Genomic DNA, 56,238 nt, shown 5'->3' on the forward strand with positions numbered 1-56,238 from the left:
GACGACCAGCCTATAGAGAGGCGCTTGCCCACGCAACCGGCATGCTCCTTCCCCCTCACCCAAGGATTTTTCTTTCCCCGGCTAAAGCCCCTGCCAAAGCTGCCGATATGGCCAAAAGGAATATGACCATGCGCATATGACCGGATAGTCCTAACAGGTGCAAGCCGTTTGGCGTCCCATGCGCAAGTGCCTGTTTCACGAAAGGGAAGACGATTCGACGTGGCCCAAGAGACCGAACTGAAGATCTCCGCGCTGGGGCTCGATGCCACGGGCCAGCGTGTGCTGGACGTGGTGCTGGGCCTGCTGCAGGAGGAGGGCGTGCCCTGCCGGCAGCTCTCGGCCAATGATCCATCCGGGCATCTGGTGATCGTGGACAGGGAGGCGGCCGAGGGTGAACGGTGGCTGGCGGATCTGGCGCCGGGACAGGTGAAGCTGGTGCTGGGCGGCGCGCCGGTGCAGGGCCGGAATCTGGCCTTTCTGGCCAAGCCCTTCAACGTGGGTGCCCTGCGCGACATGCTGTTGCGCATCGTGCGCCAGATGCGGGCGCAACTGCAGGCGGCACAGCCGCCGCGGGCCTCGGCCGGCAAACCGACAGCAGCCGGTCTGCTCGCGGCGCTGAGGCAGGCCCGTGACCGCGGACAGGCCCTGCAGGTGCTGTGCAATGGCAAGGCGCTGCTCCATGTCTCCGGCGCCACCCGGGCCTGCGCCTTCGCGGCGGGACAGAGCGTGGAGACGCTGCTGGCCATGGGTGAGGCGCTGGCGTTCCAGCCTCTCGACGATGCCGCCTTCCGGCAGGCCACGCAGGGCCTCACGCTGGGTGCGCTCGATGCGCTGATCTGGCAATGCGCCCTCGCCTCCGAGGCCGAGAGCCTGCCGGCCGGTCTCGACGACGACACGCCCGTGCGGCTCAAGGCCTGGCCCAACTTCACCCGCCAGGGGTTTCGTCCCGATTTCTTCCGCATCGCCGCCGTGCTGGCGCGCCAGCCGGCCAGTTGCGCGGCGCTGGTGGAGAGTACCGGCCTGTCCCGAAGCTGTGTCAGGGCGTTTCTGCACGCCTGCGAGGCGGTGGATCTGCTGGTATTCGAACCGCCCGCCGGGGCGGATGACGGCAAGGTCACGCCGATCCGCAAGACGGACGGGCCGGCCCGGCATGGCTTGCTGGCCCGCCTGGCCGAACGACTGGGCTGGAGGCGGGCATGATGGATCCCGCCCTCGAGAAAATCATCTTCACCGGCCCGGTGGGTGCCGGCAAGACCTCGGCCATCGCCGCCATCAGCGACGTGCCGCCGGTGAGCACCGACGTGGCCTGCCTGGGTGACGAGCGCCGGCTCAAGGCCACCACCACCGTGGCCATGGACTACAGCTACATCGATCTGGGCGACGGCCGCAGGGTGCATCTGTACGGCACCCCCGGTCAGGCCCGTTTCGATTTCATGTGGGAATTGCTCACCCGCAACGGCCTGGGGCTGGTGCTGCTGATCAACAACGATCATCCCGAACCGCTGGCCCAGCTCGATTTCTATCTGGACGCCTTCGGCGAGTTCATCGCCCGCACCGGCGTGGTGATCGGCATCACTCGCGTCGGCCTGGCCGACCGGGCCCGGCTCGAGGATTACCAGAACCGCCTGTTCGACCGGGGACAGGTCTATCCGGTCTTCGAGGTGGATGGCCGCTCCGGCGACGACGTGCGCATTCTCGTCCAGGCCCTGCTGGCCGTGCTGACCGTCTGACACAAGGAGAACATCATGGATGTGATCGAGGAAATCCTCCGCCATCAGGACACCGCGAACGAACCGCAAAACGACGGCGCGGATGAAGGCTCGCGGGTGCTGCGGGCCCATCTTGCGCGGATCCTGGCGGCCCTGCACGACGACTGCGCCGAGGTGATCGGCAGCATCGTCAGCGGCGTGGACGGCATTGCCTGGGCCGAGCGCCTGCCGGCGGAATTCGATCAGAACCGTTTCGCGGCCATGAGCAGCGCGCTGCTGGCCCTGAGCGACAACCTGATCCGGGAAGCGAGCGGCGGTTCGCCGCGCAAGGTGCTGATCGAGAGCGAGGGCGGCAACGTGTTCCTGATGCACGCCGGCAGCCGGCTGTTGCTGACGGTCTTCACCCGCCCCGACTCCAGTCTCGGCATGTCGCTGGCCCATGCCAACCATGCCGTGGATCAGATCGCGGCCCTGGTGGCGCGTTACGAGTAAGTCCCGTTTTTTCCGGCCGCCGGCACATCGGCGGCCGTTTCACTGGCACGTTTCCGGGCGCATCCCGGCTTGAAAAGGAGAAGACACATGGCAAGCATCAATGAAGTCTGCAAGGACATCGTGGAAGGCGTGGAAGACGCCTTTGCGGCCGCGGTCGTGGATCTGAACACCGGGTTGCTGCTCGGCGTGCATCACACGGTGCCCTATTTCACCACCAGTTACCTGGATGCCGTGGCCGCCGCGGCGGTGGACATGTTTCGCGGCAAGGGGGTTCGCGGCGTGGAGAAGCGCCTGTCCCAGCAACGGGGCCAGGAGGTGAAGAACACCATGCAGGAAATCCAGATGACCACCGAGAAGACCTATCACTTCATGGCCATCATTCCCGGCAAGCCCGATGCGCTGGCCGTGCTGATCACGGGCAAGAAGGCCAACCTCGGCCTCGGCTGGTCGGGCTTGCGCAGCGCCATGAACGAACTGGCGCCATTGTGTCCATGATCCCCGGCAGGAGGCGAACCTGTGACCGGCTGCGGCGTTTGCCCGCGCCTGCCGGGGAGGAACTCAAGGATCGCGCCGGGCGGCCGCAATAGGGCCTGCACGGGTCGGCCGCCCTCGCCGGCAGGAGTGAAACCACCCCGCGTCTTGCGGAACCACCAGGGACACACGCTGAATCATGTCCATCCGTTTTCGTCCAATCGCTCTGCTGCTGTTGCTGGCCGTGGGAGTCGTGTGCAAGGCCAGGGCGGCCGAAGGCGTGTATCGCCTTGCCATCGTACCCCAGCAACCTCCCACGACCGTGTTGCGCCTGTGGTCGCCGCTGGTGCAGCAGCTCCGGGAACGTACCGGCATTCCCCTCGAATTCGTCACCTATGCGAATATCGAGCGCTTCCATGCCGCCGTGGCCGATGGGCGAGATGATTTCGTCTATCTCAATCCCAAGCAATACCTGCGGGCCCGCGCCATTCAGGGCTACACGCCCCTGGTGCGGGAACGGGACCGACGTATCCGCGGCATCCTGGTCGTCCGCCGTGACAGCCCCATCCATGCCGCCCGCGAACTCGAAGGCGCGGACATCGCCTTTCCGGCGCCCTCGGCCTTTGCCGCCAGCATTCTGGTGCGGAGCTGGCTTTCGGGGCAGGGCATCGCCTTTGCCCCGCACTACGTGCGCTCCCACGATTCGGTGTATCTCAACGTGGCGCGTGGACTCTGTCCCGCGGGCGGAGGGATACCACGCACGCTGAACATGCAGCCGCCAGCGGTTCGCAAGGCCTTGCGGGTGCTGGTGACCACCCCGGCTTTCACCCCCCACGCCCTCGCCGTCCATCCCCGCGTGCCACGCGCGATTGCCGCTGCCGTGCAGCAGGCGCTGGTGTCCATGGAAGACCGGGAAGCCGGCAAAGCGGCGCTCCGGCGCCTTGCCATCACCGGCTGGATGCGGGCCAGGGATGAGGACTGGAACGACGTTCGCCAACTGCATACGGAGGCCTCACCGTGATACGCCGACTTCGCAAGCGACGACCACTGGGCCTGGCCGGCCGCATCGTCCTGGCCAATACGCTGATGATCCTGATTCTGCTTGGGCTGGTCATGTTTTTCATGGTCCGGGAGTTCCGCGTGGCACCGGAGAAGGAGTTCCGGGAGTTCAGCGAAAACCTGGCCCACGTGTCCGCGGCGGCCATCACCGATGCCGTGATCACGCAAGACCTGGCCATTCTGGAAAACTTCGCCCGGGAAATCATTCAGGGACACGACATCGTGTTCGTCAATGTGAAGGATGCCGAAGGACATGTCCTCGTCTCGCGCACGGCCGCGGAGACGCCGGGCCACGAAGAGCACCACCGCACGCCGCCTCTCGTCATCGTCTCGCCCATCGAAAGCGCCGGCAAGACCTTCGGCCGGCTCGAAATCGGTTACGAGGGGCACGAAATCGCCCAGGCCTTCGCCACGGCCACCCGCAACACCCTGCTGGTCGGCTTCGCCGGCATTCTGATCATCGGCGTGCTCACCCATCTTCTGCTGCGCTACTTCAGCCGCCGCCTGAACAATCTGCGCGACGCGCTCAGCGGACTGGTGCAGGGCGACGTGGATTTCAACGTCAATCTGCCCGTGCATGGCGAGGACGAGGTGGCCCAGATCGCCATGTTCTTCAACCTGTTCGTGGGCAAGCTCAAGGACATGGTGGAGCAGATCCTTTACGTGGCCGAGGGGCTCTCGGGCAGCAGCCTCAAGGCCCAGGAAATCACCACCACCACCAGTTCGGCCATCGAGGCCCAGGCCCAGGCCATCGGCCGCTTCGCCCAGAACATCGATCACCTGGCCCGCTCCAGCGAACAGGTCAGCCAGGAGACCGAAGAAGTGGTGCAACAGGCCCAGGAAGTGGCCGAGCAGGCCGTGGGCGGCCGCCAGGAGATCCATTCCGCGGTACAGGCCATGGAAGCCCTGCAGGCCAACGTGGCCGATACCCGGGCCATCGTCGGCGAGCTGGCCGACAACAATGCCCATATCAGCAAGGTGCTGGACATGATCGTCAGCATTGCCGAGCAGACCAACCTGCTGGCGCTCAATGCCGCCATCGAAGCCGCCCGGGCGGGCGAACATGGCCGGGGCTTCGCCGTGGTGGCGGACGAGGTACGCAATCTGTCCCTGCGCACCACCGAGGCCACCGGGGAGATCCGCAGCCTGATCGAGACCATCGAGGCCGGCAGCGAGCGGGCCGTCTCGAGCATGGAGCGCAACGGCCGCCAGGCCGAGGACAGCCTGCGCCAGATCCGTCAGGCCGGGGAGGCCTTCACCCGGATCGCCCAGGCCATTGAAGGCATCCGCGATCGCAGCACCAACAGCGCGCAACTGGCCCGCGAGGAACGCCAGCTGGCCCTGGAGATCAACGACACCATCGCCCAGATCGAACAGCGCATCCAGGAGCTGGTGGCCATGGCCCGCCAGAGCATCTCCGACAACAGCGATCTGTCCCAGTACTCGGTGCAGCTCGAAGCGCTGGTCGGCACCTATTCGGGCAAGCCGCAAAAGGTCACGCCGGCCAAGGCAGTGGAAGCCGACATCGAGCTGTTCTGATCGGTGAGTAATACTTTTGAGACATTATCACTGCCCCCGCTGCAGCCGTTCCGCCAGGGCGACGGGGAAATCGAAGCGACGCATGTCGGCCACTGTGCGTTCCAGATCATAGGCCAGGCGGTGAAAGCGGTATTCACCAGAAGCGAGATCCACGATGGCCAGTTCCACGCCGGGCTCGCCGCAGCGGGGCTGGCCCACCGAGCCGGGCGAGAGAAGGGCATGTTCCAGTGCGGCCAGGTTGCCCGCCGGTTCCTGCCACAGGCCATCGCTTCCCCGTTGACGGCCGTAGAGCTGCTGCAGGTGGGTATGGCCGTGGAAGCAGAGGCGGATCCCCCGCTGCTGCAGGTTGTCCAGGTTGTCCTCGTAGCTCATGCGATACACGTAGGCATTGAAGTACGCGGCATCCACGGGCGCGCCATGCACGGCCAGCCAGTCGTCCTCGGCATGCCAGCAGGGCAGGGCGCTCAGCCAGGCCCGGCTGGCGTCACTCAGACGCTCGCGTGTCCAGGTCCAGCTCCAGTTGGCCAGTGAAGTGGTGCCGCCACTGATCTCGCCGGTGACCACCGCGTTGTCGTGGTTGCCGCGGATGGCCAGCAGATCCGTGCGCGACCGCAGCAGTCGCACGCATTCCTCGGGATGCGGGCCGTAGCCCACCACGTCACCGAGCACCAGGATCCGCGACACGCCCGCCTCCTCGAGAAAGGCCAGGGCGGCTTCCAGGGCCGGCAGGTTGCCGTGGATGTCGGCCAGCAGGCCCAGCCGTTGCGCGTGGCGGGCCGCAGGGCGGGCAGGTGCTGCCGGCACGTGCGTCTTGCCGAGGGCCGCCAGCAGGCGGTTGCGCGCCGCCTCGCGTTGTTCGGGAAGATGACAGGCGGCGAGCGCCGAGACGAGATCCGGCAGGGCCTCCACGCCCTGCTGGAGACAGCGGGCCAGTGGCCCGGGCTCGAGCCCGTCCAGGCAGCCGAGGCGCAGCAGGTGGGCGAGGAAATCGTGCAGGGGATGATGATCCTGCCAGGGATAGAGATCGTCGTCCACGTAATGGATCCGCCCCGCGGCATCCCGGCCGAAGTTGGACAGGCTTAGGTCCAGCGCCAGGCCGGCTGCCCGGGCGCAGTGAAAATACCGCGCCAGGATCTGTTCCAGATCGGCCATGCCGAGGCAGTTGCCATCGAGAATGGCGAGGATCGGCGTGCGGTTGCCGGGCCACCAGCACAAGCGGTTCCGCGCATCGCGAACCGGCAGGGCGAACCAGCGCTTGTCCGGCGGATGCACGCCGAGGCGGCGTTCCTGCGCCTGCTGTGCCCGGATCGCTCTGATGGCCGCCTCGTGATCCAGATCCGCTTCGTGCAGCTTGTAGAAATGTCCCCCGATCTCCAGCACCCGGGTCGTCGGCCGGCCGGCGCGGGCGCGGCCGTGCCCCGCCTGTTGCCAGTCGTCGGGGCCGGTGGCGGCAAGCAGGTGCAGCAGATCCTCCGCCGGGCCGTCCGGGCCGGGGCAGGGCGCCGCCGGGTCGATCTGCCAGCGTGTCATGGCGGCAGGTTGAAGGTCACCAGCCGCCAACGCTCGGTGGCCAGCAGGATCCGGCGCGGGCGCACCACGTGGGTCTGCCCGGCGATCTGCACATGCAGCCGGATTTCGCCCTCCGGCACGCTCGCCGGGATCAGCAGGCGGGCCGGGTGGCCGGCTTCGCGATCCAGGGCGAAGTGAAAACCGTCCACGGTGGGATGCGAACCATCGAGCGGGTGCAGCCGCACCGGCCGGGCGGGGCCGTCGATCAGTTCGACGCCGAGATGGAAATCGGCCTCGGCGGCCTGTTTCGCCCAGCGCACCAGGCCCATGCGCAGGTGGGCATGGGTCCCGGGCTCGCGCGCGGGATCCACCACCCCGACCAGATCGCCGACCACGAGTCCCGCCGGCACGCCTTCCGCCGGGCAGGCCAGCAGATATCCCCGCGCGCTGATGTTGCGGACCGCGCAGGCGAACAGGTTGCAGTCGGCCGCATCGGCCGAATCGAGATCCATGACCGCGATGCCGTCATGCACCTCGGCCTCGAGGGCGCTGGCGATCCGCTCGGGCCGTTCGAGGAAGTGCCGGATCGAATCCAGCCCGGCGGCGAGGTGAATAGTTCTGTCGGCGGCCTGGCGCGCCTCGCGCCGTTCCCGGGGGCGGCCCAGCCTAGCGGCCAGATCCTTCATCAGCAGGGCGTCGTGTCCCTGGCTTTCTTCGGCCATGCGTTGCAGACGCGCCACGACACCGGACACGTCGAGGGTGCCGCCTTCCGCGCCCTCGGGAAAGGCACCGGCAAGGGCGCAGGGCTGCGGGGGCGCGTCCTCGTCGCAGACGAAACGGTAGACCGGCCGATCGGCGGGGCTGTCTTCCAGGGGACCGAGCCGGGCCGCTTCGCAGACGCTGTCGAGCAACAGGTAGTTCTCGAAGACCGCCTGGCCGCTCATGTGATAGGGATCGGCGATCCCCAGAAGCAGGGTCTGAACGTAGAGGCGCTCCACGGTGGGCACGGCGGCATAGCCGCGGATCTGGCGCAGCCGCTGCCGGTGCAGGTTGCGGAAGCGGGCATAGCGGAAGAGCTGATGGAACTCGAGCCAGGTCAGCGGGGGCGGCGTCTCGTGGGCGCGGAAGGCGTAGAGCAGGGCGTGGGCCAGCAGTTCCATGGCACGGAACACGGCGGTGAGCAACGCCGCATCCCGCACGCCCTTGCCGCCGGCGTCGAAGTGCTGGCGGACGATGATCTTGTAGCCGGCGGCAAGCTGCAGGTACAACCACATGATGTCCTGGGCCAGGGCGCGCCGCTCTTCCGGGCTGACGGGCAGCATGCTCAGGCGCAGATCGTCGTAGGAGAAAAGGATTTCGTCGAAGGCCTCGTGCAGCACCTCGAGCAGCTTGAGGCGCTCGTCGGGCGGCATGGCCATCTCGTTGAAGGGCCGGATGCGCCCGTCGAGCCGGCGCACCGTCTCGGCCACGTTCATGATGGGCAGATCGAACAGCCATTGGCGCAGCCGCCGCGGATTGCGTTCCACCGCCGAATCGAGCGCCGCGTGCTGGGTCGGCGAGGTGAGCAGCAGAAAGTCCATGGCAGCGGCGAAATCCGGTTCGTCGAACGGGCAGGCGTGGCGGAGGCCGTCCAATGCACGGCGAATCCGCAGGCCTATGACGAAAGAGATATCGACCGATCGAACGCGGTCTTGAGCCGATTCCTACAAATGCAGACTGGCCGCATTGGCCGAACGGCCGCTCTGATCCCACACCTCGGCGAAGAAACGCCGCAGGCTCGCGGCCCAGCCCGGATCGTTGAAACTGGCGGTGGCCTCGAAACGCTCGGCGCGGCGCCGGTCGAACACGCCCAGCTCGTCGACGATCAGGAAACTGTGGTGGTAGCTGCGCGGGGTGCGCCGGATCTGCACCCGGCTGCCGAGCCGCCGCGAGAGATCCAGCAGGCGATGCCCGCGCCGGGCGGCGCGGTCGATGTCCCAGGCCAGGATCCGGATTTCTCCGCCATGGCTGGCGCCGGCGATGTTGCGGGCCGCCTCGGCGAAGGACGGCGTGTTGTAGAGATCGGGGTCCAGATCGTGGGTGAACAGCCACAGCGACTGTTGCGCCTGACGCGCCATGACCAGCGCCATGGCGGCACAGTCTTCGCGGCTGGATATCCGCAGCAACTCCCGATCTTCACCCAGGCGGTATTCGTCGAAGGACGGCATCGGCAACTCTCCGGAAACGGCTGGCAACAACCTGAACCATAGCAAAACGCACGGCCAACCGCCGAAGGGGCTGCCTGAGCGCCCGCCGCGGTCTCCCGGCATACATGCGCATAATGTATATTATGTTAAATAGTGGAGAACGGGAAAACGGGCGGCCTGTTCCGCCCGTTTTCCCCCTGCACCGCCGGCGTCAGGGGTTGCCCACCACGGCCACCCAGAACGGGAAGCGGGCCGTGGGGATTTTCTTCACGACCTTGCCGGTTTCGAGATCGATGACGGCCACGGCGTCTTCCGCGGTCAGGGTCACGTAGAGCCAGCGGCTGTCGCGGCTGGCGCGAATGCCGTGGGAACCCTTGCCCACCGGAATCCTGCGCACGGCCAGGCTCCGGGTATCGATGAGGGTGACGAAATCATCGGCAATGGCCGCGGTGGCGGCGTAACGGCCATCGGGAGTCACGTCGATTCCCCCGTGTCCCTTGCCCACGGTGATCACGCGCCGTACCTGGCCGGATTCCAGATCCACCACCGCCACGTGCTGCACGAAGTCGCGCACGAAGGCCGTCTTCTCATCCGCCGAGAGATCCAGGTTGTGCGGGCCGGTGATACCGGGGAGCGGGATCACCCGCACCAGCCTGCGTTTGGCGGTGTCCACCACGCCAAGCCCGGCGCCGCCCTGCAGCGTCACGTAGGCCAGGCGTCCATCCCGGGTGAAACGGGCGTTGTGCGGCCCTTCCTTCACGGCAATGCTGCCCACCACCTGCAGTTTGTCCAGATCCACGACGCTGAGGCTGGCCGAGCCCTGATTGCTCACATAGGCCCATTTGCCGTCCGGGCTGATCTTGACGCCCTTGGGCGCCTTGCCAACCGCCAGCACGGCGAGTTGCCGGCCGCTGCGGGTGTCGAAGACATGGACCTTGCCGCTCGAGGGACTGGTCACCAGCAGTCGCTTGCCGTCCGGGGTCACCGCATCGTAGAGCATGTTCGGCCCGCCCTGCCAGGATTTCCGCGAGGGGAACACTTCCACCGTGCCGCTCTTTTTCATGCTGACGTAGACCGGTTCGGGAAATTCGCGCGCACTGGCCTGGTCGGCGGCCACGGGGGCGGATTCCTCACAGGTGCCCGGCGTCAGGCTGGCGAAGTAGGCGGCGAGATTCTCCATGTCGGCCGGGCTCAGACCCGCGACCATCGCGGCCATGGTGGGATTCCTGCGCGTACCGGCCTTGAAGGCCTGGAGTTGTTTCAGCAGGTAGGCCTGTTTCTGGCCGGCCAGATTGGGATATTCTTCGGTCACGCCAATCCCGTTCGAACTGCCCTGACCGTCCGAACCGTGGCAGCCTGCGCACATGGCGGCCTTCTGGCGGCCGGCCTGCACGTCTGCCGCCTGTGCGCTCACGACGGTGGCCAACAACACGCCAGCAACCAGGCTTGCGCCATAGCGGAATGTTTTCATGATCTTCCTCGCTTTTTCTTGTGGATTTGCGGATGTCGGTATCGACGATGGCACTTCTCTCCCTGCAGGGCGTCACCGGCAGCCGAATTATTCCCGCAGGGCGCGGGAATAATTCGTTCCCCGGCAACGCCCTGATGGACATGCCGCACCGAGATCGCTTCCAGCAGCTCACCCGGCCCTGGCAGGCGCGTCTGCTGGGGGTGGCCCTGCGCTACGCCCGGGAACGGGAAACGGCCGAGGACTGGGTGCAGGAAACCCTGCTGCGCGCCTGGCGGGATTTCGACAGCCTGACGGATACCACGGCCGTGTATGCCTGGCTGCTGCGGATCCTCGACCGGGTCATGGCCGACGACATCCGGCGCCAGCGGCGCCGCCAGCATCTCGCGCCCGTGATCACCGTGGACGACGAACTGCTGCAGGCGCATCCCGCGGCCGCACCGGGTCCCTTCGAGAATCTGCTCCAATCCCGGGAACACGCTCGTCTCGAAGCGGCGGTCATGGCGCTGCCGGAGCCGTTTTCCCGGGTGGTCATGCTGCGCGATCTGGAAGGACTGCCCTACCGGGAAATCGCCCGTATCCTGGGGATCCCGCCGGGCACGGTCATGAGCCGCCTTTCGCGGGGGCGGCGCCTGCTGGCCGCCAGCCTGCTGCGGGACGCACCCGCGGCCACGACGAGGAGAGCCGCCGATGAATGATGAGGGGAATCCGGTTTCGCCGGCGCTGCGGGAACTGCACCTGCGGCTGCAGGACCTGCTGGCCGGATACGTGGACGGCGAACTCGACCCGGAAGAGACGCGGCTGGTCGAGGCCCATCTCGCAGGCTGCGAGGCCTGCCGGCAGGACGTGCAGCGCCAGCACCTCCTCCATCAGCGGCTCTCGCGCATTCCGCCTTCGCCGGACAGCGCGGCCGGCCTGGACGAGAGTGGAGACAAGCTTGCAGGTCCTTCCCGCAGGGCAGCGGGCCGCCCGACGTTCCACGGCAGGCGCGTCGCCCGGCGGCTGTGGCAGCACGGCGGCTGGGCTGCCGCGATCCTGCTGGCACTGCTGCTCGTGAGCCGGCCAGGGCCGCAGGAAAGCCCCGCGGCGGTACCGATGGTCCGCGACGTCCTCGCCGAATATCAGCAGGTGAGCCGGACCCGCCTTCCTTCCCCCGTCCCTCCCCTCCCCGGTGACGAGGAGGCCGTGCCCCTGCCATGGCCGGGCACCCGGGTGCTCAGCCGCTGGCCGACACGGGTCGGCGGCGCGCCCGCCGAGGCCTATGCCTTGCGCAAGGGCAACCGGATCCTGTTGCAGTTCCGGGTGGACGACGAGGTCTTCTTCCGCAACCCCGAGGTCCGGGCGGCACTTGCCCGTCAGGGCCGTTACAGCGTCCGCAACGGCGATCTGGTGGTGCTGGCCCTGCCCCTGGAGCGGGGCGGCGTGCTCCTGGTCGGGCCCGCGGAATCCCTGCCGGAGAGACACCTTCCGACCGGCTCCTGAGCGGCGCGACCGGCAAACGGCATCAGCGATAGCGGCGCAGATACCACCACTCGAAGAACCGCTTGGCCCAGTGCAGGAACACGCCGCCGGGGATGACCAGGCTGCGCCGGGGATTGCGGTAGACCAGGATGCCCTTGTCCAGGGAGTCGATGATGCAGATCAGCTCGGTCTTGAAGGTGGCGGTGGCCGGCCGGCCCTGCAGTTCGGCGATGAGGTTGTCGGCGGCCGCCTCGGCCTGCAGATCGGCCATGTGGGCCTGCTTGGGCATCCATTCGGGGCCACTGAAGCTGCCACTGTCGCCGGCCACGTAGACCCGTTCGCTGTCGGGCACCTTGCAATGGGGATCGGCACGGAAGAAGCCGCCATCCGAAAGCGGCAGCCCGCTGTCGGCGGCGAAGGCCGGACCGGTGAGGCCCGGCATGAAGATGATCAGATCGGCGTCGAACTCGCCGCCTTCGGTGCGCACCGACTTGTCGGTGAACGCCTTCGGCTTGTGTCCCAGGTGGGTCTCGATGCCGCGGCGCTGCATTTCCCTGAGCAGGCCGTCCACGGCCTTCTCGCCCAGCCGCTTGCCCGGGCGCGGCGCGGCGCTGAAGAAGATCAGCTTGAAGCGATCCCGCCGGCCCTGGCGGCGCAACAGGGTGTCGAGTCCGAACAGCACCTCGAACATGGGGCCGCCGCGCATGGCTGCCGGCTCCTTGGGATTGCCGCCGAAGCCCATGGCGATGGTGCCGCCCTCCATCGCCTCGAGCCGATCGCGGATCCGCTCGGCGGCATCGATGCCCTCGCAGATGGTGATAGCATGCTCGATGCCCGGCAGTTTCTTGAGAAAACGCCCCCCGGCGGCGATGATGAGGCCATCGTTGTGCAACACCTCGCCGTCTTCGAGGCGAACTTCCCGGCCGCCGGCACCGATGCCCGCCACCCGTCCGCGGCGGAAGTCGATGTCGTGGCGTTTGAGAAAGCGTTCGAGATCGACGCGCAAATCGGCGCCGCTGCGCATCCGCGAAGGGATCCAGATGAGGCTCGGCAGATAGACCAGCTCCGGTGCCGGGGCAACGAGGGTGATCCGGGCGCTGCGATCCTTCTGGCGCAGGCGACGGGCAGCGGTAAGGGCGGCGAAACCGGCCCCGATGACGGTGATCTGGTGCATGCAGGCTCTCCCTGGGTGTATGCGGTTCCGGGCGAACGAAACGGTCGGCGATTGTAGCGCATCCGCGCTCGGCATGGTCAAAACCCGCCCGGGGAACCTCTCGGGAACCATCGGGGGAAGGCCCGGTCAAAAACGGGTTATTGACATAATAATGGTATGGTAGCCTTGCGGCGGGGCAGGCAGGATCGCCAGGCTTCTTTGTTAAAGTGGGTGAAAACGCGCTAGAATCAAATACTTTCAGGGGATTTCTCAGGTAATCCTCAGAAACCGGATCGAGTGACGGACAGCGGCACGCATGAAAGGACACCACAGCATCGGCACCGGCCTGCCGGAAAAGGTGAGGGAATGACGGTCCACGCGATCTCGGAGCGGGGACAGCAGTTTCTCCTGCGGCTGCGACAGGGTTTTCTCGATCCGGTGAGCAACGCGCGTCTGGCGCGGGCCGTGGCGCTGGTGCTGCTCGCGCTGGTGGCCTGGACCGCCGCGGGCCTCACCTGGCAATGGCTCATCCCGCCTCCCCCGCTGCCCGAAGCCGCCACCTCGCCGAGCGCTGGCGCCACTTCGTCTGCGGGGCGGTCGCCCATCCCGATCCGGGAACTGGTCTCCGCCCACCTGTTCGGCCAGGCCAGCGTCACGCCGGTGGCGGTCAAAGGCCCCATCGTGGCGCCCGAGACCCGCCTGCGCCTGTCGCTGCACGGGGTTTTCGCCTCCGACGATCCCGCGCTGGCCATGGCCATCATCGCGGAAAAGGGCGGCCGGGATCGGGCCTACCGCCGTGGCGACGCCCTGCCCGGCGGCGCCACCCTGCACGAAATCTATCCGGACCGGGTCATCCTCTCCCGCAACGGCAAGCTCGAGACCCTCAAGCTCAAGCGCAAGCACGGCACGGCGAAGATGAACCCGTCGGCCAGTGCGGCGCCTGGCCGGCCACCGGCCGGTCGCCAGACGGTCCGGCGCGTGCCCCAATTGCGTTCGGTCAGGCAACTGTATCGCGACAATCCCCAGCAGCTTCTGAAACAGATCCGCATCACGCCGGTGATGAAGGACGGCCAGCTCATCGGCTATCGCTTCAATCACAACGACCGCGCCCTGATGCGCGCCGCCGGCCTGTTGCCCCAGGACATCATCACCGAAATCAACGGGGTGTCGGTGCAGGATACGGCCGGCATGTTCTCCCTGCTGCAGAACATCGACGATCTCCAGGAACTGCAACTGGTGATCCAGCGCCGCGGCATTCCCCAGCAGCTCACGCTCAAACTGAACTGACGGTCTGAACAATGATCACAAGAAACCGATTCTGTCATTTCCTGCTTCTGCTGCTGATCGTGGTGCAGCCGATCCGGGCGGAGGAAGGCAAACTGACCCTCGACTTCCGCGATACGGACATCAATGCGGTCATCGACGCGGTGGCCAAGCTCACCGGCCGCAACTTCATCATCGACCCGCGGGTCAAGGGCAAGGTCACGGTGATCACCCACAAGGCCCTGACCCCGGACGAGGTCTACCAGGTGTTCCTCTCGCTGCTCAAGGTGCACGGCTTCGCCGCCGTGCCCGGCACCCACGCCATCAAGATCGTCCCCGAGGTCAACGCCAAGCAGGACACCATCCGCACCGTGCGCCGCGCCCGCTTCGACGAGGGGGACGAAATGGTCACCGAAGTGATCCCCATCCGGCACGTGGCCGCCGCCCAGTTGGTGCCCATCCTGCGCCCGCTGGTGCCGCAGCGCGGCCACCTGGCCGCCTATCCCCAGTCGAACGTGCTGATCGTCTCCGACAGCGCCGCCAACGTGGCCCGGCTGGCGGAGATCATCGCCCGCATCGATCAGGCCGTGAACCAGGAAATCGAGGTCATCCCCCTCAAGAACGCCGTGGCCTCGGAGATCGTGCAGATCGTCAAGCAACTGCATCCCTCCACCGCCAAGGACAAGACCGGCGTGACCCTGGTGGCCGACGATCGCACCAACAGCGTGCTGCTCGGTGGCGACCAGAGCAAGCGGCTGCAGCTGCGGGCCCTGATCAGCCACATGGACGTGCCGCTGGAAATCAGCGGCAATACCACCGTCATCTACCTGCGCTACGCCAAGGCCAAGGATCTGGTGCCGGTGCTCACCGGCGTGACCAAGAGCCTGGGCAAGACCGGCAAGGGCAAGAGCGCGGCACGCACCGACATCAACATCCAGGCCGACGAGAGTTCCAACGCCCTGGTGATCAACGCGCCGCCCAACATCCTGCGCACCATCCGCGCCGTGGTCCGGCAGCTCGACATCCGCCGCGCCCAGGTGCTGATCGAGGCCATCATCGCCGAAGTGTCCTACTCCAAGTCTTCGGAACTGGGCATTCAGTGGGCGGTGGACGGCACCGACGGCGGCAACAAGAACGGCCCCATCGGCCTGCTCAACTTCCCCAGCTTCGGCTCCGGCATCCTTTCCCTGCTGGAATCGCCGCCGGCCGCCGCGGCCGGCATGTCGGGATTGAGCGTTGGCCTCGGCAGCTTCAACAGCAACGGGGATCCGCAACTGGCCATGCTGATCCGCGCCCTGGCCGGCGACGCCAACACCAACATCCTCTCCACCCCCTCGCTGGTCACCCTCGACAACGAGGAAGCCCGGATCGTGGTGGGCCAGAACGTGCCCTTCATCACCGGCCAGTATGCCAACACCGGCGGCGGCTCCACGCCCCTCAACCCCTTTCAGACCATCGAGCGCCAGGACGTGGGCCTGACCCTGCGCATCAAGCCGCAGATCAACGAAGGCGATGCGGTGAAACTGGAAGTGGACCAGGAAATCTCCAGCATCGCCAACAGCACCGTGGGTGCCGATCTCATCACCAACAAGCGACAGATCACCACCAGCGTGATGGTCGAGGACGGGCAGATCCTGGTGCTCGGGGGGCTCATCGAGGACAACCTGACGGAAGGCGAACAGAAAGTGCCGGGGCTCGGCGACATCCCCCTGGTCGGCTGGCTGTTCAAGTACAAGAGCGTGCGCAAGACCAAGACCAACCTGATGGCCTTCATCCGCCCCACCATTCTCAAGAACCGCACCCTGCAGAACCAGTACACGGCCCGCAAGTACAACTACCTGCGCGAAATGCAGATGGTGGAGCGCAAGGAAGGCATGACCCTGTTCCGCAACAGGGAAATCCCGGTGATGGACGAATTCGCCGCCATCCCGCCGCTGCCGCCCGTCTATCAGCCCGATCAGGGCCAGCCCGGGATCGAAGCCCCCGGAGAAGCGAACTGAGCCCATGGAAGCCGAAGCCCGCCGCCAGCCCGACGTCCGCCTGCCCTTCTCCTTCGCCAAGCGCCACGGCATCCTGGTGCTCGACGAGGCGGCCGATCGCCTGCAGGCCGTGTGCCGGGCCGACATCCGCAGCGAGGCGCTGCTGGAGGCCCAGCGCCATTTCCGCGCGCCCCTGGACGTGCGCGAGGTGGACGAGGCGGAATTCAACGCCCTGCTGCAGAAGGCCTACGAGGATCGCAGCTCCCAGACCATCGAATCGGTGGAAGGCATCGGCGAGGATCTCGATCTCGACAGCGTGGCCGAGGCCCTGGCCGAACCCGAGGATCTGATCGAAAACGAGGACGACGCGCCGATCATCCGCCTGATCAACGCCCTGCTCACCCAGGCCATCCGCGAAAACGCCTCCGACATCCACATCGAGCCGTTCGAATCGCGCCTGGTGGTGCGCTTCCGGGTCGATGGCGTATTGCGCGAGGTGCTGCAGCCCAACCGCGCCCTGGCGCCGCTCATCGTCTCGCGCATCAAGGTCATGGCGCGGCTCGACATCGCCGAGAAGCGCGTGCCCCAGGACGGCCGGATCTCCCTGCGCATCGCCGGCCGGGCAGTGGACGTGCGGGTCTCCACCCTGCCCTCGGGCCAGGGCGAACGGGTGGTGATGCGGATCCTCGACAAGCAGGCCGGCCGCCTGGATCTGGAACACCTGGGCATGGATCCACAGACCCGCGAACTGCTCGACCGGATCATTCACCGCCCCCATGGCATCGTGCTGGTCACCGGCCCCACCGGCTCGGGCAAGACCACCACCCTGTACGCCATCCTCAGCCGACTCAACACCCGCGACCGCAACATCATGACGGTGGAGGAGCCCATCGAATACTACCTGGACGGCATCGGCCAGACCCAGGTCAATCCCAAGGTGGATCTCACCTTCGCCCGCGGCCTGCGGGCCATCCTGCGCCAGGATCCGGACGTGGTGATGGTGGGCGAGATCCGCGATCTGGAAACGGTGACCATCGCCGTGCAGGCCAGTCTCACCGGCCACATGGTGTTCTCCACGTTGCACACCAACACCGCCATCGGCGCCATCACCCGCCTGCGCGACATGGGCGTGGAACCCTTCCTGCTCTCCTCCAGCCTCGAGGGCATCCTCGCCCAGCGGCTGGTGCGCACCCTGTGCCGCGAATGTCGCGAGCCCTACACGCCCGGCCCGGCGGAGCTGGCCAAGCTCGGCATGGCCGATCGCGAAGTGCCCACCCTGTACCGGGCCACGGGCTGTCCCGCCTGCAACCAGCAGGGCTACCGGGGGCGCACCGGGATCTACGAACTGGTGGACGTGGACAACCCCCTGCGCGAGATGATCCACGACGGCGCCGGCGAACAGGCCATGGAGGCCCACGTGCGCCAGCGCCGCCCGGATCTGTTCCAGGACGGGGTGCGGCGGATCCTGGCCGGCGAGACCAGCGTCGAGGAAGTGCTGCGGGTCACCCAGGAACGCTGACGTGAAACACCGGAACTGAAGCCGTGGGCGCCTACGAATACACCGCACTCGACCCGCGCGGCGCCGAGAAGAAAGGCATTCTCGAGGGCGACAGCCCGCGCCAGATCCGTGCCCAGTTGCGCGAGCAGCAGCTCGTGCCCCTGCAGGTGGTGGAGGTGGCCCGCAAGGAGCGGGCCCGGGAGCGCCGCGAAGGCCGCAGCCGCCAGGGCGGCGTGAGCGTCACCGCCCTGGCCATCATGACCCGCCAGCTGGCCACCCTCACCCGCTCGGCCACGCCCCTGGCCGACGCCCTGGCCACCGTGGCCCGCCAGACCGACAAGCCGCGTCTCAAGAGCCTGGTGCTGGCGGTGCGCGCCCAGGTACTCGAGGGCCACTCCCTGGCCGACGCCCTGGCCCGCTTTCCCAACGTGTTCGACGATCTCTACGTGGCCACGGTGCGCGCCGGCGAACAGTCCGGCCACCTGGACCTGGTGCTCGAACGGCTGGCCGAATACACCGAGTCCCGGCAGATGATGCGCCAGAAGGTCCAGCTCGCCCTGCTCTACCCGGTGATCCTCACGCTCATGGCCGTGGCCGTGGTCAGCGCCCTGCTGGCCTTCGTGGTGCCGGAAGTGGTCAAGGTGTTCGAGAACACCGGCCAGACCCTGCCCTGGCTGACCCGGGCCCTCATCGCCACTTCCGACTTCCTGCGCAGCGCCTTTCCCTGGCTGGCCTCGGGCCTCGCCCTGGCCCTGCTGATCTTCGCCCGCCTGCTGAAGCGGCCCGACTTCAAGCGGCGCATGGATGCGCTGGTCCTGCGCCTGCCGGTGGCCGGGCGACTGGTGCGCGGCATGAACACCGCACGCCTGGCACGGACCCTGAGCATCCTCTCCGCCAGCAACGTGCCCCTGCTCGACGCCATGCGCATCGCCGCCGAGGTGCTGGGCAACCTGCCCATGCGCCAGGCGGTGGAACGGGCCGCCGAACGGGTGCGCGAAGGCGCCAGCCTCGCCACCTCGCTGGAGAAGGAAGGCCATTTTCCGCCCCTGTTCATCCAGCTGGTCAGCGGAGGCGAGGCCAGCGGCGAGATGGAGAAGATGCTCGATCACGCCGCCAGCGCCCAGGAACGGGAACTGCAGACCCTGATCGCCACCCTCTTCGGCCTGCTGGAACCGATCCTGATCGTGGTCATGGGCCTGGTGGTGATGGTCATCGTGCTGGCCATCCTGCTGCCCATCTTCGATCTCAATTCCCTCGTCAAGTAACGCATTCAGAACCCAAGGAGCAGAGCAACGTGCAAACCCATCCGATCCCCCGACAAGGCGGTTTCACCCTCATCGAGATCCTGGTGGTGGTGATGATCCTCGGCATCCTCGCCGCGGTGGTGGTGCCCAACATCATGAGCCGCCCCGAGGAAGCGCGCATCGCCAAGGCCAAGCAGGACGTGCGGGCCCTGGAGACGGCGCTGGATCTCTACAAGCTGGACAACTTCGCCTATCCCACCACCGATCAGGGCCTGGAGGCGCTGGTCAGCAAGCCCACCGTGCCGCCGGTGCCGAAGAAGTACCGCAAGGAAGGCTATCTGAAGAAGGTGCCGCAGGACCCCTGGGGCAACGACTACCAGTACCTGAACCCCGGCGAACACGGGGCCATCGATGTCTACTCCCTGGGGCCGGACGGCACGCCCAGCGACGACGACATCGGCAACTGGAACCTCGAGGACTGAGCCGCCGCCTTGCGCCTGCCATGCCGACAGACCGGATTCACCCTGCTGGAGATCCTCGTGGTGGTGATGCTCATCGGCATCATCCTCTCGGTGGCCGTGCTCGGCACCGGCGGCGATCGGGCTGCGCTGGCCGAGACCGAGGCGCGGCGCATGCTGGCCCTGTTCCGCCTCGCCCAGGAAGAAGCCATCCTCGGACGCCGGGAACTGGCGGCCCGCATCCTGCCGGACGGCTACGAATTCCAGGTGCGGGAAGACGATCACTGGCTGCCGCTGCAGGGCATCGCCGTGCTGCGCCCGCGGCGGCTGCCCGGCGATCTGACCATCCGCCTGCGCCAGGACGATCTGCCCGTGCCCCTGGACGACACGGAAAAGCCGGCCCGCATCCTGTTCACCGCCAGCGGCGAAACCATTCCCTTCGTCCTGGAACTGGGCTGGGCCTTCGAGTCGCCCCGCTGGCGGCTGCGCGGCGAGGCCAGCGGCGAGCTGCGCCTGGACGCCCTCGACGACGGCGCCGCATGAACCGGCAGCGCGGCTTCACCCTGCTGGAGGTCATGGTGGCGCTGGCCATCGTGGCCCTGACCCTGGGCGCCATCATCCGTGCCAGCGGCGTGTACGCCGGCAACGCCGCCTACCTGAAGCAGAAGACCTTCGCCCAGTGGATCGCCGAGAACAAGGCGGTGGAATACCAGGTGCTGGAGAAGTTTCCCCGCCCGGGCCGCGACGAGGGACGGGTGACGTTCGCCGATCACGAGTGGCGCTGGCAGGTGCGGATCTCCGCCACCGACGACAGCCGCCTGCGGCGGCTCGACATCCGCGTCGCCCCGGCCGATCGCGATCCCGAGGCCGATCCCGTCGCCACCCTGGTGGCCTTCGTCGGCAAGCCCGCGCCATGATCCGGCCTCGCCCACAGCGCGGTTTCACCCTGCTGGAGCTGCTGGTGGCCCTGGCCATCTTCGCCCTGCTGGCGGTGATGGCCTACGGCGGCCTGAGCAAGGTGCTCAGGACCGAAGACATCCTCGACCAGCAGCTCGACCGGCTGGCCGAAGTGCAACGCACCTTCACCTTCCTGGAGCGGGATCTCCTGCAGCTCATTCCGCGGGACATCCGAGACCAGTACGGCGATACCCGTCCCTTCCTGCAAGGCCGCGATCCGCTGCAGGGCAGCGGCGAACCCCTGCTGGCCCTGACCCGCAGCGGCTATGCCAATCCGCTCGGCGTGGCGCGCAGCGAACTGCAACGGGTCGACTGGCGCCTGAAGGACGAGGCGCTCTATCGCGAGACCTGGCCGGTGCTCGACCGGGCCCAGGACAGCGTTCCCCGCGCCGTGCGCCTGTGCACGGACGTGCAGGACTTCCGCCTGCGCTTCCTCGACGATAAGAAGAAATGGCACCGGCAATGGCCGCCCGAGGGCCGGCAAGCCGGGGGCCTGCAGGCGCCGCTGGCGGTGGAGGTGACCCTGGAACTGGCCGACTGGGGCGAGCTGCGGCGGCTGGTGCCGCTGGGCGCGGTGAGCCTGTGATGGGCGGCCGGCAGCGGGGCGTGGCCCTGATCACCGTGATGCTGGTGGTGGCCCTGGCCACCACCGCGGCCGTGCACATGGCCAGCCGCCAGCAGATCGACATTCGCCGCACCGAAAACACCCTCTACGACGGCCAGGCCCGCATGTACCTGCTGGGCGTGGAGAGCTGGGCCCGCCAGTTCCTCGCCGACGATCGGCGCAAGAACAAGATCGATCACATGGGCGAGGACTGGGCGCTGCGCCTGCCGCCCCTGCCCATCGAGGGCGGAACCCTGAGCGGCCGGATCGACGATCTCCAGGCCCGTTTCAACCTGCACAACCTGGTGGCCGAGGGCGAGGCCGGCAAGGTGGCCCGGGCCCGTTTCGCGCGCCTCCTGCGGCAACTGGAACTGCCCGCGGCACTGGCCAACCGGATCGAGGATTGGCAAGATAGCGACATCGAGGCCCGCTTCCCCGACGGCGCGGAAGACGACACCTATCTGGGCCAGACGCCGCCCTATCGCGCCGCCAACCGGCCCATGGCCCACGTCAGCGAATTGCGGCTGATCCGGGAACTGACCGAAAAGGACTACGACACCTTGCTGCCCTACGTTACCGCCCTGCCGCGGCCCACTCCGATCAACGTCAATACCGCCAGCGCCACCGTGCTGGCTACGCTGGCCGACGATCTGCCCCGCCCGGAGATCGAGGCCCTGCTGGAGAAGCGCGAGGACAGCCCCTGGCAATCGGTCCAGGACTTCCTGGCCGAACCGGTATTCGCCGGCAAGGCCATCCCCGAGGAAGGCCTGAGCGTGGGCAGCGATTTCTTCCGCGTGGAGGCCGAGGTGGTGCTCGGGCAGTCGCTGCGCCGGCTGCGCAGCGTGGTGATGCGCGAGGACGACGGCCGGACCACCATCTACGCCCGCAGCGAGGGGGATTTCTGATGGCCAGCACCCCGCTGTTGCGACTGATCCCGCCACCGGAGGCCGACAGCCGGGATCCGGCCCTGTGGCGCGCCTGCTGGGTGCGGGACGGGGAGATGCCCCGCCACCTGCACTGCGGCAGCCTGGCCGAGGCGGGGCGTTCCCTGCAGGGCGTGCCGCCGGTGGTGTACGTGCCGGGCGAGACGGTGCTGCTGACCACGGTGCCGTTGCCCCGCGGGCGACGCGCCCAGCTGCTGGCCGCCCTGCCCTACGCCCTCGAGGAACAGCTCATCGACGACGTGGAGCGCCTCCACTGCGCCCTCGGCGCGCCCGAGGGAGATGGCCGGTGGCAGGCCGCGGTGGTCGATCGGGCCTGCATGGAAACCTGGCTGGCGGTGCTCGGCGCCGCCGGCATCACCCCGGCGGCGCTGCTGCCCGACAGCCTGCTGCCGCCGCCCGTGGCCGAGGGCTGGCGCCTTGTCTGCGACAGCGAACGGATCGTGATCCGCCAGGGCGCGAACCGCGGCTTCGTCTGCCAGGCGCCCCTCCTGCCCGCCCTGCTCAAGCGGGCGGTGGCCGACGACGGCTGCCCCGAACGCTTCGTCCTGCACGGCTGCGAAACGCCGTTTGACCTCGAAGCACACTGCCCCGACAGCCGGATCGAAACCGTGGCGCCCCCCGGGGGCGAGGCCGGCGCCCTCGATCCCCTGCTGCTGGAGGCCAGGCCAACGGATCTCAACCTGCTGCAGGGCGACTATTCGCCCCGCAGCCAGCTCGCCGCCCTGCTGCGCCCCTGGGCGCCGGCCGCCGCCCTGCTGGGGCTGCTGCTGATCCTGGGGCTGACCAGCCTGATCACCGAATACCGTGAGCTGCGCGACTACAGCCAGCGGCTCGAGGCGCGCATGCAGCAGGTGTTTCGCGAAACCTTCCCGGAGGTGAAGCGGATCGTCAATCCCCGCACCCAGATGCGCCACCGCCTCGCGGCGCTGCGCGGCGGCGATCAAGGCGGGCCCGGCTTCACCGCCATGCTGGCCCGGCTCGCGCCCCTGGTGCGCCGGCACGAGAAGGTGGAAGTGACCCACCTGCGCTACGCCAACGGCCGTCTCGAGATGCGCCTCGTCACCCCGGATCTCAAGACCCTCGACGCGCTGCGCGAAACCCTGGCGCAGAACACGCCCTGGACCATCGAACTCAAATCGGCCAACGCCAGCGGCGAGCAGGTGGACGGCCGAATCGTGATCACGCCATGAACGAACTGCAACGCAAATGGCAGGCCCTGCAACCGCGCGAGCGCCGCATGCTGGCGCTCACCGCCGTGGTGCTGATCGCCGTGCTCTTCCACCTGCTGGTGTGGACGCCGCTGCGCACCGGCATCGACGAAACCCGGCGCAAGGTCGCGGCCCAGGAAAAACAGCTGGCCGAACTGCAGGCCATGGCCGCCGAGGTGCGGCGCCTGCGGGGCAACGGCCGGGCGAACGCCCCCGCGCGCCTGCAGGGTTCGCTGCTGGGCACCATCCAGGCCAGCGCCGAACGCAAGGGGCTGGGCGGCACCCTGAAGAAGGTCCAGCCCTCCGGCCAGGACGGGCGCAGCGTGATCCTCTGGGTGGAGAACGCCCCCTTCGACGTGCTGATGGACTGGCTCGGCCTGCTGGGCCGGCAATACGGGATCCGGGTGAGCGAGATCAGCGTGGAGCGGCGCGACGAACCGGGGCGGGTCAACAGCCGCCTGATCCTGGAGGCACCGTGAGAAGCCTCCCCCGCCTCAACCGCACGGCCCTGCGCTGGACGCTGCTGGCGTTCGGCCTCTATCTGCTGTTTCTCGCCCTGCGCCTGCCCGCCGGCGTGGTTCTGCCGCGCCTGCCGCTGCCGCCCGCCCTGCACTACGCCCACGCCAGCGGCAGCCTCTGGTCCGGCACCCTGCACGACGTACGGATCCGCCAGCTCGGGCTCGGCCAGCTCCACTGGTCATTCACGCCGTGGACACTGTTCACGGGCAGTCTGGGCGCCGATCTGCGTCTCGAAGGCCGCCGCGGCCGCCTGCGCGGCTGGCTGGGCTACGGACTCGGCGGCACGCTGGAAGCCCGGGGGATTCGCGGCCGCGTGAACCTGGCCAGCCTCGACGGCCTCACCCGTCCCCTCGTGCTCGACGGCACCCTGCACCTCGAGTCCCTGACCGCCCGCTTCGAACCCGGCAGCCGCCTCACGCTCGCTGGCCAGGCCGAATGGCGTCCGGCGCTGATCGGCGGCGTGCAGGATCTCTCCCTCGGCCGCGTGCGCCTGGAGGCCGCCGAACGGGCCAACGGCAGCCGCATCCGGATCCGCAACCAGGGCGGCGATCTGGCCCTCGACGGCCACCTCGATCTCGACCCCGCCGGCACCTGGCGGCTCGACCTCACCCTCCAGAACCGCGACGCCAGCCGCAAGGATCTCCAGCAACTCCTGCGCTTCCTCGGCCGCCCCGACAGCGCCGGCCGCTACCGCCTCCAGCGGACGGGGCGGATTTGGTAGCGGCTAGCCGGGGGCGGGTAGCGGGGAAAGGCGTTGGTTTTCCCGCTCGTCAGCCATTCTTCAATGACCGGCGTTGCCGGGCAAGCGTTCATCGCGGCTTGCGCCGCTCCTACCGGAAACGGCCACCCATCTGTAGGAGCGGCGCAAGCCGCGACCATGCGGTGAACGGGTAGCGGGGAAAGGCGTTGGTTTTCCCGGTCGTCAGCCATTCTTCAATGACCGGCATTGCCGGGCAAGCGTTCATCGCGGCGAGGGCGCCGCTCCTACCGGAAACGGCCACCCTTCTGTAGGAGCGGCGCAAGCCGCGACCATGCGGTGAACGGGTAGCGGGGAAAGGCGTTGGTTTTCCCGCTCGTCAGACACTCGTCAATGACCGGCATTGCCGGGCACCGTTCATCGCGGCGAGGGCGCCGCTCCTACCGGAAACGGCCACCCTTCTGTAGGAGCGGCGCAAGCCGCGACCATGCGGTGAACGGGTAGCGGGGAAAGGCGTTGGTTTTCCCGCTCGTCAGCCATTCTTCAATGACCGGCATTGCCGGGCACCGTTCATCGCGGCTTGCGCCGCTCCTACCGGAAACGACTACCCCCCCTGTAGGAGCGGCGCAAGCCGCGACCATGCGGTGAACGGGTAGCGGGGAAAGGCGTTGGTTTTCCCGCTCGTCAGACACTCGTCAATGACCGGCATTGCCGGGAACCGTTCATCGCGGCGAGGGCGCCGCTCCTACCGGAAACGGCCACCCTTCTGTAGGAGCGGCGCACTCGCCGCGACCTGGCCGTGACTGGTGGCAGGATACACCTTCACCGTGCTTCCCGGTCCTCGAGCCGGCGGCGGATGAGTTCGGCTTCCTCGGGCTGGCCGAGGGCTTCGTAGGCCTTGGCCATGAGGCGCTGGGCCTGGCGGTTGGCCTGGGTGTCGTCGTAGTTCTCGCCCACGAAACGGGCGCGATCGATGGCCTGCTGATAGCGCTTTTGCATCATCAGGCGCTGGATCTGGTGCACTTCGTATTCGGCCAGCAGTTCGCGGATGTAGGCCAGATGACGGTAGGCCTGTTCGGTATAGGTGCTGCGGGGAAAGTGGCGGATGAGTTCGGTGAAATGGCCATAGGCTTCGCGCAGGGTCATTGGGTAACCCTGCGCGCCCGGCTGGTCGGCGAGCAGGCGCCGCTGTTCCGCTTCGCCCATCTTGAGGGTGATGAGCCCGCGCAGATAATGGACATAGGCCTGCCGGGGCGCCGGCGGATAACGGCGGATGATCTCCTCGGCCTGTTGCCGCGCGGCCGGATAATCCCCCTTCTTGTAGAGCGCATAGGCCAGGGCGGTTTCCGCCTGGTAGCGCAGGTTCTCGTCGGCCGCCGAATCCCGCAGGGATTCGAGCGAGTCGATTGCCTCATCGAAACGTCCGGCCCTGACGGCCTGCATGGCCTGCGTGTATCCGGCCTGCCAGACTTGCGGTTCGGGGGCGGTGGCGCAGGCGGAGAGGAAAATCAGCAGCAGCGCGGGCAGCAGACGGAGCGGGTTCATGCGGGTGGAACATCCCTGCTTCTTCGGAAGCGCCTACTGTACCGCATCGCCGGTGAACAGGACAAATGGCGTCAACCTCAGAACCGCCACCGGTAACTCACCCGCAGCCCCACGTTGCGCGTTTCGCTGCGCGGCTCCAGGATGGGAACACCAACGGGCGTGCCGTTGCGGGTGACGGCCGCCAGATTGCTGCGCCCCAGATTCCAGGTGGCGTACCAGGGTTCGAAGAGGATCGCCCGTCCCGAGGGCAGTTCCCAGCGCCAGCGCAGGGCCAGGCGCAGGCCGTCCTCGGTGGCCAGCACCACGTCGGTATCGTCATAGCCCTGATAGCCCTTGAAGTCCACCGCCATGGTGCCGAACAGCATGCGGCGATAGCGCCCTTCCACGTGCACTTCGTGCCGGCCCGATTGCCAGAGCCGCAGCGCGCCGCCGGCCAGCACGTAGGCCCACTGGTACTCTTCCAGCAAGCCGGCCACGGGCGAGCCGTCCACCGCGGTGCTGTTCAGGATGTCACGGTACCAGTAGTGATAGCCAAGGCCGCCGAACAGGCGGAAGCGGGGACGCTTCACGGAACCGAAGGCGCGGCCGCCGAGCAGGCGAACATCGAAGAGAAAGGTACGGGTATCGGTGCGCACCGGTTTCCCGGTCTGGGTCTGGCCATCGTATTCGACGATGCCCGGATGCCATTCGCCTTCCGCGGCCAGGAACCAGCGCGCCCCGGCCAGTTGCCAGCGGGCGGCAAGGCCGGGCAACAGCCCCGTTTCCTTGTCCAGCAGGCTGTTGTCGGTGTCGAACTCCCGGTAGTCCATCCACAGCAGCTCGCCACCGAGATCGACTTCCTGCTGCAGGGGCGCGGCGAACACCAACCAGGGTGCACACAGCCACAGCATCCCCGCCAGCAGCGGGGCCCGGAGGATGCGCAGGTTCACCGATCCCGGGCCTGCTGGCAGAAGGGGCGTTCGTCCGGATTCTCCACGGCGCTGGCGATGATCTGCACGAACCGGCCCAGTTCCTCGATGCTCACCGCCTCGAGCAGACGGTTGAGCAGTGCCGGCTCCACGGCCGCCTGAACGCTGCGCCCATCCTGCAACTGAATGGTGATGCCGGCGGCATGCATCTCGGGCGCCTCATCGGCCTCGAACAGGGCCTGTTCCTCGCTCAGCAGGCGATCGTAGGTTTCGTCGATGGCATCGAGTCGCGCATCGTCCACCTCCTCGTCGATGCTCACGACCAGCTCGGCCTCGTCGGTACGGGTCTGGCAAGGCACGTTCAACCGTTCCAGTTCGATCACGAACCGGTCACGGGAACGGGTGTTGAAGAAGACGTAGTCGAACATGGCGGTGATGATAGCTTTTTCGTGGCGGCCTGTCAGTGGGGCGCCGTTCGCGGATGGTCACCGACGCCTTGCGGCCTTTCGAATGGAGGCCTGGCGCAAGATGCGGTAGCGAGCTCGTCAACCACTCGTCAATGGCCTGCGCTGCCGGGCAGCGTTCATCGCGGCTCGCGCCGCTCCTACAGGAGGGTGCCGTTTCTGGATTAAATGAAAGTTCCAAATACCAGACCATGGCACATTCTGTGCCCTGTCCCAGAGGGCGGTGTTGAAATCGGGCATGCTTGCCCAAGAAGCGGCGCGAGCCGCGCGACAGGGCCGGTTTTGGTTCGAGACGGATTCAGTGGCCGACGGCCTGCGCCACCTGCCGGGCGATTGCCGCATGCAGGCGGTCGGGCAAGCGGCGGTCCCGCGGCAGGATTCGATCCGCGCCGCCGCTGTCGGCGCGCGACAGGCCGTCGGTGCCGGTCACCAGCAGGCAGTGGCAATCGCTGTCGCCCTGGCGGCTGTGCTTGACGGCGGCGATCAGGGCCGCGCCGCCCAGGCGCCGGGGTTCGCCGGCGGTGACGAGGATGGCATGGCGCCGATTGAGATAGTATTCCAGGCCGGTGAGCCCGTCGTCGGTGCGTTCGATCTGCAGGGGCAGATCCGCGAGACGCTCCTGCAGCAGGCCGGCCAGAGAAGCGGAGGGCTCCACCAGCAAGAGGCTCAGGACCTTCCCCCGCCGGTCGCCATCCAGGGCGCGCAGGGCCTGGCGGATCGGTTCGGCCTGCTGGATGGCCTCGCTGCCCAGTTGCTGGATCCGGCGCAGGATGTCCACGTGAGCCAGCAGGCGCGCCCGATCCGCTGCCGTCTCGCCGGCGTCGGCCAGGTGCGTCTCCAGCTGGTGGCAGGCGAAGGACAGCACGTCGATCCCGTGCGTGGCCCCCAGCCCCTTGAGGTTGTGGACCTGGCGGCAGAGTTCCTCCGGATCGGCCCGGGGATCGAGGATCAGGCGTTCGATGGCATCGATCCGGCCCGGCAAATCCTGCAGAAACTCCTCCCGCAAACGGCGCAGGAGACGCTGGATGTCCTGGGGGGCGCTGGCGTCCATGAAAACGGGCCTCTGACAGGTTGTTGAAAATGACGTTTGACAACAGCCTGTTTAGCGGACGTTCCGGCGTTTTCTGTAATTCCCGGCTTTTTCCGCGGTCGTCAGACTTCCTGCAGTCTGCCCGGTTCCCGCAGGCGCCGGATGTGGCGATACAGCGTTCGCTCGCTGACCCCGAGCAGCCGCGCGGCCCGGGAGCGGTGGCCGGCGGTCTTCTCCAGCGCGTCCAGCACCAGTTCGTCGGTGAGCCGGCCGCGGCGGCGGACCAGTTGTTCGGTCAGTTCGGGCGAATAGGCGCGGGCCGCCTGTTCGCGCAGCAGTTCCCGATCCTCCAGCACGATGTGATCGGGCCGCAGGATGTCGTCACAGGCGAGGATCATCGCCCGTTCGATGATGTTGCGCAGTTCGCGCACGTTGCCCGGATAGTCGTAACCCAGCAGTTTCTCGATGACCTCGCTGGAGAGGGGGATGTGGCGCTCGCCTTCGGGCATGTGGGCCAGGAAATGTTCGGCCAGGGCCACGATGTCGTCCTTGCGCTGGCGCAGCGGCGGGATCTTCACCGGGAAGGCCGACAAGCGATAGTACAGATCCTGACGGAAGGCCCCCTCCTCCACCATGCGCTGCATGTCGCGGTTGGTGGCGGCGATGACCCGCACGTCGACCTTGATGTATTCGTTGCCGCCGATCCGGCGGATGGTGCCCGATTCCAGGGCCCGCAGCAGCTTGGTCTGCAACGGCAGGGGCAGTTCGCAGATTTCGTCGATGAACAGGGTGCCGCCGTTGGCGGCCTCGAACAGGCCGTGCTTGCGGGCGGTGGCGCCGGTGAAGGCCCCTTTCTCGTAGCCGAACAGCTCGCTTTCGATCAGGGATTCGCCCAGCGTGCCGCAGTCCACCACCACGAAGGGCTTGTCGCGCCGCTCGGAATAGTGATGGATGTATTCGGCCACCTTTTCCTTGCCCACGCCGCTCTCGCCGAGCAGCAGCACCGTGGAAGTGGTGGGCGCCACCCGCTGCAGCAGGCTGGCCATGCGCAGGAAGGCCGGAGAACGCCCGACCAGCAGGTTTTCTTCCTCGTCAGGCTGGGTGAGCACGTGGATGTGTTCGCCCATGTAACGCACCTCGCCTTCCGCGTCGAGAATCGGCGAGGCCTGGAGCTGGACGTATTCCTCCCGGTTGTGGTGATCGTAGTGGATGTGCATCACCTGGGTCGGCTTGCCGCTCTGGAACACCGCCTCCAGCGGGCATTGCTCGCCATGCTGGCTGCAGGGCACGTCCGAATGATGCGAAACTTCATGACAGCGCCGCCCTACCAGTTCGCCCGGTTCGGCCCCGTAATGGCGCTGATAGGCCGTATTGGCCGCGACGATCCGGTAGTCACGGTCGATGATGACGAACGGCCCGGGCAGGATGTCGATGAGCTGTTCGCAACTGGGCTTGTCCTGCGGCGTGATTCCTGATTCTTTGTCCATGATTCGAAGCTCCTGTGGCATGAATGTCATGTCAGTCATGACATAACTGTCATATTCAGAGTATAGAAGAAACCCGCGCCACTCTCCAGCGACGCAGGTTTCATGCCGGCAATCAGCGCAGTTTTCCGATCCCCAGCGCCTTGAGAATGTACTTTTCGTACAGGTTCTCGGTGGTGCCCTTCTTCATCTTCTTGATGAAGTATTTCTCGAAGGCCACCTTGGCCAGATGGACCCACTTGCCCTTCTTCATCCAGGCCACGTTGCGCGGCGGGATCTGCGGCATGGCCACGAAGGCGATGCCCGTATCCCCCATGTCGGCCAGGCAGATGGCGTTCCAGGTGGCTTCGGTGTCGGGCGCCTTGCCTTCGATGTCTTTCTGGATGTTGTGGGCCGTGGCGCAGACCATCGACTCGATCATGTAGCCGGTCTTGGGCGTGCCGGTCGGAATCGGCGTGGCCTCCACGGGCGGGATGGCGATGCACACACCCACGGCGTAGATGTTGTGCCACTTGGGATTGCGCTGATACTTGTCCACCTTGACGAAGCCGCGCGGATTGACCAGATCCTCGCCCACCTTGGCCACCGCATCCACGCCCTTGAAGGCCGGCAGCATCATGGAGAACTTGAAGGGCAGCTCGTGCTCCTTGATCACCTCGCCCTTTTCGTTGTGCTCGTCCACGTACATCTTGCCGGCCTCCACCTTGGTGACCTTGGCGTTGGTGATCCAGTTGATGTGCTTGTTGCGCAGCTCCGATTCGAGCATGCCCTTGGAATCCCCTACCCCGCCAAGGCCCAGATGGCCGATATAGGGCTCGGAGGTGACGAAGGTCATGGGCACCTGATCACGGATCTTCCGCTTGCGCAGATCCGTGTCCATGATGAAGGCGAACTCGTAGGCCGGCCCGAAACAGGAAGCCATCTGCACGGCCCCCACCACGATGGGGCCGGGATCCTTGACGAACTCCTGCCACTCGCCCCAGGCCTTCTCGGCATGGTCCACGGTACAGATGGACTGGGTATGGCCATTGACGGGTCCAAGCCCTTCCACTTCCTCGAAGGCCAGCTTGGGACCGGTGGCGATGACCAGGTAGTCGTAGTCCACCACCTGCCCGTCGGCCAGGATGACCTTGTTCTCGTCGGGCTTGATCTCGTCGGCGGCCACCGGGATGAAGTTGATGTTCTTCTTCTTCAGGTAGGGCGCGAGCTTGAAGGTGGTGTCCTCGCGGGTGCGCCAGCCCACCGCCACCCAGGGATTGGACGGCACGAACTGGAAGGTGTCGGTGTTGGAAATCACCGTGATCTGGTGCTGCTTGCCCAGCAGATGCCGCATGTCGTAGGCCGCGGGCAGCCCGCCGGTGCTGGCACCGATGATGACGATATGAGCCATGTCTTGCTCCTCCGGTTTTATTGTATGGACAGGTCGGCCAGGGGGATGAATCCCGGGCCGCGCGCCTGACTGTCAGCATGATTCATGCCAACATGACATGACGCTGTCCTGACAAAACCGTTTCTAAAGCCAGGCTGGCAATGGCCGCTAACGAAGGCACCCCCAAAGCTGTGACAGAGGTCTCAAAAAATGACAATAAAAATGCGAGTACTGCTGACCCTGATCCCGTCAGCAGCCATCAGTGTCGCCCTTGCGGGCTTCATCGCCAGTTGGCTGGCACCGGCAGGCGGCTTCCTGCACGATACCCTCATCGTCGTTGTGAGTCTGCTGCTGCTTGCAGTGGCGAGCGGTTTGCTGCTCTCCTGGTGGCTGCAACCGTTGCGCGCACTGGCCGATGCGCCGCAGACCGCCGATCCCCTGCTCCGGCCCCTGGCGGAACGGCTGACCGCCCAGCAGGAACGGCTCGACCATCTGGGCGGCGAAGTCGGCCGCCTGTCGAACGATCTCTCCTTCACCGCCTCGGACATCTTCTCCAGCATGGAGAAGGCCGAGAACAGCATCGCCCGCCAGCAGCAGGAAACCGATCAGGTGGCCACCGCCATGAACGAGATGACGGCCACGGTCGAGGAAGTCGCGCGCAATGCCGCCGAGGCCTCCGGCGCCGCGCAGGCGGCCCTGGACGCCAGCAACGAAGGCCTGGGTATCGCCCGCACCGCCCGCGAGGACATCCAGGTACTGGTGGACAAGGTGGACAATGCGTCCCAGGTGATCAGCCGGCTCGAGGAAGAGAGCGGCAACATCGGCGTGGTGCTCGACGTGATCAAGAACATCGCCGAGCAGACCAACCTGCTGGCCCTGAACGCGGCCATTGAGGCGGCCCGGGCCGGCGAACAGGGCCGCGGCTTCGCCGTGGTGGCCGACGAGGTGCGCACCCTCGCCTCCCGGACCCAGGAGTCCACCCAGGAGATCGAAGAGATGATCTCCCGCCTGCAGGCCGGCGTGCGCGATTCGGTGGCCGTGATGCAGGTGGCCGTGGAAAAGGGCCAGGAAGGCTCCGAACAGGTGGGCCGCACCCTCACGGCGCTGGACACCATCCTCCAGGCCGTGAACACCATGTCCGACATGAACTCGCAGATCGCCACCGCCGCCGAGGAACAGACGGCCGTGGCCAACGAGATCAACCAGAACATCGTCAACATCAACGAACAGGGCGTGACCACGGCCAGCGACGCCGAGGCCGCGCGCAAGGCCTGCGAGAAACTGGCCGACTTCTCCAACCGCATGCAGGATCTGCTGGCGCGGATTGGCGTGCAACCCGCCGGTCTGGATCTCTCGGCGGCCAAGGCCGCCCACCTCAACTGGAAGACCCGCCTGCGCGCCTTCCTCGACGGCAAGGAGGCCCTGTCGCTGGACGAGGCCGTCTCGCACCGCCACTGCAAGTTCGGCAAGTGGTACTACAGTGAAGGGCTGGAGAAATTCGGCGCCATTCCCGCCATGCGCGAAGTGGAAAAACCCCACGAGGAGCTGCACGAGATGATCCGCCTGATCATCGAATACAAGGAACGGGGCCAGATGGACCAGGCCGAACAGGCCTACCAGGAAGTGGCCCGGATCTCCGAGCGCATCGTCAGCCTCATGGACGAAGCCGAACGTCAGGCAAAGTGACCCGCTTTGGCCAGGATGTCGCCGGTGCCGACGAACCCTGACAGGCAGTTGGAAAATGGCGTTTTTCGACTGCCTGCCAGGAGAGGCATCTGACAGGGAGTTGGTGCCCGGGGCCGGAATCGAACCGGCACGGTGTCGCCACCGAGAGATTTTAAGTCTCTTGCGTCTACCAGTTTCGCCACCCGGGCGGCGCGGGCAGCCATTCTACCGAAGTGCCAACAGGATGGGTATGCGGCGTTTGGAGTTCTGACAGCCTGCTGAAGCGAGTAGGAGCGGCTTATCCCAGCCACCCGTCCTCAGCCACCCGCTACCACAGAATCGCGACGAGGGTGCCGCTCCTACGGATCAACATTGGCGGCTCTGGTGACTCATTCGGTCTCGGGCGCCACGATCGGCTCGATGATGATTTCCACGCGGCGATTCTTGCGCCGGCCTTCGGGGGTGGCGTTGGAGGCGCGGGGGTGGTCTTCGCCGGCGCCGGCGGTGGTGATGCGCTCGGGGATCACGCCCCGCTGGCGCAGCGCGCTGGCGACCGCTTCGGCGCGGCGTTCGGAGAGCTTCTGGTTGTAGGCCCGCGAGCCGGTGCTGTCGGTATGGCCGATGATGGTGAGGTGGGTCTTGCCGTACTTGTTGATGATCCGGGCGATCTTGTCGAGCACCGGATCGAAGGCGGGCTGGATGCGGGTGGAATCCACCTCGAAGGCGGTGGCCGCGGTCATGCCCACCAGCAGGCGGTTCCGGGGCAGCTTTTCCAGGTAGATGATGCCGCGGTTCAGCTCGGGGGCGAGCTGTTTTTCGAAGTCCTTCTTCTGCTTGTCCATGTAATGGCCCACGGCGCCGCCGGCAATGCCGCCGACGATGCCGTAGAGCACGCCGTATTTGGCTTCCTTGCGGGTGGCCAGCCCCAGCAGGGCGCCCGTGGCGGCGCCGATGATGGCGCCCTTCTCGGTGTCGGTCATCTCGCGGGGACGGCCGTATTCATCGGTGGCGCAGCCGCCGGCGGCGAGGCTGAGGATCAGGGCGTACAGGAAGGGACGGATTCGGCGGGGCATGTCGGTTCTCCTGCGGCACCGCGCGACGGCCCCGGCGAGGCCGTGGCGCTGTAGGAAAGAAGAAAGATGGAGGCTGGGCCCGGAGTCGAACCGAGGTACACGGCTTTGCAGGCCGCTGCATAGCCACTCTGCCACCCAGCCAGGAGGACCCATTCTACGCGAGAACCGGGTCCCGGGACAAAAAAAACCTCGGCGCGGTGAACGGGGCCGAGGCTTGGGGTTTGGAGCGGGAAACGAGACTCGAACTCGCGACCCCGACCTTGGCAAGGTCGTGCTCTACCAACTGAGCTATTCCCGCTTGGTTGAGGACGCGTATTTTAACCTCGCCGCCGGCGCTGTCAAGCACCCTCTTGCCCGCCGGAACCGCCGTTGAGGCTGGGCCAGGCGGCACGCAGATAGACCACCATCGACCACAGGGTGAGGAAGGCGGCCACGTAGATCAGGATGAAGCCGATCTCCAGGGTAGGAAAATCGCCCAGCGGCTGTTCGTAGAGCAAAAAGCCGATGGCCAGCATCTGGGTGGCAGTCTTGAACTTGCCGATGATGGACACGGCCACCTTGGCCTCGTCACCCACGTGAGCCATCCATTCACGCAGGGCCGAGATGGCGATCTCGCGGCCGACGATGATCACCGTGGGCAGGGCCAGCCCCCAGCCCGGATGCTTGCTCACCAGCAGGACCAGGACGATGGTCACCACCAGCTTGTCGGCCACCGGGTCCAGAAAGGCGCCCAGATCGGATTGCAGGCGCAGGCGCCGGGCCAGATAGCCGTCGAACCAGTCGGTGATGCTGATCAGGAAGAACAGGGCCGTGAGCACCACGTGGGTCCAGCCGAACAGGGGCACGTAGAACAGGATCACGAACAGCGGAATCAGGGCGATGCGCAGGAAGGTCAGCTTGTTGGGCAGGTTGAGTGCCATGTTTCAGGTTCCGTCCGCGTGAAAGGCATCGTAGATCTGCTGCGCCAGCCGCGTGCTGATGCCCGGCACCCGGCTCAGATCCTCGATCCCGGCACGCGCCACTTCCTGCAGGCCGCCGAACTGCTTGAGCAGCCGTTGGCGGCGCTTCGGCCCCAGACCGGGAATGGCTTCCAGCGGCGAGGTATTGCGGCGCCGCTGGCGGCGCTGTCGATGGCCGGTGATGGCGAAACGGTGTGCCTCGTCCCGGATCTGCTGGACGAGGTGCAGCGCCGCGGAATCGGCAGGCAGTATAATTTCCGCCTCCCGGGCGGACAAGTGAAGGGTTTCCAGGCCGGGCTTGCGCCCCGGCCCCTTGGCCACGCCCACCAGGGTCACGCCCCGGATCCCCAGTTCGTCGAATACCGCGGCGGCCTGTGCCACCTGGCCCTTGCCGCCGTCGATGAACAGCACGTCGGGCAGGGCCCCCTCCCCCGCCTTCAGCCGCCGGTAGCGCCGGCTCAGGGCCTGGTGCATGGCGGCGTAGTCGTCGCCGGGGGTGATGCCCTCGATGTTGAAACGCCGGTAGTCGGACTTGCGCGGCCCGGCCGTATCGAACACCACGCAGGAGGCCACCGTGGCCTCACCCCGGGTGTGACTGATGTCGAAACATTCGAGGCGGGTGGGCAATTCGTCCAGCTCCAGCGCCTCCTGCAGGGCCTCCAGGCGCGCGAGCTGGCTGGCCCGGCTGTTGAGACGGATGGCCAGGGACTGGCGGGCGTTGTCCGCGGCCATGGCCACCCAGCGGGCCCGCGGCCCGCGCAGGGCGTGCCGGAGACGCACGCGGTGGCCCGCTGCGCCGCTCAGGGCCTCTTCCAGGGCTTCGCGCGATTCGACCCCATGGCTGAGAAGGATTTCCGCCGGCACCACGGCGCCGGGGCGCAGATAGTGCTGGGCCACGAACCGCTCCAGCAGGGCGCCCTCCTCGCCGGCTTCCAGCGCCCCGTCCAGACGCGGATACCAGGTCCGGTTGCCCAGGTTGCGCCCGCCGCGGATGCTGAACACCTGCACGCAGCCCATGCCGCCCTCGATGGCCGCGGCCAGCACGTCCACCTCGCCCTTCTCGCCGCTGATGTACTGGGTTTCCTGCACCCGCCGCAGGGCGGCGATCTGATCCCGGTAACGGGCAGCCTGCTCGAATTCCAGGGCGGCCGAGGCCGCTTCCATGCGCTTTACCAGCGCATCGATCACCTCGCTGCTCTTGCCCTCGAGGAACATCACCGCGTGGCGCACGTCCTCGGCATAGGCCTGCGGATCGGCCAGCCCGGTGCAGGGGGCGGGGCAGCGCTTGATCTGGTACTGCAGGCAGGGTCGGGAGCGGTTGTTGTAGAAGCTGTCCTCGCACTGGCGCACCGGGAACACCTTCTGCAGCAGGCGCAGGGTCTCGCGCACCGCCCCGGCGCTGGGATAGGGGCCGAAGTAGCGTCCCTTCGCCCGCCGCGCGCCGCGGTGCGGGCCGAGGCGGGGAAAGTCGTGATCGCTCAGGAAGATCCAGGGAAAGCTCTTGTCGTCGCGGTAGAGAACGTTGTAGCGCGGCTTGTAACGCTTGATCCAGTTGTTCTCGAGCAGCAGGGCCTCGGTTTCCGTGTGGGTCACGGTGATCTCGATATCGTGGATCTTCGCCACCAGCACCCGGGTCTTGGGGCTGTCGAGATTCGCACGGAAATAACTGGCCAGGCGCTTTTTCAGGTTGCGCGCCTTGCCCACGTAGATCACCGTGCCCTCGGCATCGAGCATGCGGTAGACGCCGGGGCGGCCCGGCACGGTGCGCAGGAAATCGCTGGCGTCGAATGGGGTGGTGGCGTCGCGCATGGCGGCCATTGTATCAGCCGTCTTGCAGGCTGTTGAAAAACATCGTTTTTCGACAGCCTGTGTGCGATGCATGGATACATCGCCATTTTCAATGACGACAAGTCATTGAAAATGTAAGGGAACGGGAAACCGCGTTTTCCGTTCCCGGGTTGAAAAAGCCCACGGATGGCTTTTTCAACAGCCTTCCAGGTGGCCCCGGATGCGGCGGAACACGGCCCGGAACATGGCCGGAGTGAGCCGTTTCGTCTGGGTGTTGTAGCGGCTGCAGTGGTAGGAGCTGGCCAGATACCGGCCCATGGGGAGTTCGGCGAAGGCGCCGTGAACGAAGGGCCAGTCGCGGATTTTCAGTGCCAGGGCCCGCAGCACCGCCTCGTGGGCGATGCGGCCGAGGGCCAGGATCACCGCCCGGCGGGGCAGCGCGGCCAGTTCGGCGGCCAGGAAGGGGTTGCAGGCGCGGATCTCTTCCCCGGTGGGCTTGTTGGCCGGGGGCAGGCATTTCACGGCGTTGGTGATCCGGCACCGTTTCAGCCGCAGACCGTCGTCGGCGGCGGTCGATTCCGGCCGGTTGCTGAAGCCGAATTCGTGCAGGGTGGCGTAGAGCAGGATACCGGCATGATCACCGGTGAAGGGGCGCCCGGTGGCGTTGGCGCCGTGCAGGCCCGGGGCGAGCCCCACGATCAGCAGTTGCGGACGGGCACTGCCGAAGGGCGGCACGGGCCGGCAGTGATAACCGGGATGCTCGGCCCGGACGGTGTCGAGAAAGGCCGCCAGCCGCGGACAGCGCCGGCAATCCGGATCGAATTGGGGTGCGTTCATGGAAGGGGAAGAAATGACTTCAGGTTTGCTGTATATCTGATTGATTATACAGCAATTACGCCTTTACGTTCACGGTGCTTTCCACCACGCCGTGCAGCAGGGCCAGGCGCGCCAGTTCGATGTCGTTCTGCACGCCGAGCTTGGTGTAGAGGCGCGAGCGGTAGGTGCTGACCGTCTTGGGGCTGAGGCACAGTTTCTCCGAGATGCTGCTCACCGACTGGCCGTCCATCATCATCAACAGTACCTGCATCTCCCGCTCGGAGAGGCTGTCGAAGGGGGAGCCCTCGTTGCCGTTGCAACTCGACAGGGCCATCTGCTGGGCGATCTCGGGCGTGATGTAGCGCTTGCCGGCCACCACCGAGCGGATGGCGCGCAGGATTTCCTCGATCCGGGCCCCCTTGGTGAGGTAGCCCATGGCGCCGGCCTTCATCAGCCGCTGGGGAAAGAGATCGTCGTCATGCATGGTGACGATGATGATCCGCAGTTCGGGGTTGCGGCGCAACAGCTTGCGGGTGGCTTCCAGACCACCGATGCCGGGCATGTTGATGTCCATCAGCACCACGTCGGGGCCGGCGGCCTCCACCTGCTCGAGCGCGGTCTCGCCGGAAGCGGCCTCCCCCACCACCTGGATGTCATCGGCGTCTTCCAGCAAACGCCGGATTCCCGTGCGCACCAGGTCGTGATCGTCGACCAGCATTACCTTGATCATGCAAATCCCCGGACAGCCAGATGGGCGGCGGAAAGGATAGAACTTTCCGGTACTAAACGCGTATCAGACAGGAATCTACAACATTGGCCGGATTTTGTGTAGGTCCAAATCGTGACAATCACGGGCAAACCCCACCTGGATCAGGATTCGGGTTTGTGGCATGGCGAGGCAAGACGGGAAATCGAAATGGCGGAGGGACAGGGATTCGAACCCTGGAAGGGCGTCAACCCTTGCCGGTTTTCAAGACCGGTGCTTTCAACCGCTCAGCCATCCCTCCAGAGAGGGCCGAGGGACGAGGGCCGAGGGACGAGGAGGACACTTCACCTCGCCACTCGGCCCTCGTCCCTCGGCCCTGTTTGCATTGAGGATACCCCAACCGCCCCTCCCCTTTCCAGCCGGGCGGTGTCGCAGGCGGTGAAATCGGGGGTTGCGTCGGGGAACCGTTCGGGTAAGCTGTTGTCATATTTGCCAGCACAAATACAATCACCGAGAAGGGGATAATTTATGTATCAAAATCAGTCTGTTGTTCAACGCACCGCAGACTCGGTCCTGTCCACCAACAAGGTTCTGCGCAACACCTACATGCTGTTGTCCATGACCTTGCTGTTCAGCGCCGTCATGGCGACCGTGGGCGTGACCATGCAGGTTTCCTATGGCGCCGCGCTGGTCGCCGACATCGTGGCCATCGCCATGCTCTGGTTCGTGCTGCCGCGTACCGCCAACTCGGCCACCGGCATTCCGGTGCTGTTCGCCATCACCGGCCTGCTGGGCTTTGGCCTCGGCCCCGTGCTCAGCTATTACCTGTCGGTCAATCCGAGCATCGTGATGACCGCGCTGGGCGGTACCGGGGTCATCTTCCTGGGGCTGTCCGCCTACGCCCTGACCACCCGCAAGGATTTCAGCTTCCTGGCCGGATTCCTGATGGTGGGCATGTTCGTGATCCTGGGGGCGGCCCTGCTGAACATCTTCCTCGGCATTCCGGCCCTGTTCCTCACGGTCAACGCCGCGGTGATCCTGATCATGAGCGGTTTCATCCTGTACGAGACCTCGCAGATCATCCACAACGGCGAAACCAACTACATCATGGCCACCGCCAGCCTGTTCCTGTCGCTGATCAACATGTTCCAGGCACTGCTGCACATCCTGGGCGCGTTCAGCGGGGATGACTGATCACGGGGTAACGACTTACCCCTCCATCAACGAGCCCCGGCCCCGCGCCGGGGCTTTCGTTTCCCAGAGGAGTGAAATCACATGGACTGGCTGAAAATCGGATCCGCGCTGTTTCTGGTGGCCATGATGGTGCTGATCTTCCCGCGCATGCGCCAGGCCGTGAAAACGGCGCCCAAAGGTACGGCGAAAGACTGGCAGGCGTTTCTCCTCCCCATCGCGGGCGTGGTGCTGTTCGTGATCCTGCTCATCGCCATGGTGCGATGAAAATGTGAGCTTCTTCACAAAACACCCCGAAAGCCCCTTGCTCTCCGGGCGGCTCCGGATATAGGCTTTGTCGGAACAGGGATGACACACCACCAGGGAGAGGAACCATGCCCGAGCCGGCCACCCCGTACAACCGCGCCCGCCTGAGCCTGGAGATTGCCGGCGCCCCCTGCACGGTCCTGTGGCTGGAAGGCTTCGAAGCCCTCAATCACCCCCACCGCTTCGAGCTGGAACTGCTGCTCCCGGGCGGCGCCGACATCACCGCCCTGCTGGGCCAAAGCGCCCGCCTCACCCTCACCGGCCAGGACGGCCGCGCGCGCACCCTGCCGGGCCTCATCGCCTTCATCGAAGCCACCGGCCGCCACAGCGACGGCCGCATCCGCGCCCGGGCCGAACTGCTCTCTCACCTGCACCGCCTGCGCCTGCAGCGCGACTGGCGGGTCATCCTGCGCCGCCGGGTACCGGAAATCCTCGCCGACACCCTCTACCGCCACGGCTTCAGCGAATCGCAGGTGGAATTCCGCCTCGCCCGGGACTACCCCGTGCGGGCCCACACCGTCCAGGCCGGCGAGCGGGACCTCGACTTCCTGCGCCGCCTGGCCGCCCGGGAAGGGCTGCTCATCTGGAGCGAAACCGATGAAGACGGCGCCGAGCGCCTCGTCATCGCCGACAGCAACACCGCCTGCCGCTACCTGGAAGCGCCCCTCGTCACCTGCACCCCCCAAAGCGGCCAGGTTCCGGAATCCGCGCCCCCCGGCCTGTACCGCCTCAGCGAACACCACCGCCTGCTCAGCGAGCGCATCCTGGTCCACGACCACCCCGAACAGCTCGCCGGCGAGCCGGTCCTGGCCCGGGCCGACCGCCGCCACCCCCTGCCCGGCCACGGCCGGCAACACTTCCACGGCCTCGGCAGCCCCGGCATCGAGGCCGCCGGGCGACAGGCCCGCCACCTGGCCGAACACCTCGACGCCCAGCGCAGCTACCTCACCGCCCACGGCACCCGGATCGACCTGGCCCCCGGCCGGCTGTTCACGCTCGACAGCGGCCCCTTTCGGATCGACAGCGGCGACGTGCTCGTCACCGCCGTGCGCCACAGCGCCGGCGAAGGCGCCGCCTGGGGCCTCGACGACAGCGACTGCGCCTACACCGCCGAAGTGCGCCTCATCCGGCGCGACACCCCCTGGCGCCCCGCCTGGCCGGCGAAGCCCGACATCCCCTTCAGCTTCGCCGCGCGCATCGAATCCGACGGCCCCTACGCCCGGCTCGACGAACAGGGCCGCTACCGGGTGCGCCCCGCCTGGGACGAAGGCGGCACCGCCCACGCCGAGGCCAGCCCGCCCCTGCGGCGCATGCAGCCCCTGGCCGGCCAGGCCGACGACGGCGGCCCCGCCGGCTTCCACTTCCCCCTGACCGACGGCGAAGAAGTGCTCATGAGCTGCCTGGACGGCGATCCGGACCGGCCCATCCTCCTCGGCGCCACCCCCACCGCCGAGCGCCCCGGCCCGGTCACCGCCCGCAACAAGACCCGAAACGTCCTCGCCACCGCCGGCGGCAACGCCCTGACCCTGGACGACGAACTCGAGCGCGAAGCCATCACCCTCACCACCTGGGGCGGGGCCAACATCCTGCGCCTGGACATGCAGGCCATGGCCAACCGCATCCGCCTGGCCAGCAGCCAGGGCCACCTGGAACTGTTCGCCCGCAGCCTCATGAAAATCCAGGCCGGGGAAAACCTCGAAGAGCGCATCGGCGCCGACCGCACCCAGGTGGTCGAAGGCGCCTCGCGCACCGAAACCCAAAGCGGCGAAATCCACCACCAGGCCAACACCGACCTCACCGCCCGGGCCGCGAAGCGCCTCGACCTCACCGCAGGCGAAAACGCCGAACTCATCGCCGGCAAGCGCCTGGTCATCGAGGCGAAGAACAACGCCAAAATCACCGTGCGCGGCCCCCGCGCCAGCTTCACCGTCCAGGGCGGCAACCTCACCTTCCAGGGCGCGAAGGACATCCGCATTGCCGGCAAGGGCGGCGGCGACATCACCTTCGAGCAATCCGGCGCCGGCGTCAGAATCGACACCGCCGGCAACGTCCACCTCTGGGGCAAAAACATCCAGCTCGGCGGCGACGGCGGCGTCTCCTTCGGCGGCCCCGTGAACTGGAACATCGGCAGCCCGAGCATGCCCGGCGAGGCGGGCGTGGCCGCGCCGCTCGAGCCCGCGGCCATCGACCCCCTCACGCCCCCTGAACCGCCTCCGCCGCCGGACAACGTCCCCTGGGTCGGCATCGAGCTGTGCGACGCCCTCGGGCGGCCGGTGCGCGGCATCGACTACCAGTTGAGCCAGGGCCCGGACCATTGCCGCGGCACCCTCTCCGAAACCGGCCGGGCGCGGGAAATCCTGCCCCGCGCCGAGCCGGTCCACGTCGAGCTGCATCCCGGCGTTGACGAAGCCGCGCTCGAGCAGGAAATCCGCACCGCCCGCCGCGAACTGGCGCAAGTGCTCGACGGCCTCTACGAGCGCGCCGCCCGCGAGGCCGAACAGGCCCGCGCCCGCCTGGCGCAGGCCGGCCCGGCCGGGCGGGCGTTCATCTACTACCGCGCCTTCCTCTCCGGCAGCCGGGACGGCGTCCTCGACGCCGTCCCGGAACTGCCGCCCGAACTCGAGGCGGCCCTGGGCGCACTCTGGGACGCCCTGCTCGACGCCGATCTCGCGGCCTTCGAGGGGGCCATCGCCCGGCTCGAGGCCGCCGGCGCGCAACTGGTGGCGCAGACCGTCGAGGCCCTGCGCCAAATCCTCTACGACGCCCCCAGCCGGCAACTGCTGGCGGATTTCGTCGAGCGTTACGCCGCCGACTGCGTCACCCTGGAAGATTTCGCCTACGGCCTGGGTTATGCCCGGGGCGCCGCCGCGGTCACCGTCGTCCTGCTGCTGCTGGCGCTGCTGACCGAGGGCGCCGGCCTGCCGGCGGCGGTTTCATCCATCGGCGGGCGCCTCACCGTGGGGCTGTCCCGCCTGCTCGGCCCCCTGCGCCGGCTGGGGCAGGCCCTGCGCACCGCCCGCCAGAAGCGACTCTCCGGCAGGCAGTCCCTGCAACAGGACCACAGGCTCGAGGAGCCCCCGCCCGAGGGCCGGGTGCGCCCGGGCCGCAAGGCCCGGCCCACCGCCCTGCCGCGGCTCGAGCTGCCCTGTTTCGACGCGGCCGACAGTCTCGGACGCAAGGGCATGAGGCCGGACAGTCCTGGCGGCCGGGCCTACATCCGGCACTATCAGCGCCAGCTCGCCCAGCAGCAGGAGGCCATCAACAGGATGACTCCCATCGAATACCTCGCCGCCCGGGAGGCCTATCTCAAGCAGGGGCGCAATCCGCTGGCGGCGGAGGCGCAATCGAAAACAAGGAAACGATTTCAGGATGATGTGACAAAAAGCATCAAGAAATCCCTCGTCAACAGCGGCAAGTTCGATTTCGATCAAGCAGATGCCGAGGCCGCCCGCCGCGCCGAGGCGCTCATGAAAAAACTCGCCGCCCTGCACGAGCCCGACCAGGTGGCGGGCGGGTGGCTGATCCCCGAGCCGCGGCGCATGGGCCGGGCCGACGTCAACAGCTCCATCGGCAGCCGCTGGACCCAGGGCAGCCCCAGCCGGGTGGAGCGGATGGACGCCGCGGCCCGCAAGGCCGTCAACACCGGCCGCGGCGACGAGCCGATGAATGTATCATTGCGCCTATGCGGCGCGCGCGACCGCAAGGCCGGAAGGAGGAAACCGTCATGAGTGAAAACGGAAAATATGAACGCGATGGTGGTTTTGCCCATTTCGTCAAAAAAATGGGCGAAGCCACCTTCCCCCAGCCCGCCGACAGGGCGGTCATCGAACGCTTCCGGGGCCGGCTGCCGGCGCAGTTGCTGCGCTACTGGGAACACGAGGGCTGGGGCGGCTGGCACGATGGCCTTTTCTGGGTGGTCAACCCCGAGGACTTCGAGGCGGTGAAAAATGCCTGGTTCGCCGAAACGCCCCTGGAGCCCGAGGCCGACCGCTGGCACGTCATCGGCCGCACCGCTTTCGGAAGCCTCTATCTCATGGGCGAGAAATCGGGGGCTGAAATGATAATCGAGCCCTCATTCGGATTTATTACTGCCTCTCAAGACAAGCTGCGCCCGCAGTCAGAAAAGGAAAAACAACTCGAAGCCCAACTCTTCTTCTCCAACCGCGGCCCCGAGGAATGTGACCAGAACGATACCAACGACAAACCCCTCTTCCAGCGCGCCCTGAAGAAGCTCGGCCCGGTGGGCCCGGACGAGATGTACGGGTATCGCCACATGCTCGTGGCCGGCGGCCAGAACGTGCTCGACAACCTCGAGAAGACCGACCTGCTCTCCCACCTGATGCTCCTGCGCGACCTTCACGGCCCCGCCAGCCTGCCCTTCTGGGACTACGACATCGGCGCCTTCGCCAGCCAGGCGCTGGAGGAGTGAGCGCAATCATCAATGACCCGCGACTTGGTGGTTGTGGTGGTGGCTGAACGGTGCATTGGCGCTGCAAGAACTGACACATCGATAACCAGATTCCGAACAACAAAGGTCTTCAGGCTGGCGATTCATCCGCAGCCTGCACTACCCGGTGCTCGGCGCGAATGTTTTCCCGGAACAATTCAGGCGGCAACGGCCTGGACATCCCCTCCGGGAGCTACCTGAAATTCGCCCCCGACGGCCAGGCGTCGGAAATTGGCGTAAAACGGGCGCGCACCCCGCAATCCCGCCCCCGCCTCGCGGTGGCGCTGGACTTCGCCGACATCCTGGGCGCCGAAGACCGCCGCATTGGTCCTCTGTTCACTCAATTCGAACAGCAACGCGAGGGCGGCCCCTTCCACATCGAGGTCAACCCCCGGCACCGTCTCCCGGCGGTGCGGTGGATTGACGACATTCGCCTGTACATGGTACAGAACCACCGCATCACCAGAATCGATACGCGGTTTGAATATCGTAACGAAAACAACCAGTACCAATTGCACATTGTCCGCGCGGCAGATATCGACTATTCGGGTTTGCGGAAGAAAGCCTATTTTATTGAGTTTCGGTTCACAGACGCCTTGTTGTCCCACCCCGCCTTCGCGCAGTATGATGCGGACACGCCCTGGATATGGCGAATGGAATTCGTGGACCGGCAACGGGAAGCCATCGAACTGCTACACCAGATCAGGAAGAAATCGGACGATCCCATAGCCTACAATATGCTGCTGCGGGAAGAGGAACGAATCCGCAAGACTGTCAGAGGGCTGCGAATACGGCGACACGAAGTGCACGGTGAAATACCCGACCTTGTCGAATACAGCAAGAATTTTCCGGTGGAGTACAAATTTCCGTGGACTTCAAAGAGAAAATCAGGGGACGAAAAGGCCTGAGCGCTACCGCCATAATTCTGGTGGTAACGCTGATTGTTTTTGTCATAACCAGAGATAACACAACCATGCAAGAACCGGTTTCAGGTGAGTGGGCAAAAATTCTGAAAGCTCCTCCTGAGGAGTTGACGAAGTACGCATCAGAACACCCATTGCGATTGAAGAATGCCGTATTGAAAAGAGAAAGTCTTTCAAGAAGCCATTTGGTTGGGTTGCGGTTTGAGAACGTCGTATGGGACGATGGTTTTGCTCAGGATGGGAGTATTGTCAACTCGGAATTTATTGGCGGAAAGTTGCTAGATGTCAGTTTTGCTGGCTCAAAGCTTGAAAATGTTGTTTTTGATGGCGTTGAAATGCATGTTGTCGAATTTGTCGGCGCCGAACTCATCAACGTCACCTTCCGCAACTGCAAGATTTACAATTCCGAAATCCGCAACCTGATCAACAGCAAGGTGCTTGTTGAAAACAGCGAAATTTTTGACACCAATTTTTTTGATTCACAGGTTGCGATGACCTTCAGGAATGTCAAGGTGGAAAGAAAAGCCTACATGACCGATTTGGCTGAGGGGTCGACGGTATTGATTGAGGATAGCCACATTGGCCCATATTCGGACTTCAGCCGTTCGAGGCTGTTGTCTTTCGTGATCAGAAACACAACAATCGACAACTCTCGCGCAAATGGCATCACTGCCAAAAAAGTGGTTCTCGACAATGTGGTATCGGATTTTGCGATTGCAGATTCCACTGTGGGATCTGTGGAAATTAGATCTTTATCTGGCCGGTTTTCCCTCGGCGGGACGAAAGCCGTATCGGCGGTCATTGAAGATTGTTCAGCGCAAAAAATCTACCTCGATGAATTTGTCGCAGATCGTCTTTCGCTGAGAAACTGCAATATTGAGAAGTTCGTCCTCGATGCCGCCATCGTCAAGGACGCAACGCTTGCCAACCTGACGGTGGGCGAGCTGGTGCTCGATTCGCTCAAGGCAGGGAAACTGGTATTGAACAACGTGCTGGTCAATCACAAGCTGTCGGCGCAGGGCGCCATGGCGGAGGACATCCCCGCCCCGAACTGGCGGTCTGCGGCGGGCGCCGCCATCGAGGCCGAAGGCAGCAATATCCCAATGCCGCAGGCATCATCTACACCATAGCGATTGATTCGTCAGTTACGCCTCCAGGCGGGATTGGCCGTTCATGTAGGCACGCAGCGCGTCGGGGATGACGATGCTGCCGTCTTTCTGTTGGTAATTCTCGAGAATGGCAACCAGGGTGCGGCCGACGGCGAGGCCGGAGCCGTTGAGGGTGTGGACGGGTTCGGGTTTGCCGGTTGCGGGGTTGCGCCAGCGGGCCTTGAGGCGGCGGGCCTGGAAGTCGAGGAAGTTGGAGCAGGAGGAGATTTCCCGGTACTTGCTCTGCCCCGGCAGCCAGACTTCCAGATCGTAGGTCTTGGCGGCGCTGAAGCCGATGTCGCCGGCGCAAAGGGCCATCGTGCGATAGGGCAGTTCCAGCCGCTTGAGCACTTCCTCGGCGTGGCCGGTGAGTTCTTCCAGGGCGTCCCAGGAGTCGCCGGGGCGCACGATCTGCACCAGTTCCACCTTCTCGAACTGGTGCTGGCGGATCATGCCGCGGGTGTCCCGGCCGTAGGAGCCTGCTTCACTGCGGAAACAGGGGGTGTGGGCGACGAACCGGCGGGGCAGATCCGCGTCCTCGAGGATGGTGTCGCGCACGATGTTGGTGACCGGCACTTCGGCGGTGGGGATCAGGTACCAGGGCTGTTCGGTGCGCAGGCGGAACAGGTCTTCCTCGAACTTGGGCAACTGGCCGGTGCCGAACAGGCTGTCGGCGTTGACGATGTAGGGCACGTAGGTCTCGGTATAGCCGTGCTCGCGCGTGTGCAGATCCAGCATGAACTGGATCAGCGCCCGATGCAGGCGGGCGATGCCGGCGGTCATGACGGCAAAGCGCGCGCCGGTAATCTTCGCCGCGGTCTCGAAATCGAGCTGGCCCAGGGCCTCGCCCAGATCCACGTGATCCTGCGGTTCGAAATCGAACTGGCGGGGTTCGCCCCAGCGACGGATTTCCACGTTGTCGGCTTCGTCCTTGCCGTCGGGGGTGGTTTCGTGGGGCAGGTTGGGCAGGCTGGCCAGCAGCGCTTCCAGTTCCCGCTGCACCACGGCCAGCTCTTCCTCGGCCACCTTGAGCTTTTCGCCCAGGGCCGAGACTTCGGCCAGGATGGGGCCGGCATCTTCGCCCTTGGCCTTGGCCTGACCGATGGCCTTCGACTTGGTCTTGCGCTCGTTCTGCAGATTCTGCACCCGTACCTGGAGTGCCTTGCGCTGTTCCTCCAGGGCGCGGAACCGATCCACGTCGAAGTCGAAACCCCGGCGGGCCAGTTGATCACGGACGAATTCGGGATCGCTGCGCAGCAGCTTGGAATCGAGCATCTCGTTGTTCCTTGTTCAGACGTTGACCCGGGCCGGCCAGGTGACGATGTGGCCGGGCTTGAAGTCTTCGTGCAGGTGATCGAGGATGGCCTGGATCTTGGCCGGATCATCGAAGAATTCCAGCACCAGGGGCAAATCCAGGGCCAGATCGATCAGCCCCGCGTCGTGAATGGTCCCCGAGTCGCCGAAACCCGCGATGCCGCGAAACACGGTCACGCCGCGCAGCCTCTCCCACTTCTGCAGGCGCTTGAGCAGGCTCTTGAGCTGCGTCTCGCCCTCGGTGAGGTAGATCCGCACCATGGTCACGTCGTTGGTCTTCATAGCTGTCTCCCCAGCAACACCCCCAGCCAGGCGGCCAGCAGGCAGAACACGACGCTGACCAGCACGTTGGTCAGGGCCCGCCAGGGTTCCCCGGCCTCGAGCAGGTTGAGCGTCTCGATGGAAAAGGTGGAAAAGGTGGTGAAGGCGCCGAGGAATCCCACCAGCAGCAGGGCTCGCCATTCGGCGCCCAGGGCGGCCCGTTCGATGAGCAGGATGTACAGCAGGCCCATCAGCAGGGAACCCAGCACGTTGACGGCCAGCGTGCCATAGGGAAAATCGCGCCCGGCCAGGCGATAGACGCCGGTCGAGGCCAGGAAGCGGGCCACGGCGCCGAACGCGCCGCCGAAGGCGATGGCCAGCAGTTGGTTCAAGGGGCGATTCCTCGTGTGCTTGTCCAGGCGGCCGGGAAACGGTGTCTTCCGGCGGCCTGTCAGTTCTTCTTGCCGGCCTTCGCATCCAGCTCACGCAGATGGGCCAGCTTTTCGGCGATTTTCTGTTCCAGGCCGCGCGGCACCGGCTGGTAGTAGTGGCGCTCCCCCACTTCCTCGGGGAAGTAGCTCTCGCCGGCGGCATAGGCCTCGGGCTCGTCGTGGGCGTAACGGTAGCGCTTGCCGTAGCCCAGTTCCTTCATCAGTCTGGTCGGTGCGTTGCGCAGGTGCAGGGGCACCTCGGCCGAGCCGGACTGCTTCACGTCGGCCATCGCCGCGTTGAAGGCCTTGTACACGGCGTTGCTCTTGGCCGCGCAGGCCAGGTAGACCACGGCCTGGGCGATGGCCAGTTCGCCTTCGGGGCTGCCGAGACGCTCTTGCACGTCCCAGGCGTCGAGCGCCAGGGTCAGGGCGCGGGGATCGGCGTTGCCGATGTCCTCGCTGGCCATGCGCACCACGCGGCGCGCAATATACAGGGGGTCGCAGCCGCCGTCGAGCATCCGCGCCAGCCAGTAGAGGGCGGCATCGGGCGCGGAACCCCGCACCGACTTGTGCAGGGCGGAGATCTGATCGTAGAAGGCCTCGCCCTGCTTGTCGAAACGGCGCACGCCGGTGCTCAGGACTGCCTCGAGGGTTTGGGGGGCGATGCGGGTCACGCCCTCATGCTCCTCGCCCAGATCGGCGGCGATCTCCAGCAGGTTCAGCGCCCGGCGGGCGTCACCGTCGGCCACCTGGGCCAGTTTCTCCCGCACCTGCGGGTCCAGCTCGATGCGCCGATCGCCGAGCCCGCGGCGGCTGTCGTTCAGGGCCCGGTCGAGGATCACCAGGATGTCGGCGGTGTCCAGAGCCTTGAGCACGTAAACCCGGGCCCGGGACAGCAGGGCGTTGTTGAGTTCGAAGGACGGGTTTTCGGTGGTGGCGCCGATGAAGGTCACGGTGCCGTCCTCGACGAAGGGCAGAAAGGCATCCTGCTGCGACTTGTTGAAGCGGTGCACTTCGTCCACGAACAGGATGCTGGCCCGGCCCGAGGCCTCGCGCAGGTTGCGGGCCCGGTCCACCGCCGCGCGGATGTCCTTCACCCCCGAGAGGACGGCCGAGAGGCTGATGAATTCGGCCTCGCAGTAGCGGGCGATCATGCGTGCCAGGGTGGTCTTGCCGGTGCCCGGCGGCCCCCAGAAGACCATGGAGTGGAGGCGTCCCGATTCGATGGCCGTGCGCAGTGGCTTGCCGGGCGCCAGCAGGTGGCGCTGGCCGGCGATCTCGTCCAGGGTCTGCGGCCGCATGCGATCGGCCAGCGGACGGCCGGCGGAATCCGCCCCGGCCTCCGCCGGCGTGGCGGTGTCGAACAGATCGCCGCTGCCGTTCATGGGCCGTCGCGGATCACGTCCACGCCGGCGGGCGGCGTGAAGCGAAACAGGGCCGGATCGAGGTCGGGATTGCGACGGAAATCGTGCAGTTCGAGCCGGGTGGTCTGGCCAAAACTGTCCTGCAGCTCCATGACCCGCAGGTTGTGCTGGTCGAATCCCAGTTCGATGCGGGCGAAGTGGCTGCCTTCCTGTTTCGGCACCAGTGCATACCAGAACAGTCCGCCATCCTCGCCCTGGGGGGTTACCGTGTAGAGGGCGTCGAGGCGCTCGGGGTTGCTGAGAATCATGGCCGGGCTGTTGTCGATGAGATCCTTCTGCGGCTTGATGGTGACCTGGGCCAGATCCTTGTCATAGAAGTAGAGATGCTTCCCGTCGGCCACGTAGAGCTGGTAGTAGGGCTCGGTGTATTCGAGATTGAAGCGATCCGGCCGCTGTACCCGCAGGATCCCCTTGACCTCTTCCTGCTTCTCCTGGTTGGCATCGAACAGGATCTGGGTGAACTCGGCCGTGAAGCTGTCGAGCCCGTGAAAACGGGCCTTGAGACTGCCGGTGGCTGCCCCCACGGGCGTGGCCAGGATCAACAACAGGATGATGGAGGGGAGAAATTTCATGAATTGGGTCGTGTTCGATCGACTGTTACGGTTGGACGTGCAAAAGGCGCCAGGGTTCGTCATTTTCTCGTCCCCCGTCACTCATCGGGCGGCGGAGGCGCCAGCACTTCACGCTGGCCGTTGGCCTCCAGCGGGCCGACGATGCCGGCCAGCTCCATGGCCTCGACCATGCGCGCAGCCCGGTTGTAGCCGATCTTGAGGCGGCGCTGGATGCCCGACACCGAGGCCTTGCGGGTCTCGGTGACGATGCGCACCGCCTCGTCGTAGAGCGGATCGGCCTCGCTGTCGCCGCCCTCCCCGCCGGCACCGCCCCCGCCAGACTCCTCGGGCGGACCGTTGAGCACCTCGTCCAGATACTGGGGCTTGCCCCGCTGGCGCAGGTTCTCGACCACCTTGTGCACTTCGTGATCGTCCACGAAGGCGCCGTGGATCCGAATCGGCACCGCGGTGCCCGGCGGCAGGTAGAGCATGTCGCCGTGGCCGAGCAGCTGTTCGGCCCCCATCTGGTCGAGAATGGTCCGCGAGTCGATGCGCGAGGAGACCTGGAAGGCGATCCGGGTGGGAATGTTCGACTTGATGAGGCCGGTGAGCACGTCCACCGAGGGCCGCTGGGTCGCCAGAATGAGATGGATGCCGGAGGCCCGGGCCTTCTGGGCCAGCCGGGCGATCAGCTCTTCCACCTTCTTGCCCACCAGCATCATCATGTCGGCCAGTTCGTCCACCACCACCACGATGTAGGGCAAGGGCTGCAGCGGCTGGGCCGGCAGTTCCGAGTCGGCCGGGTGCAGGGGATCGAGGATCGGCTGGCCGGCCGCCTCGGCCTCCTTCACCTTGCGGTTGAAGCCGGCGATGTTGCGCACCTTGAGGGCCGCCATCAGGCGGTAACGCTGATCCATCTCGTGCACGCACCAGCGCAGGGCGTTGGCGGCTTCCTTCATGTCGGTGACCACCGGCGTGAGCAGATGCGGAATGCCGTCGTAGACCGACAGTTCCAGCATCTTGGGGTCGATGAGAATCAGGCGCACGTCCCGCGGCGTGGCGTTGTAGAGCAGGCTGAGGATCATGGCGTTGAGCGCCACCGACTTGCCGGCGCCGGTGGTGCCGGCCACCAGCAGGTGGGGCATCTTCGCCAGATCGGCCACCATGGGCTGGCCGCTGATGTCCTTGCCCAGGGCCAGGGTCAGGGGAGACTTGGCATCGGCGAACTCGGGCGCGCGCAGGGTTTCCGACAGGCGCACGATCTCGCGCTGTTCGTTGGGGATCTCGAGGCCCACGGTGGTCTTGCCGGGGATGACCTCCACCACCCGCACCGAGATGGCCGACAGGGAACGGGCCAGATCCTTGGCCAGGTTGGAGATCTGACTCACCTTCACGCCGGGGGCCGGCTGCATCTCGTAGCGGGTGATCACGGGGCCGGGGTGCACTTCCACCACTTCCACCTCGATGCCGAAGTCCCGCAGCTTGCTCTCCACCAGCCGTGACATGGCTTCCAGGGCCTCCGGCGACATGCGCTTGCTGGAGGGTTTGGCGTCGTCGAGCAGCGCCAGTGGCGGCAGGGCCGAATCGGCATCGGTCTCGAACAGGGGCACCTGGCGCTCGCGCTGAACCCGCTCGCTCTCGCGGACCGGCTTCGCCGGCGGGGCCTTGATCACGGGTGCCTTGCGGGGCTTGCGCGCAGTCTCCCGTTTCACCCTGGTTTCGAAACGGGTTTCCCGGGCCTTCTTCGCCCGCCGGGCCTGCCAGGCCTCGCGCAGCGCCAGCAGACGGGCACGCAGCCAGTCGAACGCGCCAAGGGTCAGGGCGCCGGTCACGTCCATCAGGCGTAGCCAGGAGAGATTGGTGAACAGGGTGAAGCCGCTGAAAAACAGGGCCAGCAGGAGAATCGTGGCGCCGATGAAGCTGAACGCCCCTTCCATCGCCTGTCCCACCAGGCGGCCCAGCACCCCGCCGGCGTCGACCGGCAGGGTCTGGGCCGCGCCGACATCGTGCAGGCTGGCCAGGCCGCAGCCGGCGGCCAGGGTGAGCAGAAAGCCGGCACTGCGCAGGCTGAAGGCCCGCCAGTCGAAGGGCGCCTCGGAACGCCGGTCCTGGAACAGCAACCAGCCGGTATAGGCCACCATGAGGGGAAACAGGTAGGCCAGATAGCCGAACAGGGTCAGCAGCACGTCGGCGAACCAGGCCCCGGCGGGTCCGCCGAGATTGGCCACCTTTCCGCCATCGAGGCCGGAACTGGACCAGCCGGGATCGTCGGGGGAATAGGTGCCGAGGGCGAGCAGGAAGTAGACCGCTCCGAAACCGAAGATGAACAGCGCCCCTTCCCGCAGGCCCCGGCGCAGGTGGGCGGCGAGCGGCGTGCGCTCGCGTTCGACGGTCTTGGGGCGTGCCTGGGCCACGTTCTAAACTTCTTTGTGAGAAATTGCTCGTAAATTATTCAATTTCAACAGGAAATGCAAGAAATATCCGTCTGTTTTCCGGTTTCCGTCATGTGCAAGACCGGATTGATTATTCCGCTTTTCCTCGTCCCTCGCCCCTCGTCCCTCGCCCCTTGATTGCCGGCAGGACCAGCTTCCCGGCATCCACGTTGATACCGGCGGCCAGGGCCGGATCCTGGCGCCAGTCGGGGCTGGTCAGGCGCAGGATATAGGGCACCAGTACCGCCGACAACGCCTGGGAAGCGGTGCGCGGCACGGCGCCGGGCATGTTGGTCACGCCGTAGTGGATGACCCCTTCGTGGACGAAGGTGGGTTCGGCCCAAGTGGTGGGCCGGGTGGTCTCGATGCAGCCGCCCTGATCCACCGAAATGTCGATGATCACGCTGCCCGGCTTCATCCGGGCCACGGTTTCGGCGTCGACCAGGTGCGGTGCGCGGGCGCCGGGAATGAGCACCGCGCCGATCAGCAGATCGGCCTGCAGCACGGCCTCGTGGATGGCGGAGCGAAAGGCGTGCAGGGCCGTGACGTTGGGCCCCAGCGCACGCATCGCCGCCTGTTTGTGACGGTTGCGATCGAACACCGTCACGTTGGCGCCGAGGGCGGCGGCCAGGGCCGCGGCGTTGCCGCCGGCATGGCCGGCCCCGAGAATCACCACCCGTCCGCGCGGCGCGGCCGGCACCCCGCCCAGCAGCAGGCCGCGGCCGCCGTTGGGCATGTGCAGCAGGGTGGCGCCTTCCTGCACGGCAATGCGCCCGGCGATGTCGCTCATGGGCGCCAGCAGGGGCAGCTCGCCGTGCTCGGTCACGGTCTCGAAGGCCACGGCCGTCAGGCCGATGCGCTGCAGGGCGGCGGTCAGCTCCGGCTCGGCGGCCAGGTGCAGGAAGGAGAACAGAATGTGCTCGGCGCGCAGCCGTTCCCACTCCACGGGCTGGGGTTCCTTGACCTTCACGATCAGCGCCGCCTCGCCGTAGAGCGTGTCGGCATCGGGCACGATGCGCACGCCGAGCGCGGCATAGGCCTCGTCGGCATAGCCGCTGTCGACCCCGGCGCCGCTTTCCAGCAACACCTCGTGGCCGTGATGGACCAGCTCGCCGGCCGCTTCGGGCACCAGGGCCACGCGGCCCTCGAGGATCTTGATTTCGCGGGGGATGCCGATTTTCATGGTTCTTGTTCCACTCCCTTGCATTGCGTAACATTCCCGGGTCGAAAAAGCCCGGGAACGGCTTTTTCCACAGCCTGTCAGGGGTTGTCAGTCCTTGGAAATCAACGCACTGGAGTCTATCACATGAGCGAAGTCAAACATTGCCGTCTGCTGATCCTCGGTTCGGGCCCGGCCGGCTACACCGCCGCCGTCTATGCCGCCCGCGCCAATCTGGAACCGGTGCTGGTGACCGGCATGCAACAGGGCGGCCAGCTCATGACCACCACCGAAGTGGACAACTGGCCCGGTGGCGAAGAGGGCCTGACCGGCCCCGAACTGATGGAACGCATGCGCAAGCATGCCGAGCGCTTCAACACCGAGATCGTCTTCGATACCATCCACAAGGTGGACTTCAGCGCAAAGCCCTACACACTGTTCGGTGACAACCAGAACTACACCTGCGACGCCCTGATCATCGCCACCGGCGCCTCGGCCATGTACCTGGGCCTGCCCTCCGAGGAGAAGTTCAAGGGCAAGGGCGTCTCGGGCTGCGCCACCTGTGACGGCTTCTTCTACAGGAACCAGCCGGTGGCCGTGGTCGGCGGCGGCAACACGGCCGTCGAGGAAGCCCTGTACCTGTCCAACATCGCCTCCCACGTGACCGTGATCCACCGGCGCGACAAGTTCCGCTCGGAAAAGATCCTCGCCGATCAGCTCATCGAGAAGAGCAAGAACGGCAACGTCACCATCAAGTGGGACTCGGTGGTGGACGAGATCCTCGGCGACGATTCGGGCGTGACCGGCGTGCGCATCAAGAACGTCAAGGACGGCAGCACCGAGGAGATCCCGGTGATGGGCGTGTTCATCGCCATCGGCCACAAGCCCAATACCGACATCTTCGAGGGCCAGCTCGAGCTCAATCACGGTTACATCGTGGTGAAGAGCGGCACCGAAGGCAATGCCACCGCCACCAGCCGTGAAGGGATCTTCGCCGCCGGCGACGTGGCCGACCACATCTACCGCCAGGCCATCACCTCGGCCGGCTCCGGCTGCATGGCGGCGCTGGATGCGGAGCGGTATCTGGACAACGAGTGATCGGCACGTCGGTCGAACTCGCCCGTCTTCGGTGGGTCCGCTGCGCTTGACCCACCCTACGGATTACTGCAAATAACGCAGAGGACGCGGAGGCGCAGAGGTCGCTGAGAGAAAAAGCGACCTGTGCGCCTTTTCGTTTTGCCGCCATGCAATTCACCGTCATCGACAGCCTGAAATCGGTTGCCAGCGACGAATGGAACGCGCTGGTCGAGGCGGACAATCCGTTCGCCCGGCACGAATTTCTGCTGGCACTGGAACGCCACGGGGCGGTGGGTGAAACCTTCGGCTGGTATCCGCGCTACCTGGTCGCCCATGAGGAGGGGCGTCTCGTCGGCGCGGTGCCGCTCTATCTCAAGGACAATTCCTACGGTGAACTGGTGTTCGACTGGGCCTGGGCCGAGGCCTGGGAGCGGGCCGGGCAGGCCTACTACCCCAAGCTGGTGGCCGCCATCCCCTACACCCCGGCCAGCGGCCGGCGGCTGCTGACCGGCGACGGGCCGCAGGCCGAAGCCGTGGCCCGCGCACTCATCGACGCCGCCGTGGACTACGCACGAGAGTTGGGCGTCTCCTCCCTGCACTGGCTGTTCACCGATGCGCGGGACACCGCGCTGCTGGACGCGCATCCCGAGCACCATCTGCGCCTGGGCGTGCAGTTCCACTGGCAGGATGCGGGCTACGGCGACTTCGACGGCTACCTGACCGCCCTCAGCGCCAGCAAGCGCAAGAAGATCCGCCAGGAACGGCGCCGGGTGCGGGATCAGAGCATCGAACTGGTGCGTCTGCACGGCGACGAAATCGACGCTGGGCAGTGGCGCCTGTGGCAGCGCTTCTATACCGCCACTTTCGAGCGCAAGTGGGGCCATGCCACCCTCTCCGAGGGCTTTTTCCGCGAGATCGGCCGCACCCTCCCCCGCCACGTGCTGCTGGTGCTGGCCCGCCACCGGGGCGAGACGGTAGCCGGGGCCTTCTGCCTGCGCGGCGAGCGCACCCTGTATGGCCGCCACTGGGGCTGCACCCGCCATCTGGATCAGCTCCATTTCGAGGCCTGCTATTATCAGGGGCTGGAATACTGCCTCGAGCAGGGCCTGTCCCGCTTCGAGCCGGGCGCCCAGGGCGAGCACAAGATCGCCCGCGGCTTCCTGCCCGCCCGCACCTGGTCGGCCCACTGGATCGCCGATCCGACCTGGCGGGAACGGATCAGGCAGTTCCTGGCCCATGAACGGGCGGCGATGGAAGACCACATCACCGAACTGGCCAGCCATTCGCCGTTCCGGAAAGGGTGAAACCCAACGCAAAGGTCGCAAGGCGGGATCGGCGGGGTTTGAGGC

General features: G+C 66.3%; 52 protein-coding genes and 4 tRNA genes. 29 read left to right on the forward strand and 27 right to left on the reverse strand.

The annotated features are described in order from the left end of the window. Positions 1-219 precede the first annotated feature (219 nt). The 6 genes from ACZ5BH_RS12940 to ACZ5BH_RS12965 all read left to right on the forward strand — a co-directional run bounded on the left by ACZ5BH_RS12940 (position 220) and on the right by ACZ5BH_RS12965 (position 5,270). Complete coding sequence (locus tag ACZ5BH_RS12940; protein WP_464889678.1) at positions 220-1,200, forward strand: hypothetical protein; 981 nt, start codon at positions 220-222, stop codon at positions 1,198-1,200. Continuing rightward, a complete protein-coding gene (locus ACZ5BH_RS12945; RefSeq protein ID WP_464889679.1) occupies positions 1,197-1,730 on the forward strand; it encodes a GTP-binding protein in 534 nt (177 codons plus the stop codon). Before ACZ5BH_RS12940 ends, ACZ5BH_RS12945 begins: the two co-directional genes overlap by 4 nt. Positions 1,731-1,745: 15 nt before the next feature. After that, entirely contained in the window at positions 1,746-2,201 is a 456-nt protein-coding gene (locus tag ACZ5BH_RS12950) for a roadblock/LC7 domain-containing protein (protein ID WP_464889680.1), read from the forward strand. Between the two features lie 87 nt (positions 2,202-2,288). Then, the gene (locus ACZ5BH_RS12955; RefSeq protein WP_464889681.1) at positions 2,289-2,696 is read left to right on the forward strand and encodes a hypothetical protein; all 408 of its coding nucleotides are present in this window, start codon (positions 2,289-2,291) and stop codon (positions 2,694-2,696) included. A 175-nt stretch (positions 2,697-2,871) separates the two neighbouring features. Then, entirely contained in the window at positions 2,872-3,693 is an 822-nt protein-coding gene (locus tag ACZ5BH_RS12960; protein ID WP_464889682.1) for a phosphate/phosphite/phosphonate ABC transporter substrate-binding protein, read from the forward strand. After that, positions 3,690-5,270: a methyl-accepting chemotaxis protein gene (locus ACZ5BH_RS12965; protein WP_464889683.1), complete on the forward strand. Its 1,581-nt coding sequence runs from the start codon at positions 3,690-3,692 to the stop codon at positions 5,268-5,270. The genes ACZ5BH_RS12960 and ACZ5BH_RS12965 overlap by 4 nt, the downstream gene beginning before the upstream one ends. Before the next feature lie 27 nt (positions 5,271-5,297). On the opposite strand, the gene ACZ5BH_RS12970 is transcribed toward ACZ5BH_RS12965, so the two are convergent. The 4 genes from ACZ5BH_RS12970 to ACZ5BH_RS12985 all read right to left on the reverse strand — a co-directional run bounded on the left by ACZ5BH_RS12970 (position 5,298) and on the right by ACZ5BH_RS12985 (position 10,436). Then, positions 5,298-6,800, reverse strand: coding sequence for a metallophosphoesterase family protein (locus ACZ5BH_RS12970; RefSeq protein ID WP_464889684.1), 1,503 nt, complete (start codon positions 6,798-6,800; stop codon positions 5,298-5,300). After that, positions 6,797-8,413: a hypothetical protein gene (locus ACZ5BH_RS12975; RefSeq protein ID WP_464889685.1), complete on the reverse strand. Its 1,617-nt coding sequence runs from the start codon at positions 8,411-8,413 to the stop codon at positions 6,797-6,799. Before ACZ5BH_RS12975 ends, ACZ5BH_RS12970 begins: the two co-directional genes overlap by 4 nt. Before the next feature lie 69 nt (positions 8,414-8,482). Next, the gene (locus ACZ5BH_RS12980) at positions 8,483-8,986 is read right to left on the reverse strand and encodes a DUF7931 domain-containing protein (protein ID WP_464889686.1); all 504 of its coding nucleotides are present in this window, start codon (positions 8,984-8,986) and stop codon (positions 8,483-8,485) included. A gap of 190 nt (positions 8,987-9,176) precedes the next feature. Beyond that, a complete protein-coding gene (locus ACZ5BH_RS12985; protein WP_464889687.1) occupies positions 9,177-10,436 on the reverse strand; it encodes a cytochrome D1 domain-containing protein in 1,260 nt (419 codons plus the stop codon). Positions 10,437-10,570: 134 nt separating this feature from the next. Between ACZ5BH_RS12985 and ACZ5BH_RS12990 the strand changes: the two genes are divergently transcribed. Next, positions 10,571-11,131: a sigma-70 family RNA polymerase sigma factor gene (locus ACZ5BH_RS12990; RefSeq protein ID WP_464889688.1), complete on the forward strand. Its 561-nt coding sequence runs from the start codon at positions 10,571-10,573 to the stop codon at positions 11,129-11,131. Further along, positions 11,124-11,915 carry a zf-HC2 domain-containing protein gene (locus ACZ5BH_RS12995; protein ID WP_464889689.1) on the forward strand — a complete coding sequence of 264 codons (792 nt, stop codon included), beginning with the start codon at positions 11,124-11,126 and terminating at the stop codon, positions 11,913-11,915. The genes ACZ5BH_RS12990 and ACZ5BH_RS12995 overlap by 8 nt, the downstream gene beginning before the upstream one ends. Positions 11,916-11,937: 22 nt before the next feature. On the opposite strand, the gene ACZ5BH_RS13000 is transcribed toward ACZ5BH_RS12995, so the two are convergent. Further along, on the reverse strand, positions 11,938-13,068 hold the full coding sequence (locus tag ACZ5BH_RS13000) for an NAD(P)/FAD-dependent oxidoreductase (RefSeq protein WP_464889690.1): 1,131 nt from the start codon (positions 13,066-13,068) through the stop codon (positions 11,938-11,940). Between the two features lie 345 nt (positions 13,069-13,413). Between ACZ5BH_RS13000 and gspC the strand changes: the two genes are divergently transcribed. The 12 genes from gspC to ACZ5BH_RS13060 are packed head-to-tail and all read left to right on the forward strand — an operon-like array spanning position 13,414 to position 24,442. Then, complete coding sequence (gene gspC / locus ACZ5BH_RS13005; RefSeq protein ID WP_464889691.1) at positions 13,414-14,334, forward strand: type II secretion system protein GspC; 921 nt, start codon at positions 13,414-13,416, stop codon at positions 14,332-14,334. A gap of 11 nt (positions 14,335-14,345) precedes the next feature. After that, complete coding sequence (gspD, locus tag ACZ5BH_RS13010) at positions 14,346-16,310, forward strand: type II secretion system secretin GspD (protein ID WP_464889692.1); 1,965 nt, start codon at positions 14,346-14,348, stop codon at positions 16,308-16,310. 4 nt (positions 16,311-16,314) lie between these two features. Further along, on the forward strand, positions 16,315-17,808 hold the full coding sequence (gene gspE / locus ACZ5BH_RS13015; protein ID WP_464889693.1) for a type II secretion system ATPase GspE: 1,494 nt from the start codon (positions 16,315-16,317) through the stop codon (positions 17,806-17,808). Positions 17,809-17,831: 23 nt separating this feature from the next. After that, positions 17,832-19,052, forward strand: a complete 1,221-nt coding sequence (gspF, locus tag ACZ5BH_RS13020) for a type II secretion system inner membrane protein GspF (RefSeq protein ID WP_464889694.1) — start codon at positions 17,832-17,834, stop codon at positions 19,050-19,052. A 29-nt stretch (positions 19,053-19,081) separates the two neighbouring features. After that, a complete protein-coding gene (gene gspG / locus ACZ5BH_RS13025; RefSeq protein WP_464889695.1) occupies positions 19,082-19,513 on the forward strand; it encodes a type II secretion system major pseudopilin GspG in 432 nt (143 codons plus the stop codon). A 9-nt stretch (positions 19,514-19,522) separates the two neighbouring features. Further along, positions 19,523-20,032 (forward strand): type II secretion system minor pseudopilin GspH, encoded by a 510-nt coding sequence (gene gspH / locus ACZ5BH_RS13030; RefSeq protein ID WP_464889696.1) that lies wholly within the window; start codon positions 19,523-19,525, stop codon positions 20,030-20,032. Continuing rightward, on the forward strand, positions 20,029-20,406 hold the full coding sequence (gene gspI, locus ACZ5BH_RS13035) for a type II secretion system minor pseudopilin GspI (protein ID WP_464889697.1): 378 nt from the start codon (positions 20,029-20,031) through the stop codon (positions 20,404-20,406). Before gspH ends, gspI begins: the two co-directional genes overlap by 4 nt. Next, complete coding sequence (gspJ, locus tag ACZ5BH_RS13040; protein ID WP_464889698.1) at positions 20,403-21,032, forward strand: type II secretion system minor pseudopilin GspJ; 630 nt, start codon at positions 20,403-20,405, stop codon at positions 21,030-21,032. Before gspI ends, gspJ begins: the two co-directional genes overlap by 4 nt. Beyond that, positions 21,032-21,955, forward strand: coding sequence for a type II secretion system minor pseudopilin GspK (gene gspK, locus ACZ5BH_RS13045; RefSeq protein WP_464889699.1), 924 nt, complete (start codon positions 21,032-21,034; stop codon positions 21,953-21,955). Before gspJ ends, gspK begins: the two co-directional genes overlap by 1 nt. Beyond that, positions 21,955-23,184, forward strand: coding sequence for a type II secretion system protein GspL (gene gspL / locus ACZ5BH_RS13050; RefSeq protein WP_464889700.1), 1,230 nt, complete (start codon positions 21,955-21,957; stop codon positions 23,182-23,184). The genes gspK and gspL overlap by 1 nt, the downstream gene beginning before the upstream one ends. Beyond that, positions 23,181-23,681 carry a type II secretion system protein GspM gene (gene gspM / locus ACZ5BH_RS13055; protein WP_464889701.1) on the forward strand — a complete coding sequence of 167 codons (501 nt, stop codon included), beginning with the start codon at positions 23,181-23,183 and terminating at the stop codon, positions 23,679-23,681. Before gspL ends, gspM begins: the two co-directional genes overlap by 4 nt. Beyond that, a complete protein-coding gene (locus ACZ5BH_RS13060) occupies positions 23,678-24,442 on the forward strand; it encodes a type II secretion system protein N (protein WP_464889702.1) in 765 nt (254 codons plus the stop codon). Before gspM ends, ACZ5BH_RS13060 begins: the two co-directional genes overlap by 4 nt. Before the next feature lie 798 nt (positions 24,443-25,240). On the opposite strand, the gene bamD is transcribed toward ACZ5BH_RS13060, so the two are convergent. The 6 genes from bamD to ACZ5BH_RS13090 all read right to left on the reverse strand — a co-directional run bounded on the left by bamD (position 25,241) and on the right by ACZ5BH_RS13090 (position 31,239). Further along, positions 25,241-25,963 (reverse strand): outer membrane protein assembly factor BamD, encoded by a 723-nt coding sequence (bamD, locus tag ACZ5BH_RS13065; protein WP_464889703.1) that lies wholly within the window; start codon positions 25,961-25,963, stop codon positions 25,241-25,243. A gap of 77 nt (positions 25,964-26,040) precedes the next feature. Continuing rightward, positions 26,041-26,892, reverse strand: a complete 852-nt coding sequence (locus ACZ5BH_RS13070) for a hypothetical protein (protein ID WP_464889704.1) — start codon at positions 26,890-26,892, stop codon at positions 26,041-26,043. Beyond that, complete coding sequence (locus ACZ5BH_RS13075; protein ID WP_464889705.1) at positions 26,889-27,299, reverse strand: hypothetical protein; 411 nt, start codon at positions 27,297-27,299, stop codon at positions 26,889-26,891. Before ACZ5BH_RS13075 ends, ACZ5BH_RS13070 begins: the two co-directional genes overlap by 4 nt. Before the next feature lie 334 nt (positions 27,300-27,633). Next, positions 27,634-28,386, reverse strand: coding sequence for an Hpt domain-containing protein (locus tag ACZ5BH_RS13080; RefSeq protein ID WP_464889706.1), 753 nt, complete (start codon positions 28,384-28,386; stop codon positions 27,634-27,636). 101 nt (positions 28,387-28,487) lie between these two features. After that, on the reverse strand, positions 28,488-29,852 hold the full coding sequence (locus tag ACZ5BH_RS13085) for a sigma-54 interaction domain-containing protein (RefSeq protein WP_464889707.1): 1,365 nt from the start codon (positions 29,850-29,852) through the stop codon (positions 28,488-28,490). 112 nt (positions 29,853-29,964) lie between these two features. Next, a complete protein-coding gene (locus ACZ5BH_RS13090; protein WP_464889708.1) occupies positions 29,965-31,239 on the reverse strand; it encodes an NAD(P)/FAD-dependent oxidoreductase in 1,275 nt (424 codons plus the stop codon). Positions 31,240-31,440: 201 nt separating this feature from the next. Here ACZ5BH_RS13090 and ACZ5BH_RS13095 point away from each other — a divergent pair, with 201 nt between their 5' ends. Continuing rightward, complete coding sequence (locus ACZ5BH_RS13095) at positions 31,441-32,904, forward strand: methyl-accepting chemotaxis protein (RefSeq protein WP_464889709.1); 1,464 nt, start codon at positions 31,441-31,443, stop codon at positions 32,902-32,904. Positions 32,905-33,005: 101 nt separating this feature from the next. On the opposite strand, the gene ACZ5BH_RS13100 is transcribed toward ACZ5BH_RS13095, so the two are convergent. The 9 genes from ACZ5BH_RS13100 to ACZ5BH_RS13140 all read right to left on the reverse strand — a co-directional run bounded on the left by ACZ5BH_RS13100 (position 33,006) and on the right by ACZ5BH_RS13140 (position 38,526). After that, a tRNA-Leu gene (locus tag ACZ5BH_RS13100) sits at positions 33,006-33,092 on the reverse strand. Positions 33,093-33,272: 180 nt separating this feature from the next. Next, positions 33,273-33,956 carry a YiaD family glycine zipper/OmpA-like lipoprotein gene (locus ACZ5BH_RS13105; RefSeq protein ID WP_464889710.1) on the reverse strand — a complete coding sequence of 228 codons (684 nt, stop codon included), beginning with the start codon at positions 33,954-33,956 and terminating at the stop codon, positions 33,273-33,275. A gap of 67 nt (positions 33,957-34,023) precedes the next feature. Then, positions 34,024-34,097: transfer RNA gene (locus ACZ5BH_RS13110), tRNA-Cys, on the reverse strand. An 81-nt stretch (positions 34,098-34,178) separates the two neighbouring features. Further along, a tRNA-Gly gene (locus ACZ5BH_RS13115) sits at positions 34,179-34,254 on the reverse strand. Between the two features lie 40 nt (positions 34,255-34,294). Continuing rightward, positions 34,295-34,876: a CDP-diacylglycerol--glycerol-3-phosphate 3-phosphatidyltransferase gene (gene pgsA, locus ACZ5BH_RS13120; protein WP_464889711.1), complete on the reverse strand. Its 582-nt coding sequence runs from the start codon at positions 34,874-34,876 to the stop codon at positions 34,295-34,297. A 3-nt stretch (positions 34,877-34,879) separates the two neighbouring features. After that, positions 34,880-36,733, reverse strand: coding sequence for an excinuclease ABC subunit UvrC (uvrC, locus tag ACZ5BH_RS13125; protein ID WP_464889712.1), 1,854 nt, complete (start codon positions 36,731-36,733; stop codon positions 34,880-34,882). A gap of 165 nt (positions 36,734-36,898) precedes the next feature. Next, positions 36,899-37,540 carry a uracil-DNA glycosylase gene (locus ACZ5BH_RS13130; RefSeq protein WP_464889713.1) on the reverse strand — a complete coding sequence of 214 codons (642 nt, stop codon included), beginning with the start codon at positions 37,538-37,540 and terminating at the stop codon, positions 36,899-36,901. Between the two features lie 55 nt (positions 37,541-37,595). After that, entirely contained in the window at positions 37,596-38,249 is a 654-nt protein-coding gene (gene uvrY / locus ACZ5BH_RS13135) for a UvrY/SirA/GacA family response regulator transcription factor (RefSeq protein ID WP_464889714.1), read from the reverse strand. A gap of 187 nt (positions 38,250-38,436) precedes the next feature. After that, positions 38,437-38,526, reverse strand: a tRNA-Ser gene (locus ACZ5BH_RS13140). 227 nt (positions 38,527-38,753) lie between these two features. On the opposite strand from ACZ5BH_RS13140, the gene ACZ5BH_RS13145 reads away from it, so the two are divergent. The 6 genes from ACZ5BH_RS13145 (at position 38,754) to ACZ5BH_RS13170 (ending at position 46,222) form a co-directional block, all read left to right on the forward strand. Beyond that, positions 38,754-39,419 carry a Bax inhibitor-1/YccA family protein gene (locus ACZ5BH_RS13145; protein ID WP_464889715.1) on the forward strand — a complete coding sequence of 222 codons (666 nt, stop codon included), beginning with the start codon at positions 38,754-38,756 and terminating at the stop codon, positions 39,417-39,419. A gap of 81 nt (positions 39,420-39,500) precedes the next feature. Next, entirely contained in the window at positions 39,501-39,683 is a 183-nt protein-coding gene (locus ACZ5BH_RS13150) for a hypothetical protein (protein ID WP_464889716.1), read from the forward strand. Between the two features lie 107 nt (positions 39,684-39,790). Beyond that, entirely contained in the window at positions 39,791-43,450 is a 3,660-nt protein-coding gene (vgrG, locus tag ACZ5BH_RS13155; RefSeq protein WP_464889717.1) for a type VI secretion system tip protein VgrG, read from the forward strand. Continuing rightward, on the forward strand, positions 43,447-44,151 hold the full coding sequence (locus tag ACZ5BH_RS13160) for a GAD-like domain-containing protein (RefSeq protein WP_464889718.1): 705 nt from the start codon (positions 43,447-43,449) through the stop codon (positions 44,149-44,151). Before vgrG ends, ACZ5BH_RS13160 begins: the two co-directional genes overlap by 4 nt. Before the next feature lie 158 nt (positions 44,152-44,309). Next, entirely contained in the window at positions 44,310-45,077 is a 768-nt protein-coding gene (locus ACZ5BH_RS13165) for a hypothetical protein (protein ID WP_464889719.1), read from the forward strand. After that, positions 45,038-46,222 carry a hypothetical protein gene (locus ACZ5BH_RS13170; protein ID WP_464889720.1) on the forward strand — a complete coding sequence of 395 codons (1,185 nt, stop codon included), beginning with the start codon at positions 45,038-45,040 and terminating at the stop codon, positions 46,220-46,222. Before ACZ5BH_RS13165 ends, ACZ5BH_RS13170 begins: the two co-directional genes overlap by 40 nt. Positions 46,223-46,237: 15 nt before the next feature. Here the strand turns inward: ACZ5BH_RS13170 and serS are convergent, their stop codons facing one another. From serS to ald, 7 genes are all read right to left on the reverse strand, one after another. Continuing rightward, positions 46,238-47,515, reverse strand: coding sequence for a serine--tRNA ligase (gene serS, locus ACZ5BH_RS13175; RefSeq protein WP_464889721.1), 1,278 nt, complete (start codon positions 47,513-47,515; stop codon positions 46,238-46,240). A gap of 15 nt (positions 47,516-47,530) precedes the next feature. Then, positions 47,531-47,836, reverse strand: a complete 306-nt coding sequence (locus ACZ5BH_RS13180) for a DUF190 domain-containing protein (RefSeq protein ID WP_464889722.1) — start codon at positions 47,834-47,836, stop codon at positions 47,531-47,533. Further along, the gene (crcB, locus tag ACZ5BH_RS13185; protein ID WP_464889723.1) at positions 47,833-48,207 is read right to left on the reverse strand and encodes a fluoride efflux transporter CrcB; all 375 of its coding nucleotides are present in this window, start codon (positions 48,205-48,207) and stop codon (positions 47,833-47,835) included. Before crcB ends, ACZ5BH_RS13180 begins: the two co-directional genes overlap by 4 nt. A gap of 59 nt (positions 48,208-48,266) precedes the next feature. After that, positions 48,267-49,631 (reverse strand): replication-associated recombination protein A, encoded by a 1,365-nt coding sequence (locus ACZ5BH_RS13190; RefSeq protein WP_464889724.1) that lies wholly within the window; start codon positions 49,629-49,631, stop codon positions 48,267-48,269. Next, a complete protein-coding gene (gene lolA / locus ACZ5BH_RS13195) occupies positions 49,628-50,242 on the reverse strand; it encodes an outer membrane lipoprotein periplasmic chaperone LolA (RefSeq protein WP_464889725.1) in 615 nt (204 codons plus the stop codon). The genes ACZ5BH_RS13190 and lolA overlap by 4 nt, the downstream gene beginning before the upstream one ends. Before the next feature lie 77 nt (positions 50,243-50,319). After that, on the reverse strand, positions 50,320-52,635 hold the full coding sequence (locus ACZ5BH_RS13200; RefSeq protein ID WP_464889726.1) for a DNA translocase FtsK: 2,316 nt from the start codon (positions 52,633-52,635) through the stop codon (positions 50,320-50,322). A gap of 109 nt (positions 52,636-52,744) precedes the next feature. After that, positions 52,745-53,836 (reverse strand): alanine dehydrogenase, encoded by a 1,092-nt coding sequence (gene ald, locus ACZ5BH_RS13205; protein WP_464889727.1) that lies wholly within the window; start codon positions 53,834-53,836, stop codon positions 52,745-52,747. Positions 53,837-53,959: 123 nt separating this feature from the next. Here ald and trxB point away from each other — a divergent pair, with 123 nt between their 5' ends. Further along, the gene (trxB, locus tag ACZ5BH_RS13210; protein ID WP_464889728.1) at positions 53,960-54,910 is read left to right on the forward strand and encodes a thioredoxin-disulfide reductase; all 951 of its coding nucleotides are present in this window, start codon (positions 53,960-53,962) and stop codon (positions 54,908-54,910) included. Between the two features lie 146 nt (positions 54,911-55,056). Then, a complete protein-coding gene (locus ACZ5BH_RS13215) occupies positions 55,057-56,193 on the forward strand; it encodes a GNAT family N-acetyltransferase (RefSeq protein ID WP_464889729.1) in 1,137 nt (378 codons plus the stop codon). Positions 56,194-56,238: the final 45 nt, after the last annotated feature.

It is taken from the genome of Thioprofundum lithotrophicum, assembly GCF_055387065.1.

Bases quoted from the DNA above. Each gene is read 5' to 3' on its own strand.
- ACZ5BH_RS12945 (WP_464889679.1), top strand. From the start codon at position 1,197: ATGATGGATCCCGCCCTCGAGAAAATCATCTTCACCGGCCCGGTGGGT.
- ACZ5BH_RS12950 (WP_464889680.1), top strand. From the start codon at position 1,746: ATGGATGTGATCGAGGAAATCCTCCGCCATCAGGACACCGCGAACGAA.
- ACZ5BH_RS12955 (WP_464889681.1), top strand. From the start codon at position 2,289: ATGGCAAGCATCAATGAAGTCTGCAAGGACATCGTGGAAGGCGTGGAA.
- ACZ5BH_RS12960 (WP_464889682.1), top strand. From the start codon at position 2,872: ATGTCCATCCGTTTTCGTCCAATCGCTCTGCTGCTGTTGCTGGCCGTG.
- ACZ5BH_RS12970 (WP_464889684.1), bottom strand. From the start codon at position 6,800: ATGACACGCTGGCAGATCGACCCGGCGGCGCCCTGCCCCGGCCCGGAC.
- ACZ5BH_RS12980 (WP_464889686.1), bottom strand. From the start codon at position 8,986: ATGCCGTCCTTCGACGAATACCGCCTGGGTGAAGATCGGGAGTTGCTG.
- ACZ5BH_RS12985 (WP_464889687.1), bottom strand. From the start codon at position 10,436: ATGAAAACATTCCGCTATGGCGCAAGCCTGGTTGCTGGCGTGTTGTTG.
- ACZ5BH_RS12990 (WP_464889688.1), top strand. From the start codon at position 10,571: ATGGACATGCCGCACCGAGATCGCTTCCAGCAGCTCACCCGGCCCTGG.
- ACZ5BH_RS12995 (WP_464889689.1), top strand. From the start codon at position 11,124: ATGAATGATGAGGGGAATCCGGTTTCGCCGGCGCTGCGGGAACTGCAC.
- ACZ5BH_RS13000 (WP_464889690.1), bottom strand. From the start codon at position 13,068: ATGCACCAGATCACCGTCATCGGGGCCGGTTTCGCCGCCCTTACCGCT.
- gspC (WP_464889691.1), top strand. From the start codon at position 13,414: ATGACGGTCCACGCGATCTCGGAGCGGGGACAGCAGTTTCTCCTGCGG.
- gspD (WP_464889692.1), top strand. From the start codon at position 14,346: ATGATCACAAGAAACCGATTCTGTCATTTCCTGCTTCTGCTGCTGATC.
- gspE (WP_464889693.1), top strand. From the start codon at position 16,315: ATGGAAGCCGAAGCCCGCCGCCAGCCCGACGTCCGCCTGCCCTTCTCC.
- gspI (WP_464889697.1), top strand. From the start codon at position 20,029: ATGAACCGGCAGCGCGGCTTCACCCTGCTGGAGGTCATGGTGGCGCTG.
- gspJ (WP_464889698.1), top strand. From the start codon at position 20,403: ATGATCCGGCCTCGCCCACAGCGCGGTTTCACCCTGCTGGAGCTGCTG.
- gspK (WP_464889699.1), top strand. From the start codon at position 21,032: ATGGGCGGCCGGCAGCGGGGCGTGGCCCTGATCACCGTGATGCTGGTG.
- gspL (WP_464889700.1), top strand. From the start codon at position 21,955: ATGGCCAGCACCCCGCTGTTGCGACTGATCCCGCCACCGGAGGCCGAC.
- gspM (WP_464889701.1), top strand. From the start codon at position 23,181: ATGAACGAACTGCAACGCAAATGGCAGGCCCTGCAACCGCGCGAGCGC.
- bamD (WP_464889703.1), bottom strand. From the start codon at position 25,963: ATGAACCCGCTCCGTCTGCTGCCCGCGCTGCTGCTGATTTTCCTCTCC.
- ACZ5BH_RS13075 (WP_464889705.1), bottom strand. From the start codon at position 27,299: ATGTTCGACTACGTCTTCTTCAACACCCGTTCCCGTGACCGGTTCGTG.
- ACZ5BH_RS13080 (WP_464889706.1), bottom strand. From the start codon at position 28,386: ATGGACGCCAGCGCCCCCCAGGACATCCAGCGTCTCCTGCGCCGTTTG.
- ACZ5BH_RS13085 (WP_464889707.1), bottom strand. From the start codon at position 29,852: ATGGACAAAGAATCAGGAATCACGCCGCAGGACAAGCCCAGTTGCGAA.
- ACZ5BH_RS13090 (WP_464889708.1), bottom strand. From the start codon at position 31,239: ATGGCTCATATCGTCATCATCGGTGCCAGCACCGGCGGGCTGCCCGCG.
- ACZ5BH_RS13095 (WP_464889709.1), top strand. From the start codon at position 31,441: ATGCGAGTACTGCTGACCCTGATCCCGTCAGCAGCCATCAGTGTCGCC.
- ACZ5BH_RS13105 (WP_464889710.1), bottom strand. From the start codon at position 33,956: ATGCCCCGCCGAATCCGTCCCTTCCTGTACGCCCTGATCCTCAGCCTC.
- pgsA (WP_464889711.1), bottom strand. From the start codon at position 34,876: ATGGCACTCAACCTGCCCAACAAGCTGACCTTCCTGCGCATCGCCCTG.
- uvrC (WP_464889712.1), bottom strand. From the start codon at position 36,733: ATGGCCGCCATGCGCGACGCCACCACCCCATTCGACGCCAGCGATTTC.
- ACZ5BH_RS13130 (WP_464889713.1), bottom strand. From the start codon at position 37,540: ATGAACGCACCCCAATTCGATCCGGATTGCCGGCGCTGTCCGCGGCTG.
- uvrY (WP_464889714.1), bottom strand. From the start codon at position 38,249: ATGATCAAGGTAATGCTGGTCGACGATCACGACCTGGTGCGCACGGGA.
- ACZ5BH_RS13145 (WP_464889715.1), top strand. From the start codon at position 38,754: ATGTATCAAAATCAGTCTGTTGTTCAACGCACCGCAGACTCGGTCCTG.
- ACZ5BH_RS13150 (WP_464889716.1), top strand. From the start codon at position 39,501: ATGGACTGGCTGAAAATCGGATCCGCGCTGTTTCTGGTGGCCATGATG.
- vgrG (WP_464889717.1), top strand. From the start codon at position 39,791: ATGCCCGAGCCGGCCACCCCGTACAACCGCGCCCGCCTGAGCCTGGAG.
- ACZ5BH_RS13160 (WP_464889718.1), top strand. From the start codon at position 43,447: ATGAGTGAAAACGGAAAATATGAACGCGATGGTGGTTTTGCCCATTTC.
- ACZ5BH_RS13165 (WP_464889719.1), top strand. From the start codon at position 44,310: ATGTTTTCCCGGAACAATTCAGGCGGCAACGGCCTGGACATCCCCTCC.
- serS (WP_464889721.1), bottom strand. From the start codon at position 47,515: ATGCTCGATTCCAAGCTGCTGCGCAGCGATCCCGAATTCGTCCGTGAT.
- ACZ5BH_RS13180 (WP_464889722.1), bottom strand. From the start codon at position 47,836: ATGAAGACCAACGACGTGACCATGGTGCGGATCTACCTCACCGAGGGC.
- ACZ5BH_RS13190 (WP_464889724.1), bottom strand. From the start codon at position 49,631: ATGAACGGCAGCGGCGATCTGTTCGACACCGCCACGCCGGCGGAGGCC.
- lolA (WP_464889725.1), bottom strand. From the start codon at position 50,242: ATGAAATTTCTCCCCTCCATCATCCTGTTGTTGATCCTGGCCACGCCC.
- ald (WP_464889727.1), bottom strand. From the start codon at position 53,836: ATGAAAATCGGCATCCCCCGCGAAATCAAGATCCTCGAGGGCCGCGTG.
- trxB (WP_464889728.1), top strand. From the start codon at position 53,960: ATGAGCGAAGTCAAACATTGCCGTCTGCTGATCCTCGGTTCGGGCCCG.
- ACZ5BH_RS13215 (WP_464889729.1), top strand. From the start codon at position 55,057: ATGCAATTCACCGTCATCGACAGCCTGAAATCGGTTGCCAGCGACGAA.